A 57,114-nucleotide genomic window follows, 5' to 3' on the forward strand; every position below is an offset into this window, starting at 1 on the left:
GAGCGGTTTGTCTTGGCGGACAAGATCTCTCTACCAGTAGTTCCGCTGTCCTACTCTCATGCCCCCACGCGCACGACAACACGATCCACTTGACACCCAGCCCAACCCACTAACTGAGCGGCATTGGATCTAGGCCTTGGTCAGTGCACCTCCAGCGTGCAGCATTTCACGCTGCCGCCCGCCTTGAGCAGTTCCGAAAGGTCCAGTCCCACCGGCTCATAGCCGCGTTCGGTGAGCTGTGCGGCCAGCTTCGTGGCCCGACCGCTGAAGTAGACGTGGTAGCCGTCGCTCACGCCGTTCAGTCCGAGGACCTCGGCATCGGCCGCGCTCGCGCGCACCGCGTCCGGGAACAGGTCGGCCAGCACCTTTTGGCTCTCCGTGCTGAAAGCCGGTGGGTAATAGGCGATTTCCCCGGCGCCGAGGACCATGAGGACGGTGTCGAGGTGGTAGAAGCGCGGATCGACCAGTTCCAGCGAGACCACGGGAATTCCGAAGTAGCGCTCCACCTCCCGATGCGCGGCCGGTGAGCTGCGGAATCCGGTGGCGGCCAGGAAGCGCTCACCCACGAGCACGAAATCGCCCTCGCCCTCGTTGATCTCCCGCGCGGCGACCACCTCGGCGAATCCGCGTTCGGCGAACCAGCGATGATAGGCCGGGCCTTCGGCGGTCCGCTCGGCGTGGGTGAACCGGGCCGACATCACCCGATCCCCGACGATGAGCCCGCTATTGGCGGCGAACACCATATCGGGCAGATCCGGTTCACCCGGCACCACCTCGACTCGATGTCCGTGCCCCTCGAAGGTCGCGCGCAAGGTCTCCCATTGCGCCAGCGCCAGCGCGCGGTCCGCGCCTTTGGTCGGATCCATCCATGGATTGATGGCGTAGCGGACGTCGAAGTGGTCCGGACGGCACATGACGAAGCGGCGCGGCACGGGTCGGCGGGCGGCGTCGGATTCGAGGCGGGTGGCTACTGAGGTCACGGAGTCTCCCTGGTCGAGCGCTGTTTTGCGGCTGCCCCGAAGGTAGTCGGCCTAGTATTGCGTCAGATATAGCGATTCATTGCGTGGATCCCCCCAATATCGGCGGATCATTGTGCGAAATACGGGAAATGTGAAATGGACGAGATAGATCGCCGCATTCTGGCCCACCTGCTGCGCGAGGCGCGCGCCTCGTTCCAGGAGATCGGCCATTCGGTCGGGCTGTCCGCGCCTGCCATCAAGCGCCGGGTGGATCGGATGGTGGCCACCGGGCAGATCACCGGATTCACCGCGCAGGTCAATCCGGCGGCGCTGGGCTGGCGCACCGAGGCGTACGTGGAGGTCTACTACCGCGACAACATCTCCCCCGCCGAACTGCGCCGCAGCCTCGAACCCATCCCGCAGGTCGTCGGCGTGTGGACCATCGCGGGCGAGGCCGACGCGCTGGTGCACGTCATGGCCACCGATATGGCCGAGATCGAGTCGACGGTGGAGCGGATCCGGGAGAACGCGCGGGTGGGCCGGACCCGCAGTTCCATCGTCATGTCGCGCATCCTGGAGCGCCCGCGGACTTAAACGCCGGAGGTGCGGGCTTAAGGTTGTCGCCATGTCCGATGCGCGCACCAGCTACCTCACCGACGGGGCCGAGATCTATCGACGCTCGTTCGCCACCATTCGCGCCGAGGCCGACCTGAGCGGATTCCCGGCCGATGTGGCACGGGTCGTGGTGCGCATGATCCACGGCTGCGGACAGGTGGATCTGGCCGAGGACGTGGCCTTCTCGCCGAATGTCGTCGCGGCGGCGCGCGCGGCGCTGCGCGGGGGCGCGCCGATCCTGTGCGATGCGGGCATGGTCGCGGCCGGCGTCACCCGCAAGCGGCTGCCCGCCGACAACGCGGTGCTGTGCACTCTCGCCGACCCCAGGGTCCCGGAATTGGCCGCGTCCCTGGGCACCACCCGGTCGGCGGCCGCGCTGGAACTGTGGCGGGATCGGCTCGGCGGCGCGGTGGTCGCCATCGGCAACGCGCCGACGGCGCTGTTCCACCTGCTCGACCTGCTCGACGCGGGTGCGCCGCGCCCCGCCGCCATTGTCGGCATTCCGGTCGGCTTCATCGGGGCGGCCGAATCCAAGGAGGCGCTGCGCGCCTTCGACGGCGTGGAATATTTGACGGTGCGCGGGCGGCGCGGCGGCAGCGCCATCACCGCCTCGGCGCTGAACGCGATTGCGAGCGAACAGGAATGAGCGGCAAGCTCTGGGGTATCGGACTCGGCCCCGGCGATCCGGAACTGGTCACGGTCAAGGCGGCCAGAATTATCGGCACGGCCGATGTCATCGCCTTCCACAGCGCGCGCCACGGACGCAGCATCTCGCGCGGTATCGCCGCGCCCTATATGCGGCCGGGTCAGTTGGAGGAGCACCTGATCTATCCGGTGACCACCGAGACCACCGAGCATCCCGGCGGCTATCAGGGGGCCATCGAGGAGTTCTACGAGCAGGCCGCCGAACGATTGGCGGCGCATCTGTCGGCGGGGCGCACGGTGGCGCTGCTCGCGGCGGGTGATCCGCTGTTCTACAGCTCCTACATGCATATGCACCGGCGGCTGGCGGACCGGTTCGCGGCCGAGATCATTCCGGGCATCACCTCGGTGAGCGCGGCCGCCGCCGCCCTGGGCACGCCGCTGGTCGAGGGCGACCAGGTGCTGACGATCCTGCCGGGCACCCTGCCCGCCGCGGAGTTGGCGCAACGGCTGCGGCACACCGAAGCCGCCGCCATCATGAAGTTGGGACGCACCTATCCCGCTGTGCGGCAGGCGCTTACCGAATCCGGACGACTCGACGACGCCTACTATGTCGAACGCGCCAGCAGCGAGCGCCAGCAGGTGCTCCGGGCCGCGGAGGTCGACGAGGCGCCGTACTTCTCCCTCGTCCTCGTGCCGGGTCCGGAGCCGACCACCCCGCTGCCATTGGCTGTCAACGAGAACCACACCGCCGCATCGGATTCGACCATGGGCGAGGTGACGGTGGTCGGGCTCGGGCCGGGATCGACCGAATGGACCACCCCCGAGGTGCGCCGAATCCTTTCCACCGCAACAGATCTCGTCGGCTACACCACCTACCTGAACCGCGTCCCCGCGCGCCCCGGCCAGCGCCGCCACGCCAGCGACAATCGCGTCGAGAACGAACGCGCCGCCATGGCGCTGGATCTCGCCGCGCGCGGCGCGCGGGTGGCCGTGGTGTCCTCCGGCGATCCCGGTGTCTTCGCCATGGCCGCCGCCGTGCTGGAGGAGGCGGCCGACCCGCGTTGGCGGGAGGTTCCGGTGCGGGTGCTGCCCGGTGTGACGGCCGCCAATGCCGTAGCCAGTCGAGTGGGCGCGCCACTCGGCCACGACTACGCGGTTCTCTCGCTCTCCGATCGACTCAAGCCGTGGGAGGTGGTGGCGCAACGCCTTTCGGCCGTGGCCGCCGCCGATATGGCCATCGCCGTCTACAACCCGGCCTCCGCGCAGCGCACCTGGCAGGTCGAGGCCATGCGGGAGATACTGCTGGCCCATCGCGCTCCCGAGACGCCGGTGGTGCTGGGCCGCGATGTGGGCGGACCCGACGAATCGGTGCGGGTCACCACCCTCGCCGACCTCGTCGCCGCCGAGGTGGATATGCGGACCCTGCTCATCATCGGCGCGTCCACCACCGCGACCTTCGAGACCGGTACGGGCACCAGGGTCTATACGGCGCGCCGCTACGCGCGGGCCTAGAGATGGGATATTGAGTGGGCTGTCGAGTGCGAAGGGAGCTGCCGGTTTGTCGAAAACCGCGACCAAACAGTTGAATTCCACCGCCGCGTCGCTGCTCGGATTCCTGCACGACGGACCGATGTCGGGCTGGGATCTGGTGGCGCAGGCCCAGGTTCGGATCGGCGATTTCTGGACCATCACCCAGAGCCAGGTCTACCGGGAGTTGGCCGCCATGGACGCGGCCGGGCTGGTGGTCAAGGGCGAGGCGGGCGCGCGCGAGCGCACGCCCTACCGGATCACCCATGCCGGGCGAGAGGCATTCCGCGAGTGGATATCCCGCGATCCGGGTGGGGAGACCATGCGGGTGCCGCTGCTGCTGACCCTGCACTTCGGCGCGCATCTGGATCCGGCGCGGCTGGACCGGATCATCGCCGCGAACCGGGAGATCCACCAGGACCGCCTCGAGCACTATCTCGCCAAGGATACGGCCGAGATGACCACCCAGGAGCGGGCCACCGTGGCATTCGGTCTCGGCTACGAACGCGCGGTGCTGGAATGGTTCGACCGGCTACCCGAGGTGCTCGAACGCACCTGAGCACAACCATTCCCATGCTTGCTTCGCGTCGGAAACCACCCGCGCGCCTTCCGGTAGCGCGGGACGATCGATCAGCACCACGGTGATTCCGGCAGCGCGCGCCGCGATCAGCTTGGCCTCGGTCGCCGCGCCGCCGCTGTCCTTGGTGACCACCGCATCGATGCGGCGCCGCGCCAGCAGCGCCGCCTCGTCGGCTACTGTGAAAGGCCCTCGGGCCAGCAGTAATTCATGCCTGGCAGGCAGTGGGCCGGTGGGCGGATCGATGGCGCGGATGAGGAACCACCCGGTGAGTTCGGCGAAATCGGCCACGCCCTGTCGACCGATGGTCAGGAATATCCGCTCCCCCTGGTCTCGCAGCGCCCGCACCGCCGCCAGGCGGTCGGGAACGCGGATCCAATGATCACCCGCGACGCTGACCCAACCGGGCCGCCGCAGATGCAGCAGCGGCAGTCCCAGCGCGGCGGCGGCCGTCGCCGCGTGAGCGCTGATCGTGGCGGCGAACGGATGGGTGGCATCGACAACGGCCTCGATCTCGTTGGCCACCAACCACTCCCGCAGCCCCGCGCTGCCACCGAAACCGCCGATCCGGACCGCGCCGGACGGGAGCCGGGGTGCGGTGGTGCGCCCGGCGAGCGCGGAGATGATCTCGAATCCGCTCGCGCGCTCGGCCATCGCGGCGAGTTCCCGCGCTTCCCCGGTGCCCCCGAGCAGCAAAACCTTCACGATCGGCCAGGTTTGCGGACGGCCCAATGCGTGACCGGCAACTGCGGACGCCAAGTCGTGAACCGGCCGAGGGATTCGGCCCGATAGACCTGAAACCTGCGCAGGTCGCCGCCGTGCCGCGCGGCCAACTCCACGAGCATGGCCTCGGATTCGGCGGTCACCGCCGCGGCGACGAGACGACCACCCGCGGGCAACCGCTCCCAGCAGGCCGCGAAGAGTCCGGGTTCGGTGAGTCCGCCGCCGACGAAAATCGCGTCCGGACCGGAAGATTCGTCCGCGAATGCCGCCGGGACCGCACCGCGCACGGTGAGCTGCGGCACGCCGAGCGAAACCGCGTTCTCGGCGATCCGCGCTCGGCGATCCGCACGCACCTCGAAGGTGATCGCACGGCAGGTCGGATGGGTGCGGCACCATTCGATGGCGACCGAACCCGAACCGCCGCCGACATCCCACAGCAGCTCACCTGGAGCGGGCGCCAATGCGCCGATGGTCAAGGCCCGGACCTCGGATTTGGTGAGTTGCCCTTCGCCGCCGAACAATTCGTCCGGCAGGCCGGGAGTCCGCGTCGCCCTGGGCGTCTTCGGATCCCATACCGCCCGCACGGCAAGGATGTTCAACGGATCGCCCGCGGGCAACGCCCAGTCGGCGGCCCGCCCTTCTCGAATCCGCTCGGCAGGCCCGCCGAGCTGTTCGAGAACCGTGATGGTCGACTCCCCGAATCCATTGCGCCGCAGCAACTCCGCCAGCTTCGCCGGTGTGCTCTGATCCTCGGAGAGCACCAAGATCCTTCGCCCATCGGTCAGTTCGGGCAGCACGCAGGACAATGGCCGAGCCACCGCACTGACGACCGGAATCTCGGCCACCCCCCAACCGAGCCTGGCACAGGCCAGCGCCGCCGAAGAAGGCTGCGGAAACACCCGCAGCGCGGCAGGACCCAGCAAACGCGCCAAGGTCGTGCCGATTCCGTAGAACATCGGATCACCGCTGGCCAGCACCGCGACCTGCCTACCGGCATACCGCTCGAGCAGTCCGGGAAGCGCGGGCAGCAGCGGTGCGGGCCAGGCAACACGCTGTGCGTCAACCACATTCGCGGGCACCAGCGCCAATTGTCGCGCGGAGCCGAGCAGCACCTCGGACGAGGCGAGCACAGCCATGGCCGCACGCCCCAGCCCGTCCCAGCCGTCGGCGCCGATCCCGACAACCGCCAGCGGCACGGTCACCGGGGCAGCCGCCGCCAGATGGCCTGCGGCAGCAGGCGCATGGCGAAGAAGATCGGGCGCAGGATTCCGGGCACCCAGATGACACCGGCCCGCTTGCGCAACCCCTGCACCACCGCATCGGCCACCTGATCGGGTGTGCTGGAAAACGGCGCGGGCTCCATGCCTGCGGTCATCCGCCCGATGACGAAGCCGGGGCGCACCAGCAGCAGATGCACCCCGCTGCCGTGCAGCGCGTCGGCCAGACCACCGGCGAAACCGTCCAGACCGGCCTTGGCCGAGCCGTACACGTAGTTGGCCCGCCGCACCCGCACGCCCGCGACCGATCCGAAGACCACGATCTGCCCGTCACCCTGTGCCCGAAGCAGATTCGCCAACGTGGTCAGAATGCTCAGCTGCGCCACAAAGTCGGTGCGCACCACCGCCAGCGCGTGTGCGGGATCGCGCTCGGCGCGCCCCTGATCGCCCAGGATGCCGAAGGCGAGCACCGCGATACCGATGCGCCCGTACTCGGCGGCGATCCTCCCGAGCAGCGCCGGATGACCCTCCGTGTCGTCGGCATCGAATTCCACCGTGTGCACAGCGGCCGCGCCCGCCGTGGTGACCTCGGCGATCTCGGCGGTCAGTTGGTCGCTGCGCCGCGCCGCCAGGATCACCACCCGGCCGCGCGCCAACCGGCGCGCCACCTCGAGGCCCATCTCGCTGCGCCCGCCGAGCACCAGCAGCGGTCCGTCGGCGATCCCACGCATACCCATGCCGGTCAGTGTGTCATCCAGGGTCGTCGCGACCGGGGCCGGGCCGTCGGCTACCGTCTGGCCATGACCACCGCCGTCACCGCACTGTCCCCCGAGGCACTGGAATTCGTCGCCGAGCGGCATTTGGCGACACTGACCACGCTGCGCGCCAATGGAACTCCGCACGTGGTTCCGGTCGGCTTCACCTGGGACGCGGCGGCGGGTGCGGTGCGGGTCATCACCGACGGCGCTTCGACGAAGGCGCGCAACGCGCGCCGGTCCGGCTATGCAGCGGTCAGCCAGGTGGACGGTGCGCGATGGCTCACCCTGGAGGGTCCGGCGCGGGTCCTCGACGACGCGGACAGCGTCGCCGAGGCCGAGCGCCGCTATACCGGCCGCTATCGCGCGCCGCGCGCGAATCCGACCAGGGTCGTCATCGAGATCTCCGTCGAGCGGGTGCTGAGCAGCCGAGGTCTCACAGCACGGTGAGGCCGCGCGGACGATTGTTGACCGACTCGCAGCCATCCTCGGTGACGACAACGATGTCCTCGATCCGCGCGCCCCATTCGCCGCGGAAGTAGATGCCGGGCTCGATGCTGAAGGCCATACCCGCCTCGAGCACCAGATCGTTGCCCGCCACGATGTAGGGGTCCTCGTGCACCGACAACCCGATCCCGTGACCGGTGCGGTGCACGAAGGCATCGCCGAGTCCGGCCTGTGCCAACACCTTTCGCGCCGCGGCGTCCACCGATTCGGCGGTGACGCCGGGCCGGGCCGCCGCGACCGCCGCGGCCTGCGCCTGCTCCAATACCGCGAATTTCGCCGCGACCTCGGCATCCGGTTCGCCGAGCACATAGGTGCGGGTGGAATCGGAGTTGTAGCCGGTATCCACCGGACCACCGATGTCGATGACCACCACATCGCCGCGCTCGAGCACCCGATCCGACACCCCGTGGTGCGGGTCGGCGCCGTGCGGGCCGCTGCCCACGATGACGAAGGCCGCCGTGGTGTGCCCCTCGGCCACGATGGCCGCGGCGATATCCCGGCCGACCTCGGCCTCGGTGCGCCCGGCCGCCAGGAACTCACCCATGCGGGCGTGCACCCTGTCGATGGCGGCGCCCGCGCGGCGCAGCGCCGCGACCTCGGCCTCGTCCTTGTACATGCGCAGCCTGCGCAGCACCGGCGTGGCCGAGACCGGAAGTCCGGTAAAGGATTCCGCGAGCGGCAGCAGGTGCAGGGCGGGCATGGTCTCGGCCACCGCCACCCGCGATCCGGCATGCAGCGCCGAGCGGACCAGCTGATAGGGATCGACCCCGTCGACCCAGTCCAGAATCTCGAGTCCCAGCTCGAGCGCGGCCGAATTGTCCAGGTGCGCGAGCTCCAGTTTGGGGATGACCACCGAGGGTTTGGCCCCGTCGGCCGGGATCACCAGGCAGGTCAGCCGCTCGAACGTCTCCGCGGTGGATCCGATCAGATACCGCAGGTCCGGTCCGGGCGTGATCAGCAGCGCGTCCAGGTGCGCGGCGCGCAATTGGGTCACCGCCCGCTCCAGTCGATCGGCGTAGACCTCGGCCGCGAACCTCGCTTCAGTGTGCGAACTCATACCCGCCGACGTTACCCGGTACAGCTCGCCGGGTTTGTCGCATCCGAAAGGTAGCCTCGGCTGGTGACCACACCCGGACCACTGCTGCTGCTCGACGGCGCGAGCCTCTGGTTCCGCGCCTTCCACGCCATTCCGGACAAGATCACCGCGCCCGACGGTCGCCCCGTCAACGCGCTGCGCGGTTTCACCGATATGGTCGCCTCCCTGATCGTCAAGAATCGACCGAGCCGCCTGGTGGTCTGCCTGGACCTGGACTGGCGACCCGCCTACCGGGTGGCGCTGGTGCCCTCCTACAAGGCACACCGGCTCGATACCGCCGCCGATGCCGCACCGGGCGCCGAGGAGGTGCCCGACGCGCTCACCCCGCAGGTCGAGATGATCCTCGAGGTGCTCGATGCCGCGGGCATCGCCACCGGCGGCGCGGCGGGTCTGGAGGCCGACGACGTGCTGGGCACGCTGGCCACCCGCGAGCGGGTGGACCCGGTCGTCGTCGTCAGCGGCGACCGCGACCTGCTGCAACTGGTCCGCGACGAGGCGCCCCCGGTGCGGGTGCTGTACGCGGGGCGCGGGCTGGCCAAGGCCGAACTGTTCGGCCCGGCCGAGGTGGCGGCGAAATACGGTGTGCCGCAGGTGAATGCCGGCCCCGCCTACGCCGATATGGCCACCCTGCGCGGCGACGCCTCCGACGGATTGCCCGGCGTCGCGGGCATCGGCGACAAGTCCGCCGCCACCCTCATTTCCCGCTTCGGCTCCCTGGAGGCCCTGCGCGCGGCCGTAGACGATCCGGCAGCCGACCTGGCCCAGAGCGCGCGCGCCAAACTCCGTGCGGCGCAGGACTATTTGCAGGCGGCGGCCCCGGTGGTCCGCGTCGTGCGCGACGCCGAGGTCCACCTCTCCCGGCCGGACACGCTCCCGGCGGGTCCCGCCGATCCGCAGCGGCTGCGCGAACTCGCCGCCGCCTACAACGCCGAAAGTCCGATCACGCGACTCATCGCCGCGCTCGCCTAACTGGGCCTGCCCACCTCGTAGGTGCCGTCGGTCTTGGTGACCTTGATGTTCACCTTCTTCTGCTCGCCGCTGACCTTCAGATCGCAGGTGAAGGTGGAGTCCACCTTCACCTCGCGGCCCGACGGGCAGGAGACATCGCTGACATCCTGGATGCCGTAGGAATCCGAGAGCACCTTCTTCACACCGTCCTGGACGGCGGCCTGATCGAGTTTGTCGGTGGAGGTGAGCACCAGGATCAGCGCCACCGCCGCGCCAACCACGACCACGCCGATCAGCGACAGCGCGATGACCAGCCCCTTGCCCCGCTTCTTTTGCGGCTGCAACTGCAACTGGCCCCACGGCTGCTGGGGTTGACCCCACTGCTGCTGCGGCTGCTGGGCGCTCCAATCCTGCGGCTGTTGCTGCTGCCACTGCGGCTGCGACTGCCCCCACTGCTGGGGTTGTTGCGGCTGCTGACCCCATTGCGGCTGCTGGGGCTGCTGCCCCCAGTGCTGGGTTGGCTGCGCCGCCGAGGGCGGCGGCGCTCCCCACTGCTGGCCGGGCGCCTGCTGGCCCGGTGCGGGCGCGGCACCCCAGTGCTGGGTGGGATCATCGCGACCCTCCGGATTGTTCGGTCCGAACGGCCCGCTCATGACCTCACCTCCGCGCCGGATACCATCCCGCGCGGCGCGCGCTGTGCCTCGCTCACCTGCTCGCCTCCACTCGCATAGTTGTACATACGGTAGCCCCCCGCGCGCGACACGTCGCATGCCACGACTTCCGCCACGGTCGGTACGCGAAAGAATCAAATCACAGTCGCGCACGCTACGCGGCGTCCACCGCGACCACACCTCGCCTGATCGCACGCACCGACTTCGCGGCGGTGCTCGCGATCTCCGGATCATCTGCGGTGGAGTGGATCTGGTCGAGCAGGTCGATCACCTGGCGGCACCAGCGCACGAAATCGCCTGCGGAGAGCGGATTTCCCCGATCGCCACTGGCCAGCAGCGAATCGGCCAGACCGTCCCCGCGCGCCCATTTGTAAACGCCGGTGACGAATCCGACATCGGGTTCGCGGGTGGGCGGCAGCTTGTGCCGCGCCTCGTCGGCGCGTAACTCATCCCACACCTCGACGGTCGCGCCGACCGCGCGCCGAATCGGCGCGGTCGGACCGCTGACACCGAGGAAGCCGCTCTCCTGACGCGACTCGAACACCAGAATCGAGGCGACACCGGCCAGTTCGGCCGGGCCGAGCCCGCGCCAGATACCGCGCCGTAGACATTCGGCGATCACCAGGTCGCTCTCGGCGTAGATGCGGGCCAGCCTACGACCGTCGGCGGTGACCTCGCCCTCGTGCACGAATCCGCGCTCGTCGAGCAGCGCCAGAATCCGATCGAAGGTGCGGGCAAGGGAATTCGTGGTCGCGGCGACCTTCTGACGCATGGTCTCGGTCTCGCGGCGCAGTCGGTTGTAGCGCTCGCCGATGCGGCTGAGCTGTTCGCGATCGGCGCGGTGGTGCGCGGGATGGGCGCGCAGACTGCGGCGCAACGTGGCCAATTCGCGGTCGTCGGCGGCCTCGGCGCGCCTGCCGCGCCGCTGCGTGCCCGGTGCCATGAATCCCGTATTGCGCAGGGCCGAGGCGAGATCGCTTCGGGTGCGCGCGGTGCGGTGATCGATGCGGCGCGGCAACCGCATCCGCCCCAGAGGCTGGGCCGGAGTCGGGAAATCGGCCACCGAGATCCGGCCCGCCCATTTGTCCTCGGTGAGCACCAGCGGACGCGGATCACCCGGTGTCGCATCGGGTTCCAGGATCACGGCCAGTCCGGCGCGGCGACCGGTGGGAATGGCCACCACATCACCGCGACGCAGCGCGACCAGCGCCTCCACCGCCGCACCCCTGCGGTCGGTGCGCCGCTGCTGCTCGAGCTGACGTTCGCGCTGCTTGATCCGATCGCGCAGCGAAATATATTCCAGGAAGCCGCTTTCCGAGCCGCCGAGCTGATCGGCCAGACCGCGCAACTGCCCCTCGTTGCGCTCGATGCCGCGCACCAGCCCCACCACCGAGCGATCCGCCTGGAACTGGGCGAAGGAGCGCTCCAGCAGAGCGCGCGACTCGTCGGCGCCCATACGGTCGATCAGGTTGATCGACATGTTGTAGCCGGGCCGGAACGAACTGCGCAGCGGATAGGTGCGGGTGGAGGCCAGACCCGCGACCGCGCTGGTATCGACCTCCGGCTGCCACAGCACCACCGCGTGACCCTCGACATCGATACCGCGCCGCCCCGCCCGCCCGGTGAGCTGGGTGTATTCGCCGGGGGTCAATTCGGCGTGGGTCTCGCCGTTGAATTTCACCAGCCGCTCGAGCACCACGGTGCGCGCGGGCATATTGATGCCCAAAGCCAATGTCTCCGTGGCGAATACGGCCCGCACCAAACCGTTGACGAACAATTCCTCCACCGCGTGGCGGAAGGCGGGCAACATACCCGCGTGATGGGCGGCCAACCCGCGGTGCAGCGCCTCGCGCCACTCCCAATAGCCGAGCACCTCCAGATCCGCGCGCGGCAGATCGCCGGTGTGGCGCTCGATGATCGCGTCGATCGCGGCGGTGTCCTCCTCGCGGCTCAGCTCCAACCGCGAACGCAGACACTGGGCCAGCGCGCCGTCACAACCCGCGCGGCTGAAGATGAAGGTGATGGCGGGCAGCAGGCCCTCCTCGTCCAGCTTGGCCAACACCTCCGGCCGAGGCAGCGGACGGAAATCGCGGCGCGGCCCGCCGCGACCACCACGACCCCAGGAATTCATTCGGTCCTGCTGTTCGCGGTGGCGGACGAAACGCACCAGATCCTCGTCGACCAGGACCTTCTGCTCCGAGGATTTCGCGTCGAACAGGTCGAACATGCGGCGACCGACCATGACGTGCTGCCACAGCGGCACCGGCCTGGTCTCGTCGACCACCACGGCGGTATCGCCGCGCACGGTCTCCATCCACGCGCCGAACTCTTCGGCATTGCTGACCGTCGCCGACAGGCTGACCAGCCGCACATCCAGCGGCAGGTGCAGGATGACCTCCTCCCACACCGCGCCGCGGAACCGGTCCGCCAGGTAGTGCACCTCGTCCATCACCACGTAGGACAGTCCGCGCAGCGCGTCGGAGGAGGCGTAGAGCATATTGCGCAGCACCTCGGTGGTCATCACGACCACCGGCGCGTCCGGGTTGATGGACTGATCCCCGGTGAGCAGACCCACCCGCTCCCGGCCGTACCGCTCGGTGAGATCGGCGAACTTCTGATTCGACAATGCCTTGATCGGTGTGGTGTAGAAGCACTTCCCCGAGGCGGCCAGCGCCAGATGCACCGCGAACTCGCCGACCACCGTCTTGCCCGCGCCGGTCGGCGCGCACACCAGCACGCTGTGCCCCTCTTCCAGCGCGGTGCACGCGGTGCGCTGGAAGGGGTCCAGCCGGAACTTCAACTGTGCGGAGAAGGTGGTCAGCTCGCCCGAATGCGACCGGTGATACGTCACCGTCAGAGGGTATCGGAGTAGTCCGACACCGACCGAGCGGATTTCTCGCGCGGATTCGTCAGGGATTCGGCGGGGGCGATCGGTTCGGGCGCGCCAATCTCCGAGGCTTGGTCATCGGCCAGTGCCGACAGACCCTCGGCCTGCGCGCGGCGGGCACGGCGGCGGTCGTTGAACCGGGAGAACTGAATGGCCACCTCGAACAGCAACGTCAGCGCGAAAGCCAGCGCCAACATGGAGAACGGGTCCTGCGGGGTGACGATGGCCGCGAAGACGAACAGGCCGAAGGTGATGCCGCGCCGCCACTTCTTCAGCTTCTCGTAGCTGAGCACGCCGACCATATTCAGTCCGACGATGATCAGCGGCGTCTCGAAGCTCACCCCGAAGATGACCAGCAGCCGAATGATGAAGCTGAAGTACTGCGTACCGCTGAGCGCGGTGATCTGGACGTTGTTGCCGATCGTCATCAGGAACGACAGCGCGTGCGCCACAACGAAATACGCCAGCAGCGCACCGGTGAGGAACAGGAGGCTGCCGAAGGAGACGAAGCTGACGGCGTACTTGCGCTCCTTGCTGTACAGGCCCGGCGTGATGAACGCCCACAGCTGATACAGCCAGATCGGCGCGGCCAGCACGATTCCGGCCGTCATGCCGACCTTCAGGCGCAGCGTGAACTGTTCGAACGGGGCGGTGGCCAGCAGCCTGCACGCACCGTCGGGACTCAGCGCGGCGCGCGAGGAGGAGGGTAGCGCGCAGTAGGGTCCGCGCAGGATCTCACCCAGCGACTCCAGGCCGAAGAGCGAGTACTCGTACCAGATGAACCCGAAGATCGTGGTGACCACGATGGCCGCGAGGGAGACCAGCAGCCGATAGCGCAGTTCGTGCAGGTGCTCGACCAGCGACATGGTGCCGTCTGGATTCGTCCTGCGCCTGCTGCGCCGGGGATCGAACGGAATTCGCATGATGGTGTGGGTGCCCCTGTGAGGTATCGCGGCGCGCGGAAGAGAGATGGGCCTTTACCCATCCCTTCGATGCGAGTCGCGACTAGATCGACTTCGGCTCGCCGTGGGGCTGCGCGGTCGGCTGGGTCACCGTGGGCTGAACCTGCGGCGCGGCGGGCAATTCCGCCGCGGGGGCCGGAGCCGCCGGAGTCTGGGGTGCCGCGTTCTGGGGAGCACCGCCTTCGCTCTGCATCTGGGTGACCTCGGTCTTGAAGATGCGCAGCGACTTGCCCAGGCTGCGGGCCGCGTCGGGCATCCGCTTCGCGCCGAAGAACAGCACGAACACGGCCGCGATGATCAGCCAGTGCCAGATGCTCAAACTGCCCATGATTCAACCTCCAGAGACTGTGGCGTGCGGGGGTGCCCGCACCGGGCGGCGGGACGCGAGCATGCGTAACTATCACGTCCGACCACCTGCGATAGTTCAGATGCTACCGGACCGCGACATGCGTGAACTCCCCCGCCGGCGCGGATTCGCCGCCGATGCGCAGATGTTTGCCAGGTGTTCAATTCCGGCCCCTGTTCTCGGCATCGCGCAGTTGCCCGAGCAGGTCGGGTCCGCTCCAGCGGCGCGGGTCGCCCTGTTCGGCGGCCACCACCAGTTCGATGAGCCGCGCATTGACCGGGGTCGGCAGGTCGACCATCGCGCCGAGACCCACGATCTCGCCGCAGAGCCAGGAGATCTCGGTGCGCCGCCCCAGCGCCAGATCGTCGGCCATCGACGAACGGGCCTGCGGATCGATCGCGAGCACCTGCCCGGCCACCCGGCCGAACACCGCGTCCGGCACGGTGAGCAGCCGCGCGAACACCGCCGGCGGGAGCGGGGTGAGCCTGGCGGGCCGAATCCGCGCCCTCCGCATCGCCGCCAACGCCTCGAGCTGGGTCAATGACAGGCAGCGGCGGTAGTCGCGATCGGCGAGTTCGGAGCGCAGCGGCACACCGGACAGGGCGTTGATCGGATTGTTCAAGTTGAGCAGGAGTTTGGCCCACTGCACGGGAAGCAGATCGCGGTGCGGGCGCGGACCGAGTCCGGCGGCATCGAACAGCGGGAGAAAGGGGTCGAGGCCGGGATCGGCCCGCACCGCGAGCCCACCGCCGGTGCCGCGATGGAACAGACCGGGACCCTGACGCACCACATTGAACATCACCATGCCGGCGAGCACCGCGCAGGCGGGCAGGATCTCCCGGATCACCGCGTCGTTGCCGATCCCGTTCTGCAGGCTCAGCACCACCGCGCCGGGTTCGATCCGGCCGATCAGCGTGCGCACGGCCGACGCGGTATCCGCCGACTTCACCGTGACCAGCACCAGATCCCGCGCGCCGATCGCCGGTGGCTCCGTCGCCACCCGGAACTGCCCGCCGGACACCGGCACCGCACCACCGTCGAGATCGGTGAGCCGCAGCCCGGACTCGACGATCTCCCCCAGCATCCGAGGCCGCCCGACAAAGGTGACCTCCGCCCCCGACGCCGCCAACTTGCCACCCACGAACACCCCGACGCTGCCCGCGCCGAGCACCACCACCCGTCCGGTCACGCCTGGTCGACCCCGTTCAGCCCGGCCGCCTCGTAGGCGGCCAGCGCCGCCTGCGACCGCTCCCGCACCGCCGCCACCAATTCCGGCGGGCCGAGCACCTCGACACCGGATCCGAAGCCGAGCAGCAGCCGCGCCATCCAATCCAGCGTGGCGAAGCGCATGGTCGCCTCGATATCGCCGCCGGGGAGCACGGCGACCTTGTTCATCGGGTACTGATCGAGCACCCAGCCATAGTCGGCCTGAATCCGCAAGCGCGCCAAAGGAACCGCCGGATCGTCCTGGAACAGGTCCAGTGCGGTGGCATCCTCGGCGGCGTGATCGGGCGGGCGGGCGGGTTCGGCCAGTTCGGTGGCCGCCTCGATGCGATCGAAGCGGAAAAGTCGCACGCCCTCGGCCTCCCGGCACCAAGCCTGCAGGTAACTGTTGTTGTCCACCAGCACGATTCGGATCGGGTCCACCACCCGCTCGGTGACCAGGTCGCGGCTGGCCGAGTAGTACACCAGCCGCAGCGCGCGATGGCGCGAGACCGCGGCGCGCACGGTTGTCACCGCGGGAGCTTCCACGGGCGCGCTATCGACAATGGCCACCGTCGATTCGCCGACGATGGCCGCCTCGATCTTGGCGATCGCCGCGTACGCGGCCGTCGGATCCACCATGCCGGGCATACCCACGATCGAGCGCAACGCCACCAGCAGCGCCGTCGCCTCGGTGGAGGTCAGCCGCAGCGGGCGGTCGATCCCGGCGGAGAAGGTGACCTCGATACTCTCCTCGGAGAACGACAGGTCGATCAGGTCGCCCGGACCGTACCCCGGCAACCCGCACATCCACAGTTGATTGAGATCGCTCATCAACTGCTTGGTGCTGACACCCAGATCCTCGGCGGCCTCGGCCGCACCGATACCCGGATTGGCGATGAAGTACGGGATCATATTCAGCAGCCGCGAAAGCCGCACGGACAGCCGGGAATTCGCGCTCATGCCGAGACCTCCGTATGGTCGAACACCGAGCGCAGCCTGGCGATGACATCGGCGCGCAACGCCGCCGGTTCGAGCACCACCGCGTCCGGCCCCAGACCGGTGATCAACCGGGCCACCCAATCGTGCGAACGCACCGGTAGTTCCAGCACCGCACCGGAGCGCCCGCCGATGGCGCGTTCGGCCACCACCGTGCCTGCCCGACGCAACTCGCGCCCACGCCGCTCGGCCACCCACACCGTGGCCGAACCGGTGACCGGCGCCGAACCCGTCACCCTGGCCACGATCGCGCGCAGATCCACACCCTCCGGCTTGTGCACGGTATTCACCGGGCCGTAGGCGGTGATGTCCTCGCCGATCCGGGACAGCCGGAAGGTGCGCACCGCGTCGCGCTGCCGATCGTGCCCCACCAGATACCAGCGCCCGTGATGGGTGACCACACCCCACGGCTCCACATCGCGCATCAGATACGGGGCGTTGATCGCGCCACGATGCTCGAAGCGCACCGCCTGCCCGGCGTCGATGGCCGCCAGCAATTTGCCGAGCACCGGCTCCGACCCTCGGGTGCGAGCCGGGACCGCGGGCACCGAGGCCACCGCGGCATCGGTCTCCACGTGGATCCCGGCGGCCCGCAGCTTGAGCAGCGCACCCTCCGCGGCCGCCGCCAACTCCGGCGACTCCCACATCTGCACCGCCACCGCGACCGCCGCCGCCTCCGCGCTGTTCAGATCGATCTCGGGAAGTTCGTAGGCATCCCGGTTGATCCGGTACCCCTCCGCCGTCGAATACCGGCTCACCGGACCCATTTCCAGCGGAATGCCCAGATCGCGCAGTTCATTCTTGTCCCGCTCGAACATTCGGCTGAACGCCTCGTCGCTGACCGAGTCCTCATAGCCCGCGACGGATTCCCTGATCCGCTCGGCGGTCAGAAACTGCCGGGTCGACAGCAGCGCGATGACCAGATTCATCAAACGCTCGACCTTGGTTATCGCCACCCGATAGAGGGTAATCCGCGTGCCCCGGCCGGTGCGCGGCGGCGCGCGAATCACCCGACCGGGGGTAGCTCACATGGAGGCGATGAGCCGATCGACCCGCTCGTCCACCGAGCGGAACGGGTCCTTGCACAGCACCGTGCGCTGGGCCTGATCGTTGAGCTTCAGGTGCACCCAGTCGACGGTGAAATCGCGGCCCGCCTCCTGCGCGGCGGTGATGAAATCACCGCGCAGCTTGGCCCTGGTGGTCTGCGGCGGGGTATCGACGGCGGCGTCGACCGCCTCGTCCTCGGTGATCCGCTTGGCCAGACCCTTGCGCTGCAGCAGGTCGAACACGCCGCGGCCGCGCTTGATGTCGTGGTAGGCCAGATCCAACTGGGCGATCTTCGGATCGGACAGATCCATGTTGTAGCGGTCCTGGTAGCGCTGGAACAGCTTGCGCTTGATCACCCAGTCGATCTCGGTGTCGACCTTGGCGAAATCCTGGGCCTCCACCGCGTCGAGGGTGCGGCCCCACAGGTCCACCACCTGGTCGATCTGGGGGTCGCGGTCGCGGTTGCGCAGATGTTCGACCGCGCGGGTGTAGTACTCGCGCTGGATCTCGAGCGCACTGGCCTGCCGACCGCCCGCCAACCGCACCGGGCGGCGACCGGTCAGATCGTGCGACACCTCGCGGATCGCGCGAATCGGATTGTCCAGGGCAAAATCTCGGAACGAGACGCCCGCCTCGATCATCTCCAGCACCAGGCCTGCGGTGCCGACCTTGAGCATGGTGGTGGTCTCGGACATGTTCGAATCGCCGACGATCACATGCAGGCGACGGTACTTCTCGGCGTCGGCGTGCGGCTCGTCACGGGTATTGATGATCGGACGCGACCGGGTGGTGGCCGAGGACACGCCCTCCCAGATGTGCTCGGCGCGCTGGGACAGACAGAAGGTGGCCGCCTTGGGCGTCTGGAGCACCTTGCCCGCGCCGCAGATCAACTGGCGGGTAACCAGGAACGGCAGCAGCACATCGGAGATCCTGGAGAACTCCCCAGCCCGCACCACGAGGAAATTCTCGTGGCAGCCGTAGGAGTTGCCCGCGGAATCGGTGTTGTTCTTGAACAGGTAGATATCGCCACCGATACCCTCCTCCGCCAACCGCTGCTCGGCATCGATCAGCAATTCCTCCAGCACCCGCTCACCCGCGCGATCGTGGGTGACCAATTGGTGCAAACTGTCGCACTCGGCCGTGGCGTACTCCGGATGCGACCCGACATCCAGGTAGAGTCGAGCACCGTTGCGGAGGAATACGTTCGAGCTACGGCCCCAGGACACCACCCGCCGGAAAAGGTACCGGGCCACCTCGTCGGGGGACAGCCGACGGTGACCGTGGAAGGTGCACGTAACACCGAATTCGGTCTCGATCCCCATGATTCGTCGCTGCACCCTTTCGACATTACAGCCATGTCATGCGGTTTCGTGGGGCTGCGGAGAACCGGGATGCATACGTCTTCACAACGATTTGGGCGGGATGTGCGGATTTCCACCGGCCGCCCAGACGCCCGACAGGGGTCCGCGACACCCGTGTTTCGCGGACCCCTGCGGGGAAACTACTCGGCCGGCTTCTCCTTGGCCTCGCCCTTCGATTCCGGCTCGGCCTTGCTCTTGGCCTTGCCCTTCGCCGGGGCGAGCAACTGCTCGAGCTGGGCATTGGTGATCCGGCGGAAGGCGCGACGCGGCCGGGCCTGATCCAGCGTGGCCACCTCGAGCGAGCTCACACCGAGACCGCGCTTGTCCTTGTCGGAACCCTCCGGAATACCGGCCTGTAGGGCCTTCACCGCGACGCCGACGGCGGCGGCCAGATCCAGGCCGGGCTTATAGGAGGCCTTCAAGGCCGTGAGGATCGGATCGGTAGTGCCACCCATGACCACATATTCGCGCTCATCCACGATGGATCCGTCGAAGGTGATCCGGTACAGCACCGAATTGCTGCCCTGCTCGGGATAGCCCACCTCGGCGACGCAGATCTCCACCTCGTAGGGTTTGAGCTGATCGGTGAAGATGGTGCCCAGCAACTGGGCGTACCCATTGGCCAGGGCCCGACCGGTGACATCGCGCCGGTCGTAGGCGTAGCCGCGCAGGTCGGCGCGCAGGATGCCGTCCCGGCGCAGATTCTCGAACTCGTTGTACTTGCCGACCGCGGCGAATCCGACCCGGTCGTACAGTTCGCTCACCTTGTGCAGGGTGGCCGAGGGATTCTCGGCCACGAACAGCACACCCTTGTCGTAGACCAGCACGACGACGCTGCGCCCGCGGGCGATGCCCTTGCGCGCCAGCTCGGTCTTATCGCGCATGATCTGTTCGGCCGACGCGTAGTACGGCAATGTCATGCCGGGGCACCTCCCTGTTCGGCCGCCTCGCGGTCGGCGACGATGGCGCGGGTGATCTCGGCCAGCCGCTCGTCGGACACCTCCGCCGCACCCTCGACATCGATGAGGATCGCGGTGGGGAAGATGCCGCGCAGCAGATCCGGACCACCGGTGGCGGTATCGTCGTCGGCGGCGTCGAACAGCGCCTCGACCGCGATGCGCAAGGCGCGCTCGGCATCGAGATCGCGCGAATACAGCTTCTTCAGCGCGGATTTCGCGAAGGTCGAACCGGAGCCGACGGCCGCGTAGCCGAAGCGCTCCTCGCTGCGACCGCCCACCACGTCGAAGGAGATGATGCGCCCCGCCCGACCGGGATCCGTTGCCTCGAGGTCGTAGCCGACCAGCATCGGCACCACCGCGAGACCCTGCATGGCGATGGGCAGATTGTCGCGCACCATCTTCGACAGCTTGTTGGCCTTGCCGTCGAAGGTGAGCGGGACACCCTCGATCTTTTCGTAGTGCTCGAGCTCGACGGCGAAGATGCGCACCATCTCCACCGCCATCCCCGCGGTGCCCGCGATCCCGGCGGCGGAGTAGGTATCGGTGATGTAGACCTTCTCCATATCGCGCTGCGCCAACAGATTTCCCTGGGTGGCGCGCCGGTCGCCCGCGAGCAGCACCCCGCCGCGGAAACTCACCGCGACAATGGTGGTGCCGTGCGGAGCGATATCCCGCACGGCGGTGCCACCGGAGATTCCGGTGGCACCGTCGATCGCGGCAATCCTGTTGGCGGGCAAGAGCTCCGGTGCGTGCATGCGCAGATGCTCGGTAAACGAGGACAGTGCGTGCCCGAGGTGGGGCCGCAGGGGATCACCCGAGGTCACTGGCCGCCCTTCTGCACATAAGCCCGCACGAAGTCCTCGGCGTTCTCCTCGAGCACATCGTCGATCTCGTCAAGCAGGTCGTCGGTGTCCTCCGCCAGCTTCTCCCGGCGTTCCTGGCCTGCGGCATCGACGCCGTCGGGGCCTTCGTCCTCGTCGCCGCCCCCGGCGCGCTTGGTCTGCTCTTGTGCCATGGCAGCCGACCTCCCTGTAGTCCTCATCATGATCGGAGCCCGAACCCGAGCACGGCCCCGATCATGAACAATGTCCGTGCTCGTATCACAACACTACCCAGCGACCATGACAGCTAGTCGGATCCGGGCGGGAATTGTCGCGTGAACGTGCCTATGTGGTCAGTTGTTCCACCAACTGGGCCGCGGTGTCCACACCGTCGAGCAGCTTGCCCACATGGGATTTGGTGCCCCTGCGGGGTTCCAGGGTGGGAATGCGCACCAGCGAATCGCCACCCAGGTCGAAGATCACCGAATCCCAACTCGCAGCGGCGATATCCGCGCCGAAGCGGCGCAGGCACTCGCCCCGGAAGTAGGCGCGGGTGTCGGTGGGCGGCTTGGTCATGGCGTCGAGCACCTGCTGCTCGCTGACCAGCCGCTTCATCGAGCCCCTGGCCACCAACCGGTTGTAGATGCCCTTGTCCAGGCGCACATCGGAATACTGCAGGTCGAGCATGTGTAGTTTGGGCGCGGCCCAGCTCAGACCCTCGCGCTGACGCATCGCCTCCAGCAGGCGCAGCTTGGCGGGCCAGTCGAGCAGGTCGGCGCATTCCATCGGGTCGCGCTCGAGCAGGTCGAGCACCATCGCCCAGTTGTCGAGGATATCGGTGACGCGCGGATCGTCATTGCCCTCGCGATCCATGAACTTCGCCACCCGCTCGTGGTAAAGCCGTTGCAGCGCAAGGCCGGTCAGTTCGCGACCGTCGCTGAGCGCGACGGTGGCGCGCAGCGTCGGATCGTGGCTGATGGTGTGCACGGCCGTGACCGGGCGGGCCAACTGGAACTCCGACAGATCCTCCCCAGCCTCGATCAGGTCCAGCACGAGTGCGGTCGTGCCGACCTTCAGGTAGGTCGACATCTCGGCCAGGTTGGCGTCGCCGATGATGACGTGCAGGCGGCGATATTTATCGGCATCGGCGTGCGGTTCGTCGCGGGTGTTGATGATGCCGCGCTTGAGGGTGGTCTCCAGGCCGACCTCGACCTCGATGTAGTCGGCACGCTGGGACAACTGGAATCCGGCGTGATCACCGGACTGGCCGATCCCGACCCGACCCGACCCGCACACCACCTGCCGCGAGACGAAGAACGGCGTCAGACCCAGGATGATCTGATTGAAGGGGGTGTCGCGGTTCATCAGATAGTTCTCGTGGGTGCCGTAGGAGGCGCCCTTGCCGTCGACATTGTTCTTGTACAGCTGCAACCGGGGCGCACCGGGCACACTGGAGGCGTGCCGCGCCGCGGCCTCCATCACCCGCTCGCCCGCTTTGTCCCAGATGACCGCGTCCAGCGGGTCGGTGACCTCGGGGGCGGAGTACTCCGGATGCGCGTGGTCCACATACAGGCGCGCACCATTGGTGAGGATCATATTGGCCGCGCCGACCTCGTCGGCGTCGATCACCGGGGCCGGGCCGTTCATCCGGCTCAGGTCGAAGCCTCGGGCGTCGCGCAGCGGCGATTCCACCTCGTAATCCCAGCGGGTGCGCTTGGCGCGCGGCACGCCCTCGGCGGCGGCGTAGGCGAGCACCGCCTGCGTCGAGGTGAGGATCGGATTGGCCGACGGCTCGGCCGGGGTGGAGATGCCGTATTCGACCTCGATACCGATGATGCGCTGCATACCATCGAGCGTAAGCGACGCACCCGCGCGAACAGGGCGCACCCGCCCGACGGATCCCACTGGGAGGGCCGCGATTCCGCAATGTCGCCCGCACCGTCGAAGAAAGTCGCCCGCACCGTCGACGGAAGTCGTCCCGAGATCACCCGCCGGGTACTACTTCCGGAGGATACTTCGGCCCGGCGCCCCATCGGATAGTTCGAGGCATGACCGAATCGATCACGGCCGCCGAACCGCGCGTCGCGTCGCCGCGCCTGGTCGCGCTGGACGTGCTGCGGGGGATCGCCATCCTCGGCACACTGGGGACCAATATCTGGATCATCACCGATCTCGGGGGGATGATCGGCTACCTGCACGAGGTCAACGCCGCCCCCGCCGCGGGCTGGATGTGGGTCGAGCGCGTGCTCGAGCAGGTGACGCAGGGCAAATTCCTCGGCTTGCTGACGGTGATGTTCGGCATCGGTCTGGCCATTCAGCAAGGCTCCGCGCTGCGGGCGGGGCGGGCCTGGCCCGGCGGCTATCCGTGGCGGGCCGGGTTGCTGTTCCTCGACGGTTTGCTGAACTTTCTGTTCATCGCCGAATTCGATGTGCTGATGGGCTACGCGGTAACCGGATTGGTCGTGGCCTGCATACTGGCGCGCAGCGATCGAGCACAGTGGCGCTGGCTGATCGGCACCGCCGCCGCGCATCTGACGGTGCTGACGGTGATCGCGCTCGGCATGATCTTCGCGCCGAGGGCAGGCGGATCCGCCGGGGCGCCGGATCCGAATCCGTATGCGGACGGATCATTTTGGGATCTGGTCGTATTCCGGGTCCAGAATTTGGGCACCTTCCGGTTCGAGCCGATCTTCATCGCCGCCATGTCGGTGGCGCTGTTCCTGACGGGCGCGCGTTTGTATCGGGCCGGGGTGTTCCGGCCCGAAGGCGCGCGAATCCGCAAGCGGCTCATGGTCATCGGCTTCGGTATCGCCGCACCGCTGGATCTGCTGGTCGGGGTGCTCGGAGGCGGGGACGCGATGGTGTTCACCCGGTACGGCACCGCGCCGCTGGTTTCACTGGGCTTGTTGTCGCTGGTGGCCCAGTTCTACCTGCATCGCCCCTCGGTCGGATTCGTCGGCCGCAGACTCACCGAGGTCGGCCGCACCGCGCTCAGCTGCTACATTCTGCAGAACCTGGTGGCGTCGATCCTGTGCTACGGCTGGGGATTCGGTCTGGCCGCCCGCGTATCCCCCGATGCCCGAGTGCCTTTCACCGTCGGCATCTACCTCGTCACGGCCGCGATCATCGGCGCCGCCGCGCACCTGTGGCTGCGCCGCTTCGAGCGCGGCCCGGTGGAGTGGATGTGGAATCTGAGTTACCGGGCACTGACGCGCGAACGCTGAATCGGACAGACAAGGCACCGTCCGCCTGCGGGTCTCGCCGGCGGACGTCGCTGAATACCGCCGCCTAGCAGACGAATTCGGGGGCCAGCTCGGCGGGCGCGCCGGGACGGGCCAGGTGGGCCGCCAGGTACGGAATGGCCACATCCATGGTCGCCTTCGGGCTGATCCTCGGATGCACATTGACCTCGAAGACCACCCCGCCGCTCTCCGGAGCCAGATCCACCCCGGCGAAGGGCAGGCCCAGCGCCTCGGTGGCCCGCACCGCCAGCTCCGTCACCGCCGAATCGACCTCCTCCAACGGGATGGGCGTGGAGACCGCGCCCCGCGCCACATTGCACGGCAGATCCGGATTGTCCTGCACATGCTCGTTGACCCGCAGCACCCGACCGTGCAGCACGACGACCCGATACTGGTGGCGACGACCCTCGGCGTCGAAATTGCGCGCGTCCCTGGAGATCAGCCAGTCCTGCGCGCAGCCGGAGTAGTACTTGGCCACCTTCTTGAACTGCCTGCGGGAGGTGACGTGGAAGACGTCGTCCCCGCAGGTGCCCGTGGTCGGGCGCGCCCAAACATCGCCGCCGAGGCGCTCGAAGGCGGCGTCCATCCCGTCGGCGCCCACATCGCGCGAGCTGACCGATTCCATCTGTCCGATCCCCGCCGCGGCGAAACGCTCCACGGTGAGGTGCTTGTCGGTGGCGATATGCCAGGCCCGGGCATCGGTACCCAGTGAGCGCACCCCGAAACGCCGCAACTGCTCCTGGAAAGGCACCAATCCGATCCGCATCTCGGGCGCGATCTCGTAGAGCACCACGGCCGACGGTGCGCAGACCAGATTCTCGGCGGGCACCTCGAGCCGCGCCGCACCGTCGACCTGGTACACCCGACCACCGCCGCCGGGCATGAAATATCGCGCATCGATCAGCCGCGGTGACTTTCCGGTAAGCGATGCGGCCGCTCCCGCAAGCACGTTCCTGCTGCCCTCGGTCGAACTGTGATCGGCGACCACGACCAGCTCATCGACTTCCACACGAACCCCTTGTCAGCTGAAGAATTGAAGACGGTGATCCCGCACGGGTCATGCGGGACCGTGGCGGTCCGACCGGATATGACCGGCGGCCGAATTGTCGTGCTGGGTCGCGGCGGGGTGTCAGCCCGCCGCGCTGGTACTGCTCCGGCGTATCCGGCGGCCCGGCCCGGCGTCGGATAGCGCCAGGATCCGATCCGATTGGGACACAGCGGGATACGACGCACGCAACAGGTCGGCGCGGGTGTGCCGCCGGATCGCGCGTCTACCAAGGGTGGCGGGGTTCAGAGTCGATGGACCGGATATCGGGGTGGGCGCGGCAGGCGTTTTCGTCGCCTGCGCGAGCCACCGTGCTCGATACGCGGTCATTGCCCGGACTCCCTCCGTAACTGGGGCGAGTCCTCCCGCCGACCGGGACTATACAGGCCGTGGCGGCATTCAGTGCGATATCACGACGCCAACGGGTTAAGACATGGTTAACCGTTGGAACACGACCCGCGCACAGCCCCGAAAACCCGCTCTCCGAACCGGGTTCGGTCCCGCGAAGGCGGCCGCGCGACGCGCCGGAAGAACGGCAACCCGGATTGCCGCCCGCCGTGGGAATACCGACAAATCGCACAGGTGCCGCGCACCGGGCATATGGCACGGATGTTCCTCGGTACCAGCGGTATTGACCGACGCGTCCACACCGGGGCGCGGATCGGGTCCCGCTCGCGCGGACCCGGACCGAACTCCCCCGCGATCCGGGTCGCCGCTACCGGTTCGCGACCCGAATCGGGTCGGTTCGCGACCCGAATCGGGAGGCAACCGCACAGAGCGTTTCGGATCGAATCCTGCTGCGCCAGTTCATGATCAGCTAGTGCTACCCCGAATCAACAGGAACCGCACGGTATTTCGAGATGGAAACAATCCGAATGCAGCCGCCCCGACATCGTTCAATACCCGCCAGCTATCTCCTGGAAGCAATGCGGCGGAACACCGCCGGGACGATCCGGTGAGCAAATTGCACAAAACAGCGGAAATGATGAGTTGCCAATAGCGCTCGAATCCATCCATCCGAAATTAGCCGACGCGTCGAATTCGCCCGAAGACAATCGGGCCGACGAACCGATCGCCGTACGTATCGACACGCATGCGCGAGCCTCGGCGAACCCGAAATTCTATCTCGGCCACATCCCATGACATGGCAACAATTTTCACTCCGCCGCGCGCCGCAGATCCGCCCGCACGAGGCCGACACCAGCGCGTACATGGCCGCCTCGAGGTGCGAGCCACCTCACTTTTCGGACCCCGATCTGTAACGAATAGATATACCTGGGATGAATTTAAACGCCCGCATGACGTCATCTCCAGCACACTTCCAGCAAATTGAAGCGACTACACTTCACATTTCCGCAGGCAGCGGCCCCGGTCGGAGTCGCCGAACGACGACCCATGCGGTTTTCCGCATTTGCCGCGGGAATGCCGGTGATCCACCTCACCGTCACAAAACTCTTCGGAATATCTTAGGGTTTCCCCATTCCGATCGACGACGACGTCCCGAGGCAATCCCGACTTTGCCCCGGTCCATCGGATGTGAAAAGTTCTGTCACTATTCGGATCGGTAATGGGCTAGACGCGAAAAAAATTACCGTTGGGCAGCTGAAGGTGCGTCATGGAATTCATTGAACTGGCCGACTACCCGGTGTCGGCAGGCCGAGTCGTCGAATGGCAGCCCACCGCCCGCACGCACTGGGCGGACTGGCCGCGCGACTCCAGAGCGGTGTCCTACAACCACGAGCATCATCTGCGGGACGCCCTGGAACACAGCCGCATCCGCGATCGCCGGGCCTACTGGCTCGGCAACGCCTTCCGGATCGAAGGCCCCCTCGACACCTCGGCCTGGCAGCACGCCCTCGACACGCTGATCGACCGGCACGAGAGCCTGCGCAGCCACGTCACCATCGAAGGCGGACGGCCCGCACGCTATACCCAGCCTCCCGGCGAGATTCGGGTGCGGCCGGTCGACGCGGGCAGCACGGCGTCGACCATGGCCACCTATCGGCTGGTAGAGCGCCTGCTCGACGAGGGCACCACGCCCACCCGCTGGCCTGCCTACGTCTGCGTGACGATCGAGAATCGCGGCGGCTTCACCGTACTCATCGCCGCGGACCACTCACTGGTCGACGGATACAGCACCGGCATAATCGGCAGCGAGCTGCCGCGCCTGTACGCCGCGGCCGTCACGGGCGAGGACACCCTGGCCCCGCAGTCGGAATCGGGCGGCTACCTCGACTACTGCCATGGCGAGCGCGCCTTCGCCGACGCGGCGACCGTCGAGACGGCGGGTGTGCGGATCTGGCGCGAATTCTTCGACGAGGCCGACGACGGCTCCGAGATCGCCCCGGCCACCGGCCCGCTCGCGCCGACCGCCCCGTTCAGCCGGGTCGCCGCGCGACCGGTCGCACTGCGCGAGGGCACCCATACCGCGCCGCGGGTGCCGCAGCGCACTCTCGCCATCGAGGTGCTCGACGCCGATGCGGCGGATCTGGCGGGCGCGGCCGCCCGCGAAAAGCGGCAGGGTCTGTTCGCGGTCCTGCTCGCCGCGTTCGCCGCGACCGCGACGGAGTACGGTGCGGGCCGCGACTTCCGGACCGTGGTGCCGCTGCACACCCGCTACGAGGAGCGCTGGGCCGAGACCGTCGGCTGGTTCGTCGGACTCACCCCGTTCCACCTGGATACCGCAGGCGCGCGCGGCGTCGCCGAACTCATCGCGCCCGCGGGTCAGGAGTTGCGGCGCACCCGCGCCGCCGCCGCGGTGCCCTTCGGCCGGGTGTGCGAACTGCTCGAGGTGCGCCCGCGCATCTCGTTCATGGTGTCCTACATGGACGTTCGCGCCATCCCGCTGGCGCGGACCTGGGTCGATTCGGATACCAGGTGGCTGCGCAGCCGCAATGTCTCCGACAACGAGTTCTACTTCTGGTTCATTCGCACCCCCACCGGCGTGACCCTGAACATGCGCTATCCCGGCACCGCCCGCGCCACCCGCGATATCCACCGGCACGTGCTGCGAATGCGCGAACTGCTCGCCGACTACGTCCGCTTCGGGGACGCCACCATCCGACCGATCGAAGGAGCGCCGCTGTCATGGAGATGACCCTCACCGAAGATTGGCTGCCGAAACCCGGTGCGCTGGTGGAGTTCACGCCGACCCCCGCCACCCTGGCCGCGGTCGCCGAGACCGGGCCGTCCTCGGCGCCCGCCACCTTCCTGCAGGAATCGCATATCCGCCGCTGGGCCGAGCGCCGCCACACCGACAACCCGCTGCCCTCGGAGTTGTCGCTGTGCTTCACGGTGGCGTTCCCGCTCGATCCCGAGGCGCTGCGCAAGGCGTTCGTCACCTTCCTGCGCAGGCACGAAACCCTGCGCAGCCGCTTCGATCTCGACGAATCGGGCGGTCGCCGCACGCTGACCCGCCACCTCATCGCGGCCGAGGACGTGGACCTCACGACCGGCTACGGCGGCAGCTACGCCTCGGGCGAGCAATTGCGCGACGTCTTGGTGGCCAAGTTCCGCGCCGTCGCCGATCCCACCCGCTGGCCCGCCTTCGTCTGCGGGGCCATCGATCACGGCCCCGACGGATTCACGCTGCTGTACAGCAATGATCACGCGTTCAGCGACGGGGTCTCGATGGTCACCGCCATCTTCGAGCTGCACGGGCTCTACACCGCCTACGCCGCCGGGCTCGAACCGCCGCTGCCTCCGGTGGGCAGCTATGTCGAATTCGCCAGGGCCGAGCGGGCTTCGGTCGCTGCGGGCGCACCCGAGTTGGATCGGATGGCAGCGCTGATCGCCGACAATGCCGAGCGGGTGCGCCCGCTGCCGCTGGATCTCGGTCTCGAAGCGGGCGAGGTGGCCGACAGTCGCGGGGCGAAGATCGATCTGCTCGACGCCGAGGAGTGCGAGCGGTTCGCCGCCGCGTGCAAGAAGGCGGGCGGGTCGTTCTCGGCCGGTATCTTCGCCGCCGTCGCGCTGAGCGAGTTGGCGCTCACCGGGCGCGAATACTATCTGGGCCTGAATGTGATCGGCACCCGCAACGAGCCGAAATATCAACTGGCACAGGGTTGGTTCATCAACCTGATGCCGATCCTGTTCGAACTGGACCGGACCGAGCAGTTCTCCGCGCTGATCGGCCGGGCCGGATTCGCGCTGGACTGGGTGAAACCCCTTGCGAGCGTGCCGATTCACGCCGCGCTCGCCAGGGCCGCCGAACTGACCGGACATCCGGTGCCGACCACGCACGACTGGCCGTGGGTGTCGTATATGGATATGCGCTCGATATCCGGTGCGGCGCTGGAGAATTCGCTGCCCGGCGTGAGCGGGATCCACGGTCTGGGCTCGCGCGCCCGCATCGGGCAGACCTCGCCCATGTGGTTCAACCGCGAACTGGACCGGCTGCATGTCACGGTGGCCTACCCGGATACCGAGTCGGCGCACGCGTCGGCCGCCCGGTACCTGCAGCGGCTGCGCGAGACGATGCGCGGTATCGCGGCCACGGGCGACTACACCGTCACCGCGTCGACCGTGCCGGGGTCGTGATGCGGCTGCGATTCCTCGATCAACTGAATCCGGAGCCGGGGACACTGTTGGAGTGGACCGCGATCGGCGAGGTCGATCCCACCTTCGCCCCGGCCCGCCCCACTTCCAATCAGTCCATACACCTCGCCTTGGGTGGCCAAACCACCTGGCTCGCCGCGCATTTCGAGGTATCCGGTCCCATCGACGAGGCGGCGCTGGCGGCGGCATTCGCGGCGTGGATCCCGCGCCACGACGCGCTGCACTGTGGCTTCGCCACCGCCCCGGATGGTTCGGTGGCGGTGAATCTGGTGCTGGACAGCGAGATTCGACTCGAGCGACGCGAGCCGGTCGCGGCGGATTCCACCGCGGAGTTGCGTGCGCTGCTCGGTGCGCGGCTCGACGCGGCCTGCCATCCGTTCGGCTTCCCGCCGTATTTCCTCGGCGCGGTCAGCCGCAGCGAAACCTCCACGGTCGTCGTGGGTTTCGATCACGCCATCTGCGATGCCTGGTCCATCACCATCGCCATCGCCGAATTGGACGAACTGTATCGGGCCGCCCGCGACGAGGGCGATACCGCCCGCGTCGCGGCGGCGCTGCCGGAACCGGGCAGCTTCCTTTCCTATTCGGCCAGGGAGGCGGCGGTGCCCTCGGCGACGACCGGTCCGCTGGTGCGCGCGTGGCAGGAGTTCCTGAGCGAGGCCGACTACGACCTCCCGCATTTCCCTGTCGAATTGGGGCTCGCGCCGGGCGCGCTCGCACCGTTCGGCAGCGAGGTGCGGCCGCTGCTCGGCCCGACCGCCACCGAGTCGCTGCATCGTCGCTGCCGGGCTGCGGGACATTCGCTGTTCGCGGCGCTGCTCGCGCCGGTCGCGCTCGCGGCGGCCGAAGCGGGCGGGCCGCCCGCGACGGATCTGGTATTCCCGGTGCACACCCGACGAGAACCGAGGCACCACAACACCTTCGGCTGGTTGGTCGCCAACGGTCCGGCCCGCATCGGCGCGGGACGGGATTTCGCCGCGACGGTCGAGGCGGCGGACGCGGCCATCCGGCACGGGCAGCGGTTGGCGCATGTCCCCGCCACCAGGGTGCTCGCGGCGACCGAGCTGAATCGCACTCGCCGTGACCTTTTCAGTGTGTCCTATACCGACTATCGCCATCTGCCCGGCGGTTCGCGCTGCGATACCGGCCGGGTTCGGCCGCGCAGTCCGGGGCAGTTCAGCCGGGGCGGACCGCTCGATGATGTGCAGTTGTGGTTCACCCGCACCGATGACGGTCTGGCGCTGCGGACCCGCTTTCCGGACACGCCCCTCGCTCGCCCCCTGGTCACGGATTTCCTGGACCGGGTGGCCAAATCCCTGGTCGCCGGCGCCCAGGGCGGATAGCCGCAGCGTAGCGGCCTCCCCGAGATAAATTTGCCCACCGGGAAATATTGCCTGGTGGGCAATTTTCTGTCATCCTCGAGGTATGGCGGAGGACGAGAAGCTCGGTCTGCGGGAACGCAAGAAGCGCGACACCCGCTGGGCGCTCAGCGACGCCGCGCTGGAGCTGATGTTCGAGCGCGGACTGGAAAACGTTGTGCGCGAAGATATCGCCGCCAGAGCCGGGGTATCGGTGCGCACCTTCAACAACTACTTCGCGGGCAAGTACGAGGCGTTGGCCTACCGGATGCTCTCGCGCCTGCAACAGACCGTGGCGGTGCTGAAGGAGCGACCCGCCGCGGAACCGCTGTGGACCGCGCTCACCATCGCTTTCACCGAACCGTACAAACTCAATGGGGTCACGTTTCCGACGCCTACGCTCAGCCAGCTCGCCGAGATCCGCAAGCTGGCGAACCTGCCCGAGTTGCGCGCCGTGCTGTCCGGCGATATCCACGACGAACTATTGCTGGTCCTCGCGCGACGCACCGGGACCGATCCGGATTCGGACCTGTATCCGAGACTGTTGACCAGTTCGCTGGTCGGACTCTACTCGACGGCGATGTACGTATACCTGCACGCCGACCCACCCCGCCCGATCGTGCCACTGATCGAAGAGGCCATGGCCGCCATCGCCGCCGGACTGCCCGATCCCTCGAAACGTTGACCACCTGAAACACCAAGTAAGACAAGGGGTTTATTTGTCATGTCCGAAAACCGCACCGATGTCCTTATCGCGGGCGCGGGCCCGAACGGCCTCATGCTCGCCTGTGAACTCGCCTTGGCGGGCATCAGCCCGGTGGTGGTCGAACGACTGCCCGGCCCGAGCGGGGAACCCAGGGCCAATGGCCTGGTCGGCTCCGTCTCCAGGGTGCTCGATATGCGCGGGCTCTACACCGAGTTCGGCGGACCGGCCGAAGGACCGAAGCCACTGCCCTACTACATCTTCAGCGGCATGGCCTTCGATATGACCGGTATGGACGCCGGTCCCATGGCCGCCCTGCTCATTCCGCAGCCGGAACTGGTGGTGAAGCTGCTCGCGCGGGCCACCGAGTTGGGGGTGCAGGTCCGCTGGTCGCACGAACTCACCGGATTCACCCGCGACGACAACAGGGTGCGCGTCGAACTCGACGGACCGGAGGGTCCCGTCGTGATCCATACCCGCTACCTAATCGGCGCGGACGGCGGCAAGAGCGCCGTCCGCAAGCTCGCGGACATCGAATTTCCCGGCAGCACCGCCGAGGGCACCGTCACCCGATTCGGCCACACGGATGTGCCCGCGGCGTGGCTCACCCCCGACGGCGGTATCGAGATTCCGGGCGCGGGCCGATTCCGCTTCGGACACAATCGAGTCGAGCGCGGCATGTTCGTCTTCGCCGAACTGCCGAGCGGAACCATGATGGCCATCCAGGAGTTCGACGCCGCCGCGACCGTCGTCGACGAGGACGCGCCGATGACATTGGCGGAATTGCGGGAGGCCGCCGAACGCGTCCTCGGCGCCGAAGTCCCGCTCCAACCGCCGACCGGCCCCGGACCGCACGCGCTGCGCCGCTTGGTCGGACAGAACACCAGGGTCGCCCGACACTACCGCGACGGCCGAATCTTCCTGATCGGCGATGCGGCGCACGTGCATTCGGCCATCGGCGGTCCGGGACTCAACCTCGGTCTCCAGGACGCGGTCAACCTCGGGTGGAAACTCGCCGCCCACCTGAACGGTTGGGCGCCGGCGGATCTGCTCGACACCTACCACGCCGAGCGCCACCCGGTGGCCGAACGCACGGCCATGCACTCGCTGGCCCAGTCCGGTCTCATGCTGCCCGGCCCCGAAACCGCAGGCGTGCGTGCGCTGTTCGGCGAACTGCTCGCCTACCCGCAGGTCGCGGCCCACATCGCGAATCTGCTGGCCGGCACCGACCGGCCCTATGACACCGGCGACAACCATCCGCTCTCGGGCAGGCTCGTCCCCGATTTCCGCCTCGGTGACGGCCGCCGAGTCGCCGAACTGCTGCGCACCGCCCGCCCGGTACTGCTCGTCACCGACACCGTCGCCGACCTCGCCGCGGGTTGGCCGGACCGGATCGAGGTGATCACCGCGACCGGCGCCCCCGCACCCGCAATGCTCATCCGCCCAGACGGTTACGTCGCCTGGGCCGCCGACACCCTGCCCGCCGCCGACGACCCGACCCTGCGCGCCGCACTGACCCGCTGGTTCGGACCGGCCAACAGCCTCGTCGCCTAGAGAGCTCCGAGATCGGCCGAGAGCCAGTGTTCGGGCCGCATGGACACCACGACCTGCGGCCCGAACGTCGCCGCCTTGGCGAGGTAGGCGGCCACCTTGTCACCGGGCAGGTAGCGCCGCACCATCTCCTCGTGCTGGGCGTCGGTCATCGGTTCGATGACAGTGACCGGACCCGATACCGAGACGTAACGCACACTGGGAGTGACGATTTCGGCCATCAGACTGAACCGACCCGCCGCCCGGATCAGCTCGAGTTTCCTACTGGTCGCCCCCGTCAGCACCCACAGGTCGCCGCCGGGGGTGTACTGATACCAGATCGGCAGGGTCAGCGGAGCCCGATCCGGACCGTCCGACACGGCGAGCGCGCCGATATGCGGCTGTGCGAGAAACTCCTGACGCTCTTGGGAATTCAATGCCATACCGCCACCGTAGTGCACAATCCGGACAGTATCGGTCCGCATTCTCGGCGTGTACGCTCAGCGCTATGTTCGCACGAGCCTGGCCGACGCTGTACGCGGTGCTCGCGTGCGTCCTGCCCGCCTTGGTGCTGTTCACGCTGCCCGAGCACAGCTTCGCGCTCACGGTGGCGGGCATGCTGGCCGCCGCGGTGGCCATCGCCTTCATCACCCTGTCGACATCGAGCCGACTTCGGCTCCCCCTCGGCACGGCCGGACCGGCGTCGGCGCAGCGCCGCCTACGCGGATCCTTTCTGCGCCAGAGCAATCCGGATACGGCGGGCCGGGTGCGCCCACGCGCGCCCGGCGGCGCGGTCGGCTGAGGATCCCCTCGGATCGTCGGCCCCCCGCTGACCGCATCCGTTTCCGCGTGCCCGGCGCACGCGTCACCGTCAGGTATCCGTCGTGCTCGACTTCATCTACTACCCCGTGTCCGCCGTACTCGCGCTGTGGCACACCGTCTTCGGCTTGCTCCTCGGCCCGACCAGCGGCTTGGGCTGGGTCCTGGCCGTCATCTTCCTGGTGCTCACCTTTCGCGCCGCCCTGTTCCTGCCCTTCCTGAAAGTCGCTCGGACACAGGCGATCATGAAGCGCCTGCGTCCGGAGATGATTCGGATCAAGCAGCGCCATCGCGGCGACCGGTTGCGGCAATCCGAGGAACTCCAGCGGCTCTACCGCGACAATGGCCTCAGCGCGGTGACCTCGCTGTTGGGCGTGGCCACCACGATCGCGCAACTGCTGCTGTTCATCGGACTGTTCCACGTGCTCGCCTCGTTCGACCGCACCGGGTCCGACACGCACCTGCCCTTCCTCACCACCGTTCGACTCACCCACGAGCAGAATCTCGCCACCCCGAACTATCTGTTCGACGCCGACGCGGTGCGCTCGTTCCTGGACGCGAAACTCGCGGGCATTCAGCTTTCGACCAGCCTCTGCGCCGCAGGCGATCTCATGTCGGCGGCGGCGCTGCTCGTCATCCCGCTCGTCCTCATCACCGCTGTCGCAACCCATTTCACGGCGCGGGCGTCGCTGGCTCGACACGAGTCACCCGCCGTGCTGCGCACGCTCATGCTGTGGGTCCTGCCCTGCGGCGCGCTGATCAGCGGCGCGGTCATGCCGGTGGCGATCCTGTTCTACTTCGTCACCAACAATGCCTGCACCCTGGCCCAGCAGCATCTGGTCTATCGGCGCTTGGATGCCGAGCAACCGGCCGCGAAGGCCAGTGCGCCCAGTCCCGGCGCGAAGCCGAAACGCTAGTCTCGGGCGGTGGCACAACCGGATCGGGAAATCATCGCCGTGTACGACCGCGAAGGTCGCGAGGTCGACTCGGCCGATCGGGGGACGGTCTACCGCGACGGCCTGTGGCACGCCAGCGCGGGCGTGCTGGTCCGTTCACTCGATGGCGAACGGATCTACGTGCATCGCCGCACCGACACCAAACTGGTGTTCGCGGGGATGCACGACTGCCTCGCGGGCGGAGTGGTCGATCCCGGTGAGTCCCCCGAGTCCACGGCCCGGCGCGAACTCGCGGAGGAACTGGGCATCGACGCCGACGCCGAGCAGCTCCGACCGTTGGCACGCGCGGCCTGGGACGGGATGTGGGTGGGCAGGCCGATGCGATGCCACCTGTTCGCCTACGAGGTGCGCTCGGATGGCCCGATCCACCACCAACCCGAGGAGATCGCCGCGGGCTGGTGGTGGACCGATGCCGAATTGCGCACACACCTGGCCGATCCGGATTGGCCGTTCGTCCCGGACACCGGCCGGTTCATCGACAGACTGCTCAGGTGAGAAAAGGATCTCAGAAGGTGCTCACCCACCAGGCTTCGAGACCGAACGGCCAGTCGCAGCTGGCCCAGGATTGATCCCACCAGAACATCGGATTACCCGCGCGCTCGTAGCTGCCCGATCCGGACCAGCACCGAATGTGGACCTGATGCCAGACCGGGATGCTGCACTGCGAGAAGGCGGTATTCGCACTCTGCTGATTCGCCCAGCAGAAGGGGTCCTGTGCCTGCGCGGCACCCGCACCGAGCACCGATGCCGCACCGATGAACGTCGCCGCGGACGCGCCGACGACGAACCTGCGCACGATCGCATTCATCACAACCTCCAATCGACGTAGGGGTACGAACCCCGACTCGTTGGCGGCCAACCATGTATACGAGCGCATCCTGTGATACCTGAAAACGAGACACACATCACGAATGCCCGACCAGTTTACTATTCCCCACCTACCGAAACAACGTTCGCTACAGGTGCATCCAGGCGGGCCATACTTCCGCCCAGGGGTGCCGGAGTCCGCCGCAGCGCCAGATCGTCACGTCCTGAGTATTGCCCGGATAGCCGAGGCGGCTGTCCACCTTGCCGACCCGTTCCACGCGGTCGAAATCCCAGCGCAGGAACGATTCGTTGACCGCGACCGCCAGCACCGTGTCCGCATCGTCGGGCGGTGTGCCGAAGTAGCCGTAGCCGCGACTCGGACTGTAGATGGCGGGCAGTCGCTCGCGCGCGAATTGATCGAGCGCGCTCGCCTGCCAATAGGTGTCGGTGAGCACTATCGTGTTCTGTTGCGGCAGTTCGTCGTAGACCCGCAGCACTTCCGAAGTCAGCTCCGGCCAACCGAATTCGCCGTACACGCCGATGTCGATGGCGGCCTCGGCGGGACTGCTCGGCGGCGCGATGCGATCCGGAGACCGCCACGGGGTGGCGTAGAGCACGAAACACACTGCGGCCGTGGTGACCAACGCACCGACAACTACCAGTACGCGCTGCCCGACTCGCACCGCCAACACCGCACCGGCTGCCATCACCACCGCGAATACGCCTGCCGCGTAATAGATTCGACCGCCCACCAGAAGAAAGACCACCATCAAAAGCGGCAAGGCAGGCCCCAGGAACCGGTAGGCCCGCAGCGCGGGATCGCGCAGCAGCGCCCACACGCCGAAGGCCAGCAGAGCAGCCCCCAGGTAGCCTGCGGTAAGCGCGGTAAGCGGGACGAAGGTCAGCCAGCCGCCGAGCACCCCCTGCTCCCCGCCGATCACCTTGCCCATCTCCAACTGCGGCCAGTCGTGCCGGAACTGCCACAGCAGCGAGGGAGCGGTCGCCGCGACGACCACCGCCGCACCCGCCCAGAGCGCGGGTCTGCGCAACAATTCGCGCGGACCGAAGACCAGCGCCCCGATCCCGATGGCGAGCCACAGGAACGGCACCAGCCATTTGACCTGCATATCCACCGCAGTCACCAGAGCGGCCGCGAAGAGCAACCGGTCGCGGCGGGTGCGGACCCAGCGCACCACCAGCCAGGTGATGAGCACCCACAGCACGGTGTCGACGGCATTGGTGGTCAGCAGCTTGCCCTGCAACAGCAGCAATGGCGAGGTGGCGTAGGCGGTGGCCGCCAAGAGCTGTGGAATTGCGCCACCGCCGAATTCGCGGGCGAGATCGGCGGTGAGCACCACGGCCAACACCGTCAGCAGCACCACCGGAAGCCGCAGGACGAAGAACGAACCGGGCGCGACGGTGTCCATGAGCCGGGCGAGCATGGGCAGCACCGGCCCCTGATCGGCATAGCCGAACGACGGATGTCGCCCTGCCGCCAGGAAATACAGCTCATCCCCGAAGTAGTCGTAGCGGCTCGCCGAGAACAGCAGGACCGCCGCGGCCGCGACGGCTACGGCGGCGAGCCATCCTCGCGCGAGCGCTGCGGGTTCGGGCACGCCACATAGTAGCTATTTGCCGCCCTCGCGCAATACGACCTGCCGGGGTGTATACGCCGCGCCCATCGTATCCACGCCCGTGCTCTTAAGCAGCTCGAGCGCCTTGGTGACGTACTCGGTGCTGTAGGCGTTCGCGTCGGGATCCTTCTTCAGCACGGTCGCGCCGTCCTGATTCTTGGTCTCCCTGGCGATCTTCACCGTGCGGTCCCAAGCGGCCTTGTCGATGGCGCCCACCCCGTTGGGCGACGGCCAGATCAGCTTGTTCACCTCGTTGATCTGCCATTCCTGATGGGATGCGCCGAGGGTGCTGCCCGCCTTGACGGTGATATCGCGACACTTCTCCAGATTGTCGCGGCAGAAGGCCCAGCCCTTCAGCGAGGCGGCCACGAATTTCACGGTCTGGTCCTGATATTTGCTGTCCTTCAGCTTCTCGGTGTTGGCCCACAGCGCGTCCTGGAGCATGGCCACGCCCTGCTCGTTCCAGTCGATGGTGTTGAAATCGCTGGGGCTGTAGAGGTTTCCGGTGGCCGGGTTCCTGGTCTCGAGCACCTGGGCGTACTCGTTGTAGGACATGGCCTGCGCGGCGGCGATATCCTTGGAAAGGAAGGCGTTCATATCGAACTGCTGCTGCACCAGTTTCACATCCTTGGCCGGGTCCAGGCCCGCCTTGGTCATTCCGGCGAAGAGTTCGAATTCATTGCCGTAGCCCCAATTTCCGACGGTTTTGCCGCGCAGCGCGGCCGGTGCGGTGAGGTTGTCGGCTTTGAAGGAGACCTGTTTGGTGCCCGAACGCTGGTAGATCTGGGCCACCTCGGTGATGCCCGCACCCGCCTCGCGCGAGGCCAGCGCCTTGGGCACCCAGGCGACGGCGTAGTCGGCCTGGCCCTGGGCCAGTACGGTCTGCGGCACGATATCGGTTCCGCCATCGAGGATTTCGACCGCGAGCCCCTGCTCCCTGTAGAAGCCCTGGTCCACCGCCGCGAGGTAACCGGCGAACTGGCCCTGTTTGAACCACTGGAGCTGCAACCGGACCTTGGTCAATCCGTCGGCGGTGGTGTTGGAGGCGGAATCTGTGGTGCCGCAACCGGTGAGCGCGGCAGCAAGCACCGCGCCGACGGCCAGGCAGGCACGCAGGCGAACTGTCATGTGGATCTCCAGAAATCAAGGGGGCGGCGGGTCAGTCGTTCCAACAGCAGGACCACCGCCAGGAACAGCAGGCCGACGAGCATCGCGCCGACCACGTAGGCCCATGCCCTGGGATAGGCGGTATTGGCGGCGGCCGAGGTGATGCGGCTGCCGAGCCCGTTCTGCAGGCCCCCGAAGTATTCGGCGATGATGGCGGCGATGACCGCGCCCGGCGCGGCGATGCGCAATCCGGTGAACAGGTGCCCGAGCGCGGCGGGCAGCCGCACCGTGCGGGTGACCTGCCAGCCGCTCGCCGCATAGGAGGTCATCAGGTCGGTGTGCACCTGCGGCACTTGACGCAGACCGCGCGCGGCGCTGACGAACATCGGGAAGAACACGACGATGGTCACCACCAGCCGCCGCGGCGTGTCGGTGGTGGTGGAGTACATCGAATTGAGCAGGGGTGCGAGGGCGACGATGGGTACGGCCGCCGCGGCGGCGGCCAGCGGGGTGAGCAGGCCGTCGATTATCGGGAAGCGTACCGCCAGAACGGCCGCCGCGATGCCGAACAGCGCACCGGCCACCAAACCGATGAGCGCATTGGTTCCGGTGGCGCGCGCGGCCTCGGCGATATGTCCCGCGCTGTCGACGAATTCGCGCGCGATGGCGGTGGGGGCGGGCAGCAGGAACGACGGCACGTGCGCCGCGACCGTCACCGCCTGCCACAGCGCCACCCCGCCGACACCGAACAGCACCGGCGGCACAATGGTTTTCCAACGCGCCCTCATCGCGCCTCCCGGCCCGCCGCCGCACGCACGCCACCGTGCAGCGCGGCGCGCACCTGCGCCACCGCGTCGAAGAACGCGGTGCTGGAACGGATCTCGTCCCCATCCGCATCCCGCCGCCGGCCGCCGGTGTCGACGACGGCACTGATCCGCCCCGGTCGCGGTGACATGACCACCACCCGGTCGGACAGGAACACCGCCTCCGGGATCGAATGCGTCACGAAAACCACCGCCGCGGCGGTCTCGCCCGCGATGCGCAGCAGTTCGCCCTGCATGCGCTCCCTGGTCATCTCGTCGAGCGCGCCGAAGGGTTCGTCCATGAGCAGCAGCGACGGTTCGCGAGCCAGCGCCCTGGCGATGGCGACCCGCTGCTGCATTCCCCCCGACAGTTCGGCCGGGTAGCGGCGTGCGAATTCGCTCAGCCCGGCCATGGCCAGCAATTCCGCACTGCGCGCGCGTCTTTCGACCTTCGGGACCCGGTGCAGTTGCAGCGGCAGCTCCACATTCTCCTGGACGGTGCGCCAGTCCAACAGTCCGGCCTGCTGGAACGCGATGCCGTAATCCTGGTCGAGGCGGGCCTGGCGCGCGGTCTTCCCGTGGACCGCGACGGTGCCGCTGGTCGGCTGCTCCAGGTCGGCGACGATGCGCAGCAGGGTCGATTTGCCGCAGCCGGAAGGCCCGATGAGCGAGACGAATTCGCCCGCGCCGACGGTGAGGGTGATATCGGCCAGCGCCGTCACCGCACCCGCCGCGAAGATCTTGCCGACATGGCCGAGGTCGACGGCGTGCGCGGTCATCGGGCGCCGCCCGCAGGCCGTGCGTAGCGCCGCAACGCGTATTCGAGGACGGACACCACGACGGTGACCACGACCCCGAGCAGCGCCGCCGCGAGCACGGCGGCGTAGAGCCGGGCCGCGTCCCCGGTGGCCTGCTGCGCGAAAACAATGATCTGCCTGCCGATTCCGCCCGCCGTCCCGGTGGAGATCTCGGCCACCACCGCGCCGATGACCGAGGCGGCGGCCGCCAACCGCAGCGCGGGCAGCAGATGCGGCACCGCCGCCGGGAAGCGCAGGTGTATCAGCGTTTGCCACCAGCTCGCCGAATAGCTGTGCAGCAGTTCGACCGACGCCTTGGCGGGCGCTTGCAGTCCGCGCAGCGTCCCCACCCCGACCGGGAAGAAGGCGAGGTAGGCGGCGATGACGGCGATACTCATCCACGGCCGCCACGGCTGACCGGCGACCACCATTTTGCCACCCCACCCGGCCACCAGCGGGGCCAGCGCTATCAGCGGAACCGTCTGCGAGACGATCACATACGGCAGCAGGCCGCGCTCGACGAACCCGAACCGCTGCATGAGCACCGCGAGCGCGATCCCGACGACGGTGCCGATGGCGAGGGCGAGAAGTGCCAGCCCGCAGGTGAATCCGGCGGTGCGCAGCAATGTCGCGCCGACGGTCGATGGGCCGTCGGACTCGCCGAGGACGGTGAGCACCGTCCACAGGTGCGGCATGGCCGCGTCGGTGGTGCGCGGCAGCACCCGCAGGTCCCCGATGGCGACCCCGCGCGCGGGTACGGCCGCTTTCACCGCCTCCCACAGTGCGGCGAGCACCAGGAAGGCCGCCACCGCGTATCCGATTCGGATGACGCGCGAATTAGCTTGTAACACAGAAGAACTCACTTGATCTCAACGGTGGCCACGACCGGTCGCGCCAGGCGCGGCAGCACCGATTCGCCGTAGGCGTCCAGGGTCGCGGATTTGGCGTCGTGCTGCAGGTACACGGCGAACTGACCGACGCCGAGGTCCTCCAGTTCGCGCAGCCGGGCCAGGTGCTGGTCCGGCGTGCCGAGCAGGCAGAACCTGTCGACAATGGCATCGGGCACGAAATCGGCGTGGGTATTGCCGGCGCGCCCGTGCTGGTTGTAGTCGTAGCCCGTTCGACCCGCGATGTAGTCGGTGAGGGCGGCGGGCACCTGCGCGTCGGCCCCGTAGCGGGCGACGATATCGGCGACGTGATTGCCGACCATCCCGCCGAACCACCGGCACTGCTCCCGCGCGTGGGCCAACCCGGCGGCCGAACCGTCGGTGATGTAAGCCGGTGCGGCGACGCAGATCTCGACGGCGGCGGGATCGCGGCCCGCGCGCTCGGCAGCGGCGCGCACCCGCGCGATGGTCCACGCCGCGATATCCGGGTCGGCCAGTTGCAGGATGAATCCATCGGCCACCGCGCCGGTGAGGTCGAGGGCGCACGGACCGTATCCGGCCACCCACACCGGCAGCCGGGAGGCCGTCGCCCACGGGAACCGGATCTCGGTATCGCCGACGCGCGCGGCGCGACCGTTGCCCAATTCCCTGATCACTTCGATGGATTCGCGCAGTGTGGCCAGGGTGACGGGTTTGCCGCCGAGGGTGCGCACCGCCGAATCGCCGCGCCCGATCCCGCAGAGGGTGCGATTGCCGAACATATCGTTGAGGGTGGCGAAGGTGGACGCGGTGACCGTCCAGTCCCTGGTGGCCGGGTTGGTCACCATCGGACCGACGGTGACCCGGCGGGTGGCGGCCAGGATCTGACTGTAGATGACGTAGGGCTCCTGCCAGAGCAGGTGCGAATCGAAGGTCCACACATGCGAGAAGCCGTGCGTCTCGGCGATTCTGGCCAATTCGATGACCCGCGACGCCGGTGGCGTGCACTGCAGGACCACGCCGATGTCCATGCGGATCTCCCTTCAGAGCAGGTTCTGCGACAGCTCGCGTTTGACGAATCGGCCGTGTCCGGCGCTGCCGTGATAGCTCCCGCCGTCCACCACGATCCGACCGCGCGAGAGCACCGTGTCGACGTGGCCGTCGATCTCGAAACCCTCCCAGGCCGAATGGTCCATATTCATGTGGTGGGTCTTGCCGTATCCGATGCTGGTGTGCCCCTTCGGGTCGTACACCACGATGTCGGCATCGGCGCCGGGCGCGATGACGCCCTTGCGCGGATACATGCCGAACATGCGCGCGGGCGCGGTGCAGCACACCTGCACCCAGCGCTCCAAGGAGATCAAACCCTTAGCGACGCCCTGGAACATCAGGTCCATCCGGTGCTCGACACCGCCGATCCCATTGGGGATCTTGCTGAAATCGCCGCGGCCCATTTCCTTTTGGTCCTTCATGCAGAACGGGCAGTGATCGGTGCTGACGGTGGTGACATCACCGGTGCGCAGATAGCGCCACAGCGCGTCCTGGTGCCCCTCAGCCCGCGCGCGCAGCGGTGTGGAGCACACCCACTTCGCGCCCTCGAAACCCGGTGCGCCCAACTGCTCTTCGAGCGAGAGATACAGATACTGCGGACAGGTCTCGGCGAACACGTTCTGCCCGCGGCCGCGCGCGACGGCGATCTGCTCCAGCGCCTGCCTTGCCGACACATGGACGACATACAAAGGCGCACCGGTCAATTCGGCCAGCATGATGGCCCGGTGGGTGGCCTCCTCCTCCAACTGCCACGGCCGGGAGGTGCCGTGGAAATACGGCGCGGTATCGCCGCGCGCCACCGATTGCGCCACCAGGACATCGATGGCGATGCCGTTCTCGGCGTGCATCATCAGCAGCGCACCGAGGTCGGCCGCGGTCTGCATGGCGCGCAGGATGCGGCCGTCGTCGGAATAGAACACGCCGGGATAGGCCATGAAGAGTTTGAAGCTGGTAACGCCCTCGGACACCAATTCGGCCATGCCTTTGAGGGATTCGTCGTTCACCTCGCCGACGATCTGGTGGAACCCGTAGTCGATCGCGCATTGCCCGGCCGCCTTGCGATGCCACAGTTCCAGCGTGTCCTGGACCCGCTCACCCGGTTTCTGCACCGCGAAATCGACAATGGTGGTGGTGCCGCCCCAGGCGGCGGCGCGGGTTCCGGTCTCGAACGTGTCGGATGCCTCGGTGCCGCCGAAAGGCATCTGCATATGCGTATGTCCGTCCACGCCACCGGGAATCACGTATTTGCCGGTGGCGTCGACGACCGTATCGGCGGTGGTCCGCAGGTCCGCGCCGAGCGCGGTGGAACCCGGATGCAGCAGGGCGACAATGGTTTCGCCCTCCACCAGGATGTCGAGGGGTTGGGCTCCGGTGGTGGACACCACCGTGCCGCCGTGAATGAATACCGTGCTCATCGCATACCTCCGGCCGTCACGGCGTGACCAGCGGGCCGTAGGCGTCGGGGCGGCGATCCCGGAAGAAGGCCCACCTCTCGCGCACGGTCTTGATCAGATCCAGATCCAGGTCGCGCACTATCAGCTCCGGATCGCGATCCGAGCCGACTTCGCCCACGAATTTACCCTCCGGATCGACGAAATAGCTGGTGCCGTAGAAATCGTCATCGCCGAATTCCTCGATGCCGACGCGGTTGATGGCACCGATGTAATACTCATTGGCCACCGCCGAGGCGGGCTGCTCGAGCTTCCACAAATACGCCGAAAGTCCGCGCGAGGTGGCCGACGGATTGAATACGATCTGCGCACCCGCCAAGCCCAGCGCGCGCCAACCCTCCGGGAAATGCCGGTCGTAGCAGATATAGACGCCGATCCGGCCCACGGCGGTATCGAAAACGGGCCAGCCCAGGTTGCCGGGCCGGAAGTAGAACTTCTCCCAGAACCCGTGGACTTGCGGGATGTGATGCTTGCGGTATTTGCCCAGGTAGCTGCCGTCGGCATCGATGACGGCGGCGGTGTTGTACAGCAGGCCCGGCTGCTCCTGCTCGTAAACCGGCAGCACCATCACCATGTCCAATTCCTTGGCCAGCGCGGCGAATCGGTCCACCGTCGGGCCGGGGACGGATTCTGCGTAGTCGTAGAACCGGGCGTCCTGCTGCTGGCAGAAATACGGGCCGTAGAACAACTCCTGGAAGCAGATGACCCGAGCGCCCTGCGCGGCGGCCCGGCGCGCGTACTCCTCGTGTGACTTGATCATGGACTCTTTGTCGCCTGTCCAGTTGGTCTGGACGAGGGCGGCTCGCACGATTGCCATGTTTGTGATCCTCCACCCTGAACTGATTCAGTTGTGTTACAAGATTACGGAAACAGTTTCGCTCCCGTTACGTTTTGAGCCTCCGGAATCACACCCATCGCGGCTCCCGCAGAATGAGACAGTGACCAGCGACCCCGCGACGACCGAGCATCCGCCCACCGCCGCCGCCTCGGGTCTGCTCGCCGACCTCGACGACCGCACCCCGGCGGGTATCGCCGCCGCCGTGGGCCACCGAATCCGTTCCGGCGCACTGGAACCCGGCGATCGATTACCCACGGTGCGCGAAGTGGCCAGACAGTTGCGGGTCTCCCCCGCCACCGTCAGTCAGGCCTGGCGCGCCTTGGCCGCCACCGGGGCGATCGTGGCCCGCGGCCGGGCGGGCACCTTCGTCGGCGAACCCGTCGCAATGCGGGTCGCGACCCCCGTCGGCCGCTATCAGCGGCTGCATCCGCCCACCGACAGCGCCTTCCGGATCGATATCTCGCGCGGCACGCCCGATCCGCGGCTGCTGCCCGATCTCGGCGCGGCACTGCACCTCATGCTGGGCGCGGGCGCGAGCGATCTGGCCGCGCACTACCTCGGCGAGGCGGTGCTGCCGGAGTTGGCCGCGCGGCTACGCGCCGAGTGGCCGTTCCGACCGCAGACCCTCGCGGTGCTCGACGGCGCGCTCGACGCCGTCGACCGACTGCTGACCGCGCACCTGCGCCTCGGGGACGCGGTCGCCGTCGAAGATCCCTGTTTCCCACCATTTCTCGACCTGCTGAGCCGGCTCGGCGCGCGGCCGGTGCCGGTGCGTGTCGACGAATCCGGGCCGCGCCCAGCCGATCTCGCGGTAGCCGTCGCCGAACACGGTGTCACCGCAGTCATCCTGCAGCCGCGCGCGCAAAATCCCACCGGGGCCTCGCTCACCGCGCGCCGGGTCCGCGAACTCGCCGATATCCTCGCCGATTCCGGTGCGCTCATCGTCGAGGACGATCATTGCGCCGGGATCGCCACCGCCCCGCTGCGTTCCCTCGGCTCACGACTGCCCGCGCGCACCGTGCACATCCGGTCCTATTCCAAATCGCACGGCGCGGATCTGCGGGTCGCCGTCGCGGGCGGCCCGGCCGCCCTGCTGGACCCGGTGATCGATCGCCGCATGCTCGGCCCCGGCTGGACCAGTCGACTCCTGCAGCGGCTGCTGCTCACCATGCTCCAGGATCCGGCGGCCTGCGCGGCGGTCGACGCCGCCCGCACCGAATACCGCAGGCGCGCTTCGGCATTGCGCCGCGCACTGGCCAAGGGCGGGGTGCGGGTGGCGCGCGGGGACGGGATCAACCTGTGGCTGCCGGTGGCCGATGAGAACGCGGCCATGATCTCGCTGGCCGCGGCGGGCATCAAGGCCGCACCGGGCGGGCCGTTCGAGGTGCGCGAGGATCCCGATTCCGATCATCTGCGCATCACCGCGGCCGAACTCGGCGATCACGATATCGACTGGCTCGCGAGCGAGCTCGCCGCCGCGTCGCTCGCGCGCCCGACCTATCGGCGCATCCGCCGCTGAGCCGAATCACGATCCGGACCTCGCATCGCGGGTGCACCGAAAGTATGATTCGAAGGGCACGGTGCGGGGTGGAATACCGAAAAGTCAGTGGCTCGCGAATCGATCACCTTTTTCGGAGGTGCACCATGTTCGAGCCCTATCGCATCAAAATGGTCGAGCCGATATCGATCACCACGCCGGAACACCGCCGACTTGCCCTTCGCAAGGCCGGCTACAACATGTTCGGTCTCCGTGCGCAGGACGTCACCATCGACCTGCTCACGGATTCGGGTACCGGCGCCATGTCACAGGACCAGTGGGCCGCCGTACTGTACAGCGACGAATCCTATGCCGGGGCCGACTCGTGGTTCCGTTTCGAACGCCGGGTACGCACCATGTTCGGATTCCGACACGTGCTGCCCACACACCAGGGCAGGGCCGCCGAGCGACTGCTGTACACGGTGCTCTGCGTGGGAAAGGACCCGCAACGATTGGTCGTGCCCAGCAATAGTCACTTCGACACCGGCCGCGGCAACCTGGAACTGCTCGGCGTACGGGCCGTGAATCTGCCCTGCGCGCAGGCCGCCGACCTGACCGACGACGCACCGTTCAAGGGCAATGCCGACGTCGCGGCGATGGACCGGCTGATCACCGAGGTCGGCGCGGAATTCGTCCCCGCCATCGTCATGACCGTCACCAACAACACCGGTGGCGGCCAACCGGTTTCGATGGCCAATATCGCCGAGGTCTCCGCGCTCGCACGCAGCCACGGGATTCCGATGTATCTCGACGGCTGCCGCTTCGCGGAGAACGCCTACTTCATCCAGCAGCGCGAACCGGAGTACGAGTCGTGGACGATTCCGGAGATCGTCTCGAAGATGTGCTCGTACGCCGAGGGCTGCACGGTATCGGCCAAGAAGGACGGCCTCTGCAATATCGGCGGATTCCTGGCCACCGACGATGACGAGGTCGCGGCGGAGGCGCGCCAACTCGGGATCATCACCGAGGGGTTCTACACCTATGGCGGATTGTCGGGACGAGACCTCGATGCCATCGCGGTCGGCCTCAAGGAAGTCTGCGAGCAGCCCTACCTCGAACATCGTGTGGGTTCGGTGCGCTACCTCGCAACGGCCCTGCGGGACAATGGCGTTCCCGTGGTGTGGCCGCCGGGCGGCCACGCGGTGTACATCGATGCCGCCGCGCTCCTACCGCATATTCCGCCGCTTCGGTATCCGGCGCAGGCACTGTGCGCGGAGATCTACCTCGAGGGCGGCGTGCGCACCGTCGAACTCGGCACCTGTGCCTTCGGCTACGACGCGCTCACCGGCGTCGAGGCACCGGCACAGTGGGAACTGTGCCGCCTGGCGCTGCCGCGCCGGGTGTACACCCAGAGCCACCTCGACTACGTCATCGAATCCCTGGCGGCGATCGCACAACGTCGCGACCGGATCCAGGGGCTGCGAATGACCAGCCCCAGCACCATCCTTCGTCACTTCACCGCCCAGTTCACCCCCGTCCTCGCCGACGACGTCGACGAGGAAGCGAGAACCCCGGAGCTGGCCGGGCACGAGCACGGGTCCACCCGGCTACCCCTCTCGGGACCGCCGGACTAGGGCAGCGATCCCCCCGCAACTGAGCCGAGTGGCAGCCGAATAGCGCGATAGCGATCCAACATTCGACGCACCGGCACGGTGACCGGCGGCTCCTCGGTGAGCTCCACCCACGCGTGCTCGCGGGCGGGCACGGGCGCGGCCTGCGCCACCCGGACCACGAAAGTGAAGTGTCGGACCGGCTCGCCCTCGGCCTGCTGATCGAATTGACCCAGGTAGGTGGAGATTTCGGCAGGTTCGAGACCCGTCGCGGTGGACACCGCGCGCCGCAAGGCCCGATCGATCGACTCGGCCGGATCGAACGGGCCGCCGGGTAGCTCCCACTGACCGCCCAGTTCGCCCTCCTGCGGCCGGCGCAACAGCAGGACGGTCGCACCGCATTCGACCACCCCGCCCACGACAAGTCGTCCGATCCCGTCGCGCTCCGCGCCCGCGATCAGATGCCGCTGCAGTGACCCGTCCACCATCGGTCCATCCCTTTCGCGGGGGCGGCAACAGTTGGGTAACCCACTGCAGCCCGGCCGCACTTCGTCGTATCGGCGGTCGAGATCCTATCGACCGCCGACTGCGCCTGTCCCGGAATTTCGGCGCTGAACAGCGAATCTTCAGGATGGAAAGATCCAGCCCCGCGACCAGCACACCCAACACCTGTGCTCCACCATACCGGCGGCCAAGATCAGCGGCCGGTAGCAGCAAACCGAATGTCAGCCGAGGCGAAGCAGGCCGGGCCAAGCGGTGGACCAGGATTCGCGCGGACCGTCACAACGCCAGATGGTGATATCGCGGGCTATGCCCGGTATGCCGAGACGAGCGTCGACGCGACCCGCGGCGGCAACCGTCGCGAAGTGTTGGCGCAGTTCGGATTCGGTGCCACCGACCCAGAGGACCGTGGTCGCCGTATCGGGCGGTGTGCCGAAATAGCCGAAGCCGCGATTGATGCTGTACACGGCGGGCAGACCGTACGCACCGCGTGCGAGATCCAATGCCGAAGCCTGCCAATAGGCATCGGTGAGTATCACCGCGTTCGACCGCTCCGGCTCCGGCAGCGCGCCGTAGGCCGCGGCAGCCCCTTCGCGCAGTTCGGTCCAACCGAAACGCCCGAAGATCGAGAGATTCAGTCCCACCTCGAGATCGGTGGTCGCGGGCCGCAGCGCCGACTCCGGTTTCAGTGGCAGCGACAGCACCATGAAGATGCCCGAGGCGACGGCGAGCAGCACGGCGACCACCTTGCGCCAGCGGATCTTGCGGGTCCACCACACCGCACCCGCCGCGATGACCGCCGGGTAGCAGCCGATCACGTAGTACGGCCGCCCGCCGAGCGCCCAGAAGGCGACGATCACCAGCAGCACCGTCCACCCCAGAAAACGGAAGGGCCGCAACGGTTCCCAACGCAGTAGCGCCACCGTGCCCGCGATCAGCAGCACCACGCCGAGTCCGCCCGCGATGAACAGCGCGATGGGCAGGAAGGTCCATCGACCACCCACCAGGGCCTGCTCGGCCGAAACCTGCGCTCCCATACCGAGTTGCGGCCACCCGTGCGCCGCCTGCCAGACCAGCGTCGGCGCGGTCGCCGCCGCGGTGAGCGCCGCACCGATCCACAGCGCGGGCCTGCGGAACAATTCGCGCGGCCCGGCGATGAGCACGCCGATCGCCACGGCGAGCCAGAACACCGGAATCAACCATTTCACCTGCATATCCAGTGCGGTGACCGCGCCGGCCGCCAGCAGCGTCATCGCACCGCGGGTGCGCACCCAGCGGATCAGCAGCCAGGTGATCAGGACCCACAGCCCGGTATCAATGGCATTGGTGGACAGGGTCGTTCCCTGCAGCAGCAGGAACGGTGAGGTCGCGTAGGCGGCCGCCGCGAGCACCTGCGCGGACCGCGACCCGCCCAACTCCCTGGCGATCAGCGCGCTCACCACAATGGCCGCCAACGTGACCAACAGGGCCGGGATCCGCAGCGCCACTAGCGATCCCGGAGCAATCATATCCATCAGCCCGGCCAGCAGCGGCACAATCGGCCCCTGGTCGGCGTAGCCGAAGCTCGGCCGATGACCTGCGGCGACGAAATACAGTTCGTCACCGAAGAATCCGTAGCGGTTCAGCGAGACACCGATCGCGATACCGGCCAGCGTCGTCACCACCGCGACGCCGATCCCGGCGAAGGCGGGCAACTCGAGCTCCCGCCGTGTCGCGGCGGGTGCGAATGTCGTGATCACAGTGTTGACTCCTCCCGAACCCCACGTGTGGCGAGGTCGAAGATCCGGCACAGGTGGTCGGCGTAGCCGACCATGTCGAAGTCGGGATCGCGCGCGGCCCGCCCGCCCGCGCCATCGATGGCGTCGCGAATGGACCTGGCCATCTGGCGGGCGTCGAATTCGCCGAAGTCGCCGGACTTCTGGCCCTCGTGCAGCAATCCGGCCAGCGGTTCGATCAGGTCGCGCTCCTCGTTCGCACCGTCGAACACCAAGCCGCCGTCCGGCTTTCGCAGATTGGCGACCACCGCTACCAGGGCGTTGATATAGGTGCGGTTCGCATCGACGTAGGCCAGGTTGGCGTCGATATAGGTGCGCAGCCGACTCGGCGCGTCCGGCGCGGCCTCGATCAGCGGGACCATGTACTCCCCCGCCGCGACGAACAGTTGAATGACCAGTTCGGTCATCAACTCGTCCTTGCCCGCGAAGTGGTAGGAGATCACCCCCTTGGAGGTGCCCGCGTGTTCGGCGATGCGCGCCAGCGAGGCATTGGCGTAGCCCACCTCGGCCATCACCTCCACCGCAGAGGCGATGATCTGCCGCCGCCGCGCCAACTCGATGAAAGAGCGCTGTCGACCAGCCGTCTCATTTTCTGACCGCATGGCCAGAATTTAGCACAGAGGGTCAGAGTGCGACCAGCCCCCGATACGGGGGTGGCGTTGGCGAACGCGGCGCGCCCGGAGGTGGCAAGATGCGCAGCGCATCCCAACGACCTATTGAAGGGAACTCTGACCGGTGAGCAGTGAAGTGCAGGGACAGCGGCGCGACGGCGGAACAACAAGGGGGGTCCTGCGCCGAATCGGCGGCGGCGCGGCCGCGGTGGCGGCGGCGTTAACACTCGCGTCGGGAACCGCAACCGCCATGGACCAGACCGTCCGCGAGATCGCCGCGCCCGGCTGCCAGGACCCGAAACCCGGTCAGCCCAATGGCAAACAGTGGCAGGCCGAACCGGCGGTCACCATCGACACCGCCGCGTCCTACACCGCCACCCTCGAAACCACCTGCGGCACCATCGCCCTGGACCTGAACGCGGCGGGCGCACCGCACACGGTGAACTCCTTCGCCTTCCTCGCGGGCCAGAACTACTACGACCACACCAAATGCCACCGCATGACCACCAAGGGCATCTTCGTCCTGCAGTGCGGCGATCCCACCGCCACCGGAATGGGCGGTCCGGGCTACAAGTACGCCGACGAGAATCTCGCGGGCGCGACCTACCCGGCGGGCACCATTGCCATGGCCAACGCCGGCCCCAACACCAATGGCAGCCAGTTCTTCCTGGTCTACAAGGACACCCAATTGCCGCCCAGCTACACACCTTTCGGCAAGGTGACCCGCGGCCTGGACGTGCTGCAGAACATCGCGGCCTCGGGTGTGCAGGGCGGCGGGGGCGACGGCGCGCCGGTGGCCGAGGTCGTCCTCGACTCCGTCACCGCGACCAAGAACTAGCGCCCACCGGGCGACAGCGGAAAGCGATCGGATCCGCTGTCGCCCGGCGGGATCACCGGCAGCACCACCGAGGACGGATGCGCGACATCGTGATAGATCGTCTGGGTGGCGGGCTGGGTGCGGGCCGACGCGCCGAAGGGTTCGCCGGTATTGGGATTGGGCGCGTACTGCGGATAGTCGCTGCTGGACACCGCGACTCGGATCCGATCACCCGCCCGGAACTGGTAGCTGGTCGGCCAGATCTCGATGGTGAACAGGTACGGCTTACCCGGTTGCAGCGGTGCCGGCGTATCGAGTGAATCCCGCAGGGCGGCACGCACTATCCCGTTATTGAGGTTCACCGCCGAACCGTCGGGGGCGACCACCTCGAGCCGGGCCACGAAATCGGTGTCCGGCGCGGTGGACGCGGCCCAAAGCTGCACCGTCACCGGGCCGGTCACCTCCGTATCGGCGGCGAGCGGGGCGCCGGTGTAGGTCAGCACATCGGAGCGCTGCTCCACGGAGGTCTGATCGAAAGGCCCCTGCGGTCCGGACCCGACACCGCAGCACGAGTGCCCGCCGACGCTCGGCGCGGGGGTGGCCGGATCGTAGACGTAACGGTCCGAACCGTTTCCGTTCGGCTGCGCGGACAACGCACCGACCCGTCCCTGCGGCCCGTTGCCGCCATTGCCGGTGAAGAAGTACTCGGTCCACTCCGTGCGCGGCAACGGCCAACTCGGCGCGGACTTCCAGCGGTTCGCGCCCATCAGGTAGTAGTCGACGCGCGGCTCGCCCGCCACGCCATTGTCCTTGCCTTTCAGGAAATGGTCGAACCAGGTCAACATGAGCTCGTTGATCGGGCTGTCGGCCACCGGACCCAAGCGCTCGAGTCGCGGCGCGATGGTGGAAGTGGTTCGCCCCCAACCCAAATGGTCCCACGGCCCGATGACCAGCCGCTGATTCCGCTTGGCGAGCGGTGATCCGCCGCGATCCACCATGCCGGCGAAGTTCTGCACCCCGCCAGCCAAGAAGGCGTCGTACCAGCCTTCGATATCCAGCACGGGCACTTGAACATTGGCGTACCGGTCGCGAATACTCCAGCGCTGCCAGTAGTCCGTGCGGGTGGGATTGCGAATCCAGTCGAAGAACCAGGGCGCGACCTCGGGATCGTCCGGCCGCAGCGGCGGAAACCGCTGGTAGGGGCGGTAATTCAACCACTGGGTGGTATCGGCGACGGCCGCCTTCAGCTCATCGACCGTGGCCTTGTCGCCGCGCCGCTGCGCGGCCTCGGCCCCGATGGTGCCCATGGCCCACGGCTCGACGAACCCGAGCCGGAACGCCCCACCCTCGTAGGTCCAGCCGTCGTAGTAGTCGGCGGCGGTATTGGCGGGGACGATGGTGCGCAGATGCGGCGGGGTCTCGGTGGCGGCCAACCACTGCGTCGCGCCCACATACGACGACCCGTACATGCCGACTTCGCCGTTGGCGCCGGGCAATTGGGCCGCCCACTCCACGGTGTCGTACCCGTCGTGCTGATCGTTGCCGAATTCGGTGAACACACCGTCGGAACTGCCCAGACCGCGCACATCCTGCACCACCACCAGGTAGCAGTGCGAGGCGAACCACTCGGGTGTGCGGTAGCGCGAGGGCTGAATCTGCGCGGCCGCCTTGCCGTATTGGGTGCGCATGAGCAGCACCGGCACCGGCTGTTCGGATCTCGGCCGGTAGACGTCCGCGCGCAGCACGGTGCCGTCGCGCATGGCGGCGGGCACGTCGCGCTGTGTCTGGACCGCGCAGTCGCCCCGATCCGTATCGGGCGGCCAGGCGCCTGGTGGCGCGGGCTGTCTCGCCTCCCCCGAGGAACACCCCGCGACCAGGATGCCGACACATCCCAGCGCGGTCAGCAAACATCGTGCGGATCCGATCATGCCGCTACCTCCCGCCGGAAACCGAAATGGCCGCGCTCCCAACGGAAGCGCGGCCATCTGCTCGATGCCCCTACAGGTACTGACCGGTGTTCGACTCGGTGTCGATGGCCCGGCTGGCACTGGCGTTCTTCCCGGTGACCAGCGTGCGGATGTAGACGATCCGCTCGCCCTTCTTGCCCGAGATGCGAGCCCAGTCATCGGGATTCGTGGTGTTGGGCAGGTCCTCGTTCTCGGAGAACTCGTCCACGATCGAATCGTAGAGATGCTGGATGCGCAGACCCGGATTGCCGGTCTCGAGCACCGCTTTGATGGCGTACTTCTTACCGCGATCCACGATGTTCTGGATCATGGCCCCGGAGTTGAAATCCTTGAAGTACAGGACTTCCTTGTCGCCATTGGCGTAGGTGACCTCCAGGAAGCGATTGTCCTCGCTCTCGGCGTACATTCGGTCCACCACGCGCTCGATCATCGCGCGCACGCACAGGGCCTTGTCGCCGCCGAATTCGTCGAGATCATCCACATGCAGCGGTAGACCCTCGGTGAGGTACTTGGAGAAGATGTCCTGCGCCGACTCCGCGTCGGGGCGCTCGATCTTGATCTTCACATCCAGGCGGCCGGGCCGCAGGATGGCCGGATCGATCATGTCCTCGCGATTGGACGCGCCGATCACGATGACATTCTCCAGACCCTCGACACCGTCGATCTCCGAGAGCAACTGCGGCACCACCGTGGTCTCCACATCGGAGGACACACCGGAGCCGCGGGTGCGGAAGATGGAATCCATCTCGTCGAAGAACACGATCACCGGGGTGCCCTCGGAGGCCTTCTCGCGCGCCCGCTGGAAGATGATCCTGATGTGGCGCTCGGTCTCGCCGACGAACTTGTTGAGCAGTTCGGGACCCTTGATATTGAGGAAGAAGGATTTGGCCTCCTTGGCATCCTCACCGCGTGCCTCGGCGATCTTCTTGGCCAGCGAATTGGCCACCGCCTTGGCGATCAGCGTCTTACCGCAGCCGGGCGGACCGTAGAGCAGCACACCCTTGGGCGGACGCAGCGCGTACTCGCGGAACAGATCCTTGTGCAGGAAGGGCAATTCCACCGCGTCGCGGATCTGCTCGATCTGGCGGGCCAGGCCGCCGATATCGGTGTAGTCGACATCGGGCACCTCCTCGAGCACCAGATCCTCGACCTCCGCCTTGGGAATTCGCTCGAAGGCGAATCCGGCCTTGGTGTCGACCAGCAGCGAATCACCCGGCCGCAGTTTGCGAATCGGGGAATCCGGATCGTCGAGGTCGTCGACCTCGGCGACCTTGGCCAGGGGACCGGACAGCCACACCACCCGCTCCTCGTCGGCATGACCGACCACGAGGGCGCGGCGGCCGTCGTCGAGAATCTCGCGCAAGGTGCCGATCTCGCCGACCGCGTCGAAGCGACCCGCCTCCACGACCGTCAACGCCTCGTTGAGGCGGACCGTCTGGCCGTAGTCGAGGGTCGAGGTGTCGATATTCGGCGAACAGGTCAACCGCATCTTGCGACCCGAAGTGAACACGTCGACCGTCTGATCCTCGAACACGCCGATCAGGATGCCGTAGCCACTCGGCGGCTGACCGAGCCGATCGACCTCCTCGCGCAGCGCCACCAGTTGCTGGCGCGCCTCCTTGAGGGTATCCATCAGCTTCGTGTTGCGAATGGTCAGCGAATCGATGCGGGCTTCCAATTCGCGTGAGTGATCCGGCGAATCGGCGAGTTGCCTTCGGAGTGCAGCCGCCTCGGCGCGCACTGCCTCGAGCTCTCTCCAGGCCGCCGAATCCGAATTCTCGATGGGGCTCATGTGCTGCTCCTCCCAGTCCCGGTCTATCAACGCTACCGGGCGCGAACGGTTCTCGCTTTCCGACATGGTTTCGTCGTGATCACATCTGGGCTGCGATCGGCGGCGGAAGGTCCATGTTAGCCTGCCCTAACCACATTTGCGGCGAGCCAGTTCGCCCACCGAGCCGAAAGGTTGCCGAAGATGTTCCTTCCCGCCAGTACCCTGCGCCGCGCCCTGGCCGCCACCGCCGCGACGCTCGCCGTCACCGCCGCGGTGGCGGGCTGCGGGTCGGACGACAAGGCCACCACCGCGGCGACGACCACGACCACCGCCGCCGCGGATCACAGTGCCATCGCCGCGCCCAGCGCGGACGAACTTCGGGCGAATCTGTCCCTCATCGCCGATCCGACCAAGCCCACCGCCGATAAGGTGGCCGCAATTGTCAACGGGGACAAGCGGACTGCCAATATCGAGGCGATGAACGCGGGCCTGGCGCACTACGCGCTGAGTTTCGCGGTGAGCGATATCAAGACCGAGGGCGCGCGAACCGCGGCGAAGGTGGACATCACCTCGCCGCACGGCACCGCTCCGGTCCCGATGACGTGGGAGCGGACCGAGGGCAAGTGGAAGCTCTCCGACGCGAGCGCCTGCACCATGTTCGGCTTCGCCAAGGCCCCCTGCACGCCATAGCTACCCCTTGGACGGCCTGCGCTGCGGTTTGGGCGTCACCACACCCTCCGCGAGGCGGCGGGCGCTGACCAAGAAGGCGGTGTGGCCCTGCATGCGATGTTCGGGCCGCACCGCCAGCCCCACCACATGCCACGGCCGCACCAGCGACTCCCACGAGCGCGGCTCGGTCCAGCATTCCTGCTCGCGCAGCGCCTCGACCACCTTGGACAACTGGGTGACGGTCGCCACATAGACGATGAGCACCCCGCCGGGGACCAGCGCCTTCGACACGGCGGGCAGCGCGTCCCAGGGCGCGAGCATATCCAGCACCACCCGATCGACCTGCTCGCCCGCGTAGTCGGCCACATCGGCGACGGTCAGCGACCAGTTCGCCGGGCGTTCGCCGAAGAAGGTCTCCACATTGCGGACCGCGTGCTCGGCGTGATCCTCTCGGATCTCATAGGAGATCACCTGCCCCTGCGACCCCACCGCCCGCAGCAGTGAGCAGGTCAGCGCGCCGGAGCCCGCACCGGCCTCCAGCACCCGCGCACCGGGGAATACATCGCCCTCGTGCACGATCTGGGCGGCGTCCTTCGGGTAGATGACGGCCGCGCCGCGCGGCATGGACAGCACATAGTCGACCAGCAGCGGCCGCAGCGCCAAATAGGGGGTGCCGTTGGTGGACTGCACCACGCTGCCCTCGTCGGTCCCGATCAGGCTGTCGTGTTTGATCCCGCCGCGATGGGTGTGGAACTCCTTGCCTTCCTCCAGCACCACCGTGTGCAGGCGACCCTTGGCATCGGTCAGCTGCACCCGATCCCCGATGGCGAATGGGCCGGTCCGTCTGGCCGTCAAAGTCTCTCCCTACTGTGCGCGAATTCGTGTCGGTACGCCGGGATAGCCTGCCAGGTATGTCGGTGCCCGCGACCACTCCCCCTGCCGAACCCACCGAGGGTCGTCCGCGGCCCGCGCTGTCGCCGTCGCGCGCAATGGATTTCAAACAGTGCCCGCTCAAATACCGGCTGCGCGCCATCGATCGCATCCCGGAGCCGCCCACCAGGGTGCAGTTGCGCGGCACACTGGTGCATACGGTGCTGGAGGAGTTGTTCGGGCTGCCGCGCGCCGAGCGACTACCCGAGCGGGCCGCCGAGCTGAGCGAGCCCGCGCTGGCCCGAATGTTGGCCGAGGCGCCGCAGGTGGCCGAGCTCATCGGGGCCGAGGAGCGCGCGGGCTTTCTCGCCGAGGTGCGCGCGCTCGTCGAAACCTACTATCGGTTGGAGGATCCGACGAGCTTCGACGCGGAATCCTGTGAGGCGCGGGTGGAGGTCGAATCGGCCGATGGAGTCCTGTTGCGCGGCTTCGTCGATCGCATCGATCGCGCGCCCACCGGTGAGCTGCGCGTGGTCGACTACAAGACCGGCCGCGCGCCGGGGCTCACCCAGGAGCTGAAAGCCCTGTTCCAATTGAAGTTCTACGCGCTGGTCATCCTGCGCACCAGGGGTATCGTGCCCACCCAGCTCAAGCTGAT

At 67.7% G+C, this 57,114-nt stretch carries 54 protein-coding genes (1 of these 54 only partly in view); 20 read left to right on the forward strand and 34 right to left on the reverse strand.

The features are described from left to right. Positions 1-140: 140 nt before the first annotated feature. A complete protein-coding gene (gene ddaH / locus D5S18_RS32415) occupies positions 141-980 on the reverse strand; it encodes a dimethylargininase (RefSeq protein ID WP_239004151.1) in 840 nt (279 codons plus the stop codon). A gap of 135 nt (positions 981-1,115) precedes the next feature. Between ddaH and D5S18_RS32420 the strand changes: the two genes are divergently transcribed. Genes D5S18_RS32420 through D5S18_RS32435 form a run of 4 tightly spaced genes read left to right on the forward strand, consistent with a single transcriptional unit; the run spans position 1,116 to position 4,305 of the window. Beyond that, positions 1,116-1,553 carry an Lrp/AsnC family transcriptional regulator gene (locus tag D5S18_RS32420; protein WP_120044961.1) on the forward strand — a complete coding sequence of 146 codons (438 nt, stop codon included), beginning with the start codon at positions 1,116-1,118 and terminating at the stop codon, positions 1,551-1,553. A gap of 31 nt (positions 1,554-1,584) precedes the next feature. Beyond that, positions 1,585-2,220, forward strand: a complete 636-nt coding sequence (locus D5S18_RS32425; RefSeq protein ID WP_120044962.1) for a precorrin-8X methylmutase — start codon at positions 1,585-1,587, stop codon at positions 2,218-2,220. Further along, positions 2,217-3,731 carry a precorrin-2 C(20)-methyltransferase gene (locus D5S18_RS32430; protein WP_120044963.1) on the forward strand — a complete coding sequence of 505 codons (1,515 nt, stop codon included), beginning with the start codon at positions 2,217-2,219 and terminating at the stop codon, positions 3,729-3,731. Before D5S18_RS32425 ends, D5S18_RS32430 begins: the two co-directional genes overlap by 4 nt. Positions 3,732-3,777: 46 nt before the next feature. Then, a complete protein-coding gene (locus D5S18_RS32435) occupies positions 3,778-4,305 on the forward strand; it encodes a PadR family transcriptional regulator (protein ID WP_120044964.1) in 528 nt (175 codons plus the stop codon). Here D5S18_RS32435 and D5S18_RS32440 read toward each other — a convergent pair. The 3 genes from D5S18_RS32440 to dprE2 are packed head-to-tail and all read right to left on the reverse strand — an operon-like array spanning position 4,279 to position 7,000. Continuing rightward, complete coding sequence (locus D5S18_RS32440) at positions 4,279-5,031, reverse strand: cobalt-precorrin-6A reductase (protein WP_120045242.1); 753 nt, start codon at positions 5,029-5,031, stop codon at positions 4,279-4,281. The two genes, D5S18_RS32435 and D5S18_RS32440, sit on opposite strands and share 27 nt — an antisense overlap. After that, positions 5,025-6,248: a precorrin-6y C5,15-methyltransferase (decarboxylating) subunit CbiE gene (gene cbiE / locus D5S18_RS32445; RefSeq protein ID WP_120044965.1), complete on the reverse strand. Its 1,224-nt coding sequence runs from the start codon at positions 6,246-6,248 to the stop codon at positions 5,025-5,027. Before cbiE ends, D5S18_RS32440 begins: the two co-directional genes overlap by 7 nt. After that, on the reverse strand, positions 6,245-7,000 hold the full coding sequence (dprE2, locus tag D5S18_RS32450; RefSeq protein WP_120045243.1) for a decaprenylphospho-beta-D-erythro-pentofuranosid-2-ulose 2-reductase: 756 nt from the start codon (positions 6,998-7,000) through the stop codon (positions 6,245-6,247). The genes cbiE and dprE2 overlap by 4 nt, the downstream gene beginning before the upstream one ends. A gap of 63 nt (positions 7,001-7,063) precedes the next feature. Here dprE2 and D5S18_RS32455 point away from each other — a divergent pair, with 63 nt between their 5' ends. Further along, positions 7,064-7,468 carry a PPOX class F420-dependent oxidoreductase gene (locus D5S18_RS32455; protein ID WP_120044966.1) on the forward strand — a complete coding sequence of 135 codons (405 nt, stop codon included), beginning with the start codon at positions 7,064-7,066 and terminating at the stop codon, positions 7,466-7,468. Here D5S18_RS32455 and D5S18_RS32460 read toward each other — a convergent pair. Then, on the reverse strand, positions 7,455-8,582 hold the full coding sequence (locus D5S18_RS32460) for a M24 family metallopeptidase (protein WP_120044967.1): 1,128 nt from the start codon (positions 8,580-8,582) through the stop codon (positions 7,455-7,457). The two genes, D5S18_RS32455 and D5S18_RS32460, sit on opposite strands and share 14 nt — an antisense overlap. Positions 8,583-8,645: 63 nt before the next feature. Here D5S18_RS32460 and D5S18_RS32465 point away from each other — a divergent pair, with 63 nt between their 5' ends. Beyond that, positions 8,646-9,590, forward strand: coding sequence for a 5'-3' exonuclease (locus D5S18_RS32465; protein WP_120044968.1), 945 nt, complete (start codon positions 8,646-8,648; stop codon positions 9,588-9,590). Here D5S18_RS32465 and D5S18_RS32470 read toward each other — a convergent pair. From D5S18_RS32470 to dop, 12 genes are all read right to left on the reverse strand, one after another. Next, a complete protein-coding gene (locus D5S18_RS32470) occupies positions 9,587-10,222 on the reverse strand; it encodes a DUF4333 domain-containing protein (protein ID WP_120044969.1) in 636 nt (211 codons plus the stop codon). The two genes, D5S18_RS32465 and D5S18_RS32470, sit on opposite strands and share 4 nt — an antisense overlap. Before the next feature lie 172 nt (positions 10,223-10,394). After that, the gene (locus tag D5S18_RS32475) at positions 10,395-13,091 is read right to left on the reverse strand and encodes a DEAD/DEAH box helicase (RefSeq protein WP_120044970.1); all 2,697 of its coding nucleotides are present in this window, start codon (positions 13,089-13,091) and stop codon (positions 10,395-10,397) included. Between the two features lie 2 nt (positions 13,092-13,093). Continuing rightward, the gene (tatC, locus tag D5S18_RS32480; protein WP_120044971.1) at positions 13,094-14,050 is read right to left on the reverse strand and encodes a twin-arginine translocase subunit TatC; all 957 of its coding nucleotides are present in this window, start codon (positions 14,048-14,050) and stop codon (positions 13,094-13,096) included. 82 nt (positions 14,051-14,132) lie between these two features. Continuing rightward, complete coding sequence (gene tatA / locus D5S18_RS32485) at positions 14,133-14,417, reverse strand: Sec-independent protein translocase subunit TatA (RefSeq protein WP_120044972.1); 285 nt, start codon at positions 14,415-14,417, stop codon at positions 14,133-14,135. 178 nt (positions 14,418-14,595) lie between these two features. Further along, entirely contained in the window at positions 14,596-15,624 is a 1,029-nt protein-coding gene (locus tag D5S18_RS32490) for a 2-dehydropantoate 2-reductase (RefSeq protein ID WP_120044973.1), read from the reverse strand. Continuing rightward, positions 15,621-16,601: a helix-turn-helix transcriptional regulator gene (locus D5S18_RS32495; RefSeq protein WP_120044974.1), complete on the reverse strand. Its 981-nt coding sequence runs from the start codon at positions 16,599-16,601 to the stop codon at positions 15,621-15,623. The genes D5S18_RS32490 and D5S18_RS32495 overlap by 4 nt, the downstream gene beginning before the upstream one ends. Then, the gene (locus D5S18_RS32500) at positions 16,598-17,593 is read right to left on the reverse strand and encodes a helix-turn-helix transcriptional regulator (RefSeq protein ID WP_203237024.1); all 996 of its coding nucleotides are present in this window, start codon (positions 17,591-17,593) and stop codon (positions 16,598-16,600) included. Before D5S18_RS32500 ends, D5S18_RS32495 begins: the two co-directional genes overlap by 4 nt. Before the next feature lie 69 nt (positions 17,594-17,662). Then, positions 17,663-19,021: a Pup--protein ligase gene (pafA, locus tag D5S18_RS32505; RefSeq protein WP_203237025.1), complete on the reverse strand. Its 1,359-nt coding sequence runs from the start codon at positions 19,019-19,021 to the stop codon at positions 17,663-17,665. Positions 19,022-19,185: 164 nt separating this feature from the next. Next, positions 19,186-19,965 (reverse strand): proteasome subunit alpha, encoded by a 780-nt coding sequence (gene prcA, locus D5S18_RS32510; RefSeq protein ID WP_120044976.1) that lies wholly within the window; start codon positions 19,963-19,965, stop codon positions 19,186-19,188. Beyond that, positions 19,962-20,759: a proteasome subunit beta gene (gene prcB / locus D5S18_RS32515; protein ID WP_120045245.1), complete on the reverse strand. Its 798-nt coding sequence runs from the start codon at positions 20,757-20,759 to the stop codon at positions 19,962-19,964. The genes prcA and prcB overlap by 4 nt, the downstream gene beginning before the upstream one ends. Positions 20,760-20,824: 65 nt before the next feature. After that, positions 20,825-21,019 (reverse strand): ubiquitin-like protein Pup, encoded by a 195-nt coding sequence (locus D5S18_RS32520; RefSeq protein WP_040790983.1) that lies wholly within the window; start codon positions 21,017-21,019, stop codon positions 20,825-20,827. 151 nt (positions 21,020-21,170) lie between these two features. Further along, positions 21,171-22,670 (reverse strand): depupylase/deamidase Dop, encoded by a 1,500-nt coding sequence (gene dop / locus D5S18_RS32525; RefSeq protein WP_120044977.1) that lies wholly within the window; start codon positions 22,668-22,670, stop codon positions 21,171-21,173. A gap of 215 nt (positions 22,671-22,885) precedes the next feature. On the opposite strand from dop, the gene D5S18_RS32530 reads away from it, so the two are divergent. Continuing rightward, positions 22,886-24,049 (forward strand): DUF418 domain-containing protein, encoded by a 1,164-nt coding sequence (locus D5S18_RS32530; protein WP_439651209.1) that lies wholly within the window; start codon positions 22,886-22,888, stop codon positions 24,047-24,049. Positions 24,050-24,113: 64 nt separating this feature from the next. Here the strand turns inward: D5S18_RS32530 and D5S18_RS32535 are convergent, their stop codons facing one another. After that, positions 24,114-25,076 (reverse strand): ATP-grasp domain-containing protein, encoded by a 963-nt coding sequence (locus D5S18_RS32535; RefSeq protein WP_120044979.1) that lies wholly within the window; start codon positions 25,074-25,076, stop codon positions 24,114-24,116. Between the two features lie 1,651 nt (positions 25,077-26,727). Between D5S18_RS32535 and D5S18_RS32540 the strand changes: the two genes are divergently transcribed. From D5S18_RS32540 to D5S18_RS32560, 5 genes are all read left to right on the forward strand, one after another. Then, positions 26,728-28,209, forward strand: coding sequence for a condensation domain-containing protein (locus D5S18_RS32540; RefSeq protein ID WP_120044980.1), 1,482 nt, complete (start codon positions 26,728-26,730; stop codon positions 28,207-28,209). Then, the gene (locus D5S18_RS32545; protein WP_120044981.1) at positions 28,200-29,651 is read left to right on the forward strand and encodes a condensation domain-containing protein; all 1,452 of its coding nucleotides are present in this window, start codon (positions 28,200-28,202) and stop codon (positions 29,649-29,651) included. The genes D5S18_RS32540 and D5S18_RS32545 overlap by 10 nt, the downstream gene beginning before the upstream one ends. After that, positions 29,651-31,012 carry a condensation domain-containing protein gene (locus D5S18_RS32550; RefSeq protein WP_120044982.1) on the forward strand — a complete coding sequence of 454 codons (1,362 nt, stop codon included), beginning with the start codon at positions 29,651-29,653 and terminating at the stop codon, positions 31,010-31,012. The genes D5S18_RS32545 and D5S18_RS32550 overlap by 1 nt, the downstream gene beginning before the upstream one ends. Before the next feature lie 82 nt (positions 31,013-31,094). Continuing rightward, positions 31,095-31,712, forward strand: coding sequence for a TetR/AcrR family transcriptional regulator (locus tag D5S18_RS32555; protein ID WP_120044983.1), 618 nt, complete (start codon positions 31,095-31,097; stop codon positions 31,710-31,712). A gap of 39 nt (positions 31,713-31,751) precedes the next feature. Continuing rightward, a complete protein-coding gene (locus D5S18_RS32560; protein WP_120044984.1) occupies positions 31,752-33,284 on the forward strand; it encodes an FAD-dependent monooxygenase in 1,533 nt (510 codons plus the stop codon). Here D5S18_RS32560 and D5S18_RS32565 read toward each other — a convergent pair. Beyond that, a complete protein-coding gene (locus D5S18_RS32565; protein WP_120045246.1) occupies positions 33,281-33,703 on the reverse strand; it encodes a pyridoxamine 5'-phosphate oxidase family protein in 423 nt (140 codons plus the stop codon). The genes D5S18_RS32560 and D5S18_RS32565 overlap by 4 nt on opposite strands. Before the next feature lie 65 nt (positions 33,704-33,768). Between D5S18_RS32565 and D5S18_RS32570 the strand changes: the two genes are divergently transcribed. The 3 genes from D5S18_RS32570 (at position 33,769) to D5S18_RS32580 (ending at position 35,530) form a co-directional block, all read left to right on the forward strand. Then, on the forward strand, positions 33,769-34,062 hold the full coding sequence (locus D5S18_RS32570; RefSeq protein WP_120044985.1) for a DUF6412 domain-containing protein: 294 nt from the start codon (positions 33,769-33,771) through the stop codon (positions 34,060-34,062). 82 nt (positions 34,063-34,144) lie between these two features. Continuing rightward, on the forward strand, positions 34,145-34,996 hold the full coding sequence (yidC, locus tag D5S18_RS32575; RefSeq protein WP_120044986.1) for a membrane protein insertase YidC: 852 nt from the start codon (positions 34,145-34,147) through the stop codon (positions 34,994-34,996). 9 nt (positions 34,997-35,005) lie between these two features. After that, a complete protein-coding gene (locus D5S18_RS32580; protein WP_239004152.1) occupies positions 35,006-35,530 on the forward strand; it encodes an NUDIX hydrolase in 525 nt (174 codons plus the stop codon). Positions 35,531-35,540: 10 nt separating this feature from the next. Here the strand turns inward: D5S18_RS32580 and D5S18_RS32585 are convergent, their stop codons facing one another. The 9 genes from D5S18_RS32585 to D5S18_RS32625 form a co-directional block, all read right to left on the reverse strand. Then, positions 35,541-35,843: a hypothetical protein gene (locus D5S18_RS32585; protein WP_120044987.1), complete on the reverse strand. Its 303-nt coding sequence runs from the start codon at positions 35,841-35,843 to the stop codon at positions 35,541-35,543. A gap of 148 nt (positions 35,844-35,991) precedes the next feature. Continuing rightward, positions 35,992-37,458: a glycosyltransferase family 39 protein gene (locus tag D5S18_RS32590; RefSeq protein ID WP_120044988.1), complete on the reverse strand. Its 1,467-nt coding sequence runs from the start codon at positions 37,456-37,458 to the stop codon at positions 35,992-35,994. Between the two features lie 12 nt (positions 37,459-37,470). Next, complete coding sequence (locus D5S18_RS32595; protein ID WP_120044989.1) at positions 37,471-38,604, reverse strand: ABC transporter substrate-binding protein; 1,134 nt, start codon at positions 38,602-38,604, stop codon at positions 37,471-37,473. Further along, positions 38,601-39,371 carry an ABC transporter permease gene (locus tag D5S18_RS32600; protein WP_120044990.1) on the reverse strand — a complete coding sequence of 257 codons (771 nt, stop codon included), beginning with the start codon at positions 39,369-39,371 and terminating at the stop codon, positions 38,601-38,603. The genes D5S18_RS32595 and D5S18_RS32600 overlap by 4 nt, the downstream gene beginning before the upstream one ends. After that, positions 39,368-40,165, reverse strand: a complete 798-nt coding sequence (locus D5S18_RS32605; RefSeq protein ID WP_120044991.1) for an ABC transporter ATP-binding protein — start codon at positions 40,163-40,165, stop codon at positions 39,368-39,370. The genes D5S18_RS32600 and D5S18_RS32605 overlap by 4 nt, the downstream gene beginning before the upstream one ends. Continuing rightward, positions 40,162-41,046 carry an ABC transporter permease gene (locus D5S18_RS32610; protein WP_239004153.1) on the reverse strand — a complete coding sequence of 295 codons (885 nt, stop codon included), beginning with the start codon at positions 41,044-41,046 and terminating at the stop codon, positions 40,162-40,164. The genes D5S18_RS32605 and D5S18_RS32610 overlap by 4 nt, the downstream gene beginning before the upstream one ends. Continuing rightward, the gene (locus tag D5S18_RS32615) at positions 41,043-42,080 is read right to left on the reverse strand and encodes a TIGR03842 family LLM class F420-dependent oxidoreductase (RefSeq protein ID WP_120044992.1); all 1,038 of its coding nucleotides are present in this window, start codon (positions 42,078-42,080) and stop codon (positions 41,043-41,045) included. The genes D5S18_RS32610 and D5S18_RS32615 overlap by 4 nt, the downstream gene beginning before the upstream one ends. A gap of 12 nt (positions 42,081-42,092) precedes the next feature. Beyond that, positions 42,093-43,514, reverse strand: coding sequence for a dihydropyrimidinase (gene hydA / locus D5S18_RS32620; protein ID WP_120044993.1), 1,422 nt, complete (start codon positions 43,512-43,514; stop codon positions 42,093-42,095). A gap of 16 nt (positions 43,515-43,530) precedes the next feature. Then, a complete protein-coding gene (locus D5S18_RS32625; protein ID WP_120044994.1) occupies positions 43,531-44,367 on the reverse strand; it encodes a nitrilase-related carbon-nitrogen hydrolase in 837 nt (278 codons plus the stop codon). Between the two features lie 121 nt (positions 44,368-44,488). Here D5S18_RS32625 and D5S18_RS32630 point away from each other — a divergent pair, with 121 nt between their 5' ends. Then, positions 44,489-45,907: an aminotransferase-like domain-containing protein gene (locus tag D5S18_RS32630; protein WP_239004154.1), complete on the forward strand. Its 1,419-nt coding sequence runs from the start codon at positions 44,489-44,491 to the stop codon at positions 45,905-45,907. 125 nt (positions 45,908-46,032) lie between these two features. Beyond that, entirely contained in the window at positions 46,033-47,499 is a 1,467-nt protein-coding gene (locus D5S18_RS32635; protein ID WP_203237026.1) for a tryptophanase, read from the forward strand. Here D5S18_RS32635 and D5S18_RS32640 read toward each other — a convergent pair. From D5S18_RS32640 to D5S18_RS32650, 3 genes are all read right to left on the reverse strand, one after another. Then, positions 47,496-47,963 carry an NUDIX domain-containing protein gene (locus D5S18_RS32640; protein WP_120044997.1) on the reverse strand — a complete coding sequence of 156 codons (468 nt, stop codon included), beginning with the start codon at positions 47,961-47,963 and terminating at the stop codon, positions 47,496-47,498. The two genes, D5S18_RS32635 and D5S18_RS32640, sit on opposite strands and share 4 nt — an antisense overlap. Positions 47,964-48,200: 237 nt before the next feature. Next, positions 48,201-49,715, reverse strand: coding sequence for a glycosyltransferase family 39 protein (locus tag D5S18_RS32645; RefSeq protein WP_239004155.1), 1,515 nt, complete (start codon positions 49,713-49,715; stop codon positions 48,201-48,203). Beyond that, positions 49,712-50,353: a TetR/AcrR family transcriptional regulator gene (locus D5S18_RS32650; protein ID WP_120044998.1), complete on the reverse strand. Its 642-nt coding sequence runs from the start codon at positions 50,351-50,353 to the stop codon at positions 49,712-49,714. The genes D5S18_RS32645 and D5S18_RS32650 overlap by 4 nt, the downstream gene beginning before the upstream one ends. A 133-nt stretch (positions 50,354-50,486) precedes the next feature. On the opposite strand from D5S18_RS32650, the gene D5S18_RS32655 reads away from it, so the two are divergent. Then, a complete protein-coding gene (locus D5S18_RS32655; RefSeq protein WP_239004156.1) occupies positions 50,487-51,200 on the forward strand; it encodes a peptidylprolyl isomerase in 714 nt (237 codons plus the stop codon). Here D5S18_RS32655 and D5S18_RS32660 read toward each other — a convergent pair. Both D5S18_RS32660 and arc read right to left on the reverse strand, forming a co-directional pair. Continuing rightward, complete coding sequence (locus D5S18_RS32660) at positions 51,197-53,107, reverse strand: CocE/NonD family hydrolase (protein WP_120045000.1); 1,911 nt, start codon at positions 53,105-53,107, stop codon at positions 51,197-51,199. The two genes, D5S18_RS32655 and D5S18_RS32660, sit on opposite strands and share 4 nt — an antisense overlap. Positions 53,108-53,177: 70 nt before the next feature. Next, positions 53,178-54,938 (reverse strand): proteasome ATPase, encoded by a 1,761-nt coding sequence (gene arc, locus D5S18_RS32665; RefSeq protein WP_120045001.1) that lies wholly within the window; start codon positions 54,936-54,938, stop codon positions 53,178-53,180. A 180-nt stretch (positions 54,939-55,118) separates the two neighbouring features. Between arc and D5S18_RS32670 the strand changes: the two genes are divergently transcribed. Further along, on the forward strand, positions 55,119-55,607 hold the full coding sequence (locus tag D5S18_RS32670) for a WKL family lipoprotein (protein ID WP_120045002.1): 489 nt from the start codon (positions 55,119-55,121) through the stop codon (positions 55,605-55,607). Here the strand turns inward: D5S18_RS32670 and D5S18_RS32675 are convergent, their stop codons facing one another. Beyond that, positions 55,608-56,441: a tRNA (adenine-N1)-methyltransferase gene (locus tag D5S18_RS32675; protein ID WP_120045003.1), complete on the reverse strand. Its 834-nt coding sequence runs from the start codon at positions 56,439-56,441 to the stop codon at positions 55,608-55,610. A gap of 56 nt (positions 56,442-56,497) precedes the next feature. Here D5S18_RS32675 and D5S18_RS32680 point away from each other — a divergent pair, with 56 nt between their 5' ends. After that, positions 56,498-57,114 carry the 5' portion of a RecB family exonuclease gene (locus tag D5S18_RS32680; RefSeq protein ID WP_120045004.1) on the forward strand. The gene runs 271 nt beyond the window's last position, so only the first 617 of its 888 coding nucleotides appear in the window; the start codon lies at positions 56,498-56,500; the stop codon falls past the right edge of the window.

The organism is Nocardia panacis (genome assembly GCF_003598715.1).
GTDB lineage: Bacteria > Actinomycetota > Actinomycetes > Mycobacteriales > Mycobacteriaceae > Nocardia > Nocardia panacis.

Bases quoted from the DNA above. Each gene is read 5' to 3' on its own strand.
- D5S18_RS32420 (WP_120044961.1), top strand. From the start codon at position 1,116: ATGGACGAGATAGATCGCCGCATTCTGGCCCACCTGCTGCGCGAGGCG.
- D5S18_RS32425 (WP_120044962.1), top strand. From the start codon at position 1,585: ATGTCCGATGCGCGCACCAGCTACCTCACCGACGGGGCCGAGATCTAT.
- D5S18_RS32430 (WP_120044963.1), top strand. From the start codon at position 2,217: ATGAGCGGCAAGCTCTGGGGTATCGGACTCGGCCCCGGCGATCCGGAA.
- dprE2 (WP_120045243.1), bottom strand. From the start codon at position 7,000: ATGGGTATGCGTGGGATCGCCGACGGACCGCTGCTGGTGCTCGGCGGG.
- D5S18_RS32455 (WP_120044966.1), top strand. From the start codon at position 7,064: ATGACCACCGCCGTCACCGCACTGTCCCCCGAGGCACTGGAATTCGTC.
- D5S18_RS32460 (WP_120044967.1), bottom strand. From the start codon at position 8,582: ATGAGTTCGCACACTGAAGCGAGGTTCGCGGCCGAGGTCTACGCCGAT.
- D5S18_RS32470 (WP_120044969.1), bottom strand. From the start codon at position 10,222: ATGAGCGGGCCGTTCGGACCGAACAATCCGGAGGGTCGCGATGATCCC.
- tatC (WP_120044971.1), bottom strand. From the start codon at position 14,050: ATGCGAATTCCGTTCGATCCCCGGCGCAGCAGGCGCAGGACGAATCCA.
- tatA (WP_120044972.1), bottom strand. From the start codon at position 14,417: ATGGGCAGTTTGAGCATCTGGCACTGGCTGATCATCGCGGCCGTGTTC.
- D5S18_RS32495 (WP_120044974.1), bottom strand. From the start codon at position 16,601: ATGAGCGCGAATTCCCGGCTGTCCGTGCGGCTTTCGCGGCTGCTGAAT.
- prcA (WP_120044976.1), bottom strand. From the start codon at position 19,965: ATGACATTGCCGTACTACGCGTCGGCCGAACAGATCATGCGCGATAAG.
- prcB (WP_120045245.1), bottom strand. From the start codon at position 20,759: ATGCACGCACCGGAGCTCTTGCCCGCCAACAGGATTGCCGCGATCGAC.
- D5S18_RS32520 (WP_040790983.1), bottom strand. From the start codon at position 21,019: ATGGCACAAGAGCAGACCAAGCGCGCCGGGGGCGGCGACGAGGACGAA.
- dop (WP_120044977.1), bottom strand. From the start codon at position 22,670: ATGCAGCGCATCATCGGTATCGAGGTCGAATACGGCATCTCCACCCCG.
- D5S18_RS32540 (WP_120044980.1), top strand. From the start codon at position 26,728: ATGGAATTCATTGAACTGGCCGACTACCCGGTGTCGGCAGGCCGAGTC.
- D5S18_RS32545 (WP_120044981.1), top strand. From the start codon at position 28,200: ATGGAGATGACCCTCACCGAAGATTGGCTGCCGAAACCCGGTGCGCTG.
- D5S18_RS32550 (WP_120044982.1), top strand. From the start codon at position 29,651: ATGCGGCTGCGATTCCTCGATCAACTGAATCCGGAGCCGGGGACACTG.
- D5S18_RS32555 (WP_120044983.1), top strand. From the start codon at position 31,095: ATGGCGGAGGACGAGAAGCTCGGTCTGCGGGAACGCAAGAAGCGCGAC.
- D5S18_RS32560 (WP_120044984.1), top strand. From the start codon at position 31,752: ATGTCCGAAAACCGCACCGATGTCCTTATCGCGGGCGCGGGCCCGAAC.
- D5S18_RS32565 (WP_120045246.1), bottom strand. From the start codon at position 33,703: ATGGCATTGAATTCCCAAGAGCGTCAGGAGTTTCTCGCACAGCCGCAT.
- D5S18_RS32570 (WP_120044985.1), top strand. From the start codon at position 33,769: ATGTTCGCACGAGCCTGGCCGACGCTGTACGCGGTGCTCGCGTGCGTC.
- D5S18_RS32585 (WP_120044987.1), bottom strand. From the start codon at position 35,843: ATGAATGCGATCGTGCGCAGGTTCGTCGTCGGCGCGTCCGCGGCGACG.
- D5S18_RS32595 (WP_120044989.1), bottom strand. From the start codon at position 38,604: ATGACAGTTCGCCTGCGTGCCTGCCTGGCCGTCGGCGCGGTGCTTGCT.
- D5S18_RS32600 (WP_120044990.1), bottom strand. From the start codon at position 39,371: ATGAGGGCGCGTTGGAAAACCATTGTGCCGCCGGTGCTGTTCGGTGTC.
- D5S18_RS32605 (WP_120044991.1), bottom strand. From the start codon at position 40,165: ATGACCGCGCACGCCGTCGACCTCGGCCATGTCGGCAAGATCTTCGCG.
- D5S18_RS32615 (WP_120044992.1), bottom strand. From the start codon at position 42,080: ATGGACATCGGCGTGGTCCTGCAGTGCACGCCACCGGCGTCGCGGGTC.
- hydA (WP_120044993.1), bottom strand. From the start codon at position 43,514: ATGAGCACGGTATTCATTCACGGCGGCACGGTGGTGTCCACCACCGGA.
- D5S18_RS32625 (WP_120044994.1), bottom strand. From the start codon at position 44,367: ATGGCAATCGTGCGAGCCGCCCTCGTCCAGACCAACTGGACAGGCGAC.
- D5S18_RS32635 (WP_203237026.1), top strand. From the start codon at position 46,033: ATGTTCGAGCCCTATCGCATCAAAATGGTCGAGCCGATATCGATCACC.
- D5S18_RS32640 (WP_120044997.1), bottom strand. From the start codon at position 47,963: ATGGTGGACGGGTCACTGCAGCGGCATCTGATCGCGGGCGCGGAGCGC.
- D5S18_RS32650 (WP_120044998.1), bottom strand. From the start codon at position 50,353: ATGCGGTCAGAAAATGAGACGGCTGGTCGACAGCGCTCTTTCATCGAG.
- D5S18_RS32660 (WP_120045000.1), bottom strand. From the start codon at position 53,107: ATGATCGGATCCGCACGATGTTTGCTGACCGCGCTGGGATGTGTCGGC.
- arc (WP_120045001.1), bottom strand. From the start codon at position 54,938: ATGAGCCCCATCGAGAATTCGGATTCGGCGGCCTGGAGAGAGCTCGAG.
- D5S18_RS32670 (WP_120045002.1), top strand. From the start codon at position 55,119: ATGTTCCTTCCCGCCAGTACCCTGCGCCGCGCCCTGGCCGCCACCGCC.